The sequence below is a fragment of the bacterium genome, from assembly GCA_037127815.1.
Taxonomy (GTDB): Bacteria; Patescibacteriota; Minisyncoccia; order Phycocordibacterales; family CAIZLB01; genus CAIJKW01.
This window is the reverse complement of sequence record JBAXXP010000002.1, coordinates 1-57671: the sequence shown is the minus strand read 5'-3', so window position 1 is coordinate 57671 and position 57671 is coordinate 1. Positions and strand designations below refer to the sequence as shown.

Annotated in this window: 51 protein-coding genes (1 of these 51 running past the window's edge); 3 read left to right on the top strand and 48 right to left on the bottom strand. The window is 35.9% G+C overall.

The genetic code is table 11. From position 1 onward, the window contains the following. The 37 genes from WCQ00_02160 to WCQ00_01980 form a co-directional block, all read right to left on the bottom strand. On the bottom strand, nucleotides 1-568 hold the beginning of the coding sequence (locus tag WCQ00_02160) for an ABC-F family ATP-binding cassette domain-containing protein (GenBank protein MEI6042349.1). It extends 1055 nt beyond the left edge of the window; the window shows 568 of its 1623 coding nt (coding positions 1-568); the start codon lies at nucleotides 566-568; its stop codon lies off the left edge, out of view. A gap of 122 nt (nucleotides 569-690) precedes the next feature. After that, nucleotides 691-996, bottom strand: a complete 306-nt coding sequence (locus WCQ00_02155) for a nucleotidyltransferase domain-containing protein (protein MEI6042348.1) — start codon at nucleotides 994-996, stop codon at nucleotides 691-693. Continuing rightward, nucleotides 996-1382, bottom strand: a complete 387-nt coding sequence (locus WCQ00_02150) for an HI0074 family nucleotidyltransferase substrate-binding subunit (protein ID MEI6042347.1) — start codon at nucleotides 1380-1382, stop codon at nucleotides 996-998. Before WCQ00_02150 ends, WCQ00_02155 begins: the two co-directional genes overlap by 1 nt. A 66-nt stretch (nucleotides 1383-1448) precedes the next feature. Continuing rightward, complete coding sequence (locus WCQ00_02145; protein ID MEI6042346.1) at nucleotides 1449-1769, bottom strand: histidine phosphatase family protein; 321 nt, start codon at nucleotides 1767-1769, stop codon at nucleotides 1449-1451. 257 nt (nucleotides 1770-2026) lie between these two features. Further along, complete coding sequence (proS, locus tag WCQ00_02140; GenBank protein MEI6042345.1) at nucleotides 2027-3496, bottom strand: proline--tRNA ligase; 1470 nt, start codon at nucleotides 3494-3496, stop codon at nucleotides 2027-2029. Between the two features lie 723 nt (nucleotides 3497-4219). Further along, entirely contained in the window at nucleotides 4220-4921 is a 702-nt protein-coding gene (locus WCQ00_02135; protein ID MEI6042344.1) for an alpha/beta hydrolase, read from the bottom strand. A gap of 105 nt (nucleotides 4922-5026) precedes the next feature. Continuing rightward, on the bottom strand, nucleotides 5027-5545 hold the full coding sequence (locus WCQ00_02130; protein ID MEI6042343.1) for a hypothetical protein: 519 nt from the start codon (nucleotides 5543-5545) through the stop codon (nucleotides 5027-5029). A 211-nt stretch (nucleotides 5546-5756) separates the two neighbouring features. After that, entirely contained in the window at nucleotides 5757-6341 is a 585-nt protein-coding gene (locus tag WCQ00_02125) for a hypothetical protein (GenBank protein ID MEI6042342.1), read from the bottom strand. A gap of 137 nt (nucleotides 6342-6478) precedes the next feature. Beyond that, on the bottom strand, nucleotides 6479-7717 hold the full coding sequence (locus WCQ00_02120; GenBank protein ID MEI6042341.1) for a DNA methyltransferase: 1239 nt from the start codon (nucleotides 7715-7717) through the stop codon (nucleotides 6479-6481). Nucleotides 7718-7881: 164 nt separating this feature from the next. Next, nucleotides 7882-8349 carry a hypothetical protein gene (locus tag WCQ00_02115; protein MEI6042340.1) on the bottom strand — a complete coding sequence of 156 codons (468 nt, stop codon included), beginning with the start codon at nucleotides 8347-8349 and terminating at the stop codon, nucleotides 7882-7884. Between the two features lie 347 nt (nucleotides 8350-8696). Further along, nucleotides 8697-9809: a molecular chaperone DnaJ gene (dnaJ, locus tag WCQ00_02110; protein MEI6042339.1), complete on the bottom strand. Its 1113-nt coding sequence runs from the start codon at nucleotides 9807-9809 to the stop codon at nucleotides 8697-8699. 234 nt (nucleotides 9810-10043) lie between these two features. Beyond that, a complete protein-coding gene (gene dnaK, locus WCQ00_02105; GenBank protein MEI6042338.1) occupies nucleotides 10044-11972 on the bottom strand; it encodes a molecular chaperone DnaK in 1929 nt (642 codons plus the stop codon). A 133-nt stretch (nucleotides 11973-12105) separates the two neighbouring features. After that, nucleotides 12106-12576, bottom strand: coding sequence for a hypothetical protein (locus tag WCQ00_02100; protein ID MEI6042337.1), 471 nt, complete (start codon nucleotides 12574-12576; stop codon nucleotides 12106-12108). Nucleotides 12577-12679: 103 nt separating this feature from the next. Next, nucleotides 12680-13333, bottom strand: a complete 654-nt coding sequence (gene grpE / locus WCQ00_02095) for a nucleotide exchange factor GrpE (protein ID MEI6042336.1) — start codon at nucleotides 13331-13333, stop codon at nucleotides 12680-12682. Nucleotides 13334-13427: 94 nt separating this feature from the next. Next, entirely contained in the window at nucleotides 13428-15233 is a 1806-nt protein-coding gene (locus WCQ00_02090; protein MEI6042335.1) for an ABC transporter ATP-binding protein, read from the bottom strand. 217 nt (nucleotides 15234-15450) lie between these two features. Continuing rightward, complete coding sequence (rpsI, locus tag WCQ00_02085; GenBank protein ID MEI6042334.1) at nucleotides 15451-15846, bottom strand: 30S ribosomal protein S9; 396 nt, start codon at nucleotides 15844-15846, stop codon at nucleotides 15451-15453. A gap of 31 nt (nucleotides 15847-15877) precedes the next feature. Continuing rightward, nucleotides 15878-16222, bottom strand: a complete 345-nt coding sequence (gene rplM, locus WCQ00_02080; GenBank protein MEI6042333.1) for a 50S ribosomal protein L13 — start codon at nucleotides 16220-16222, stop codon at nucleotides 15878-15880. A gap of 10 nt (nucleotides 16223-16232) precedes the next feature. Then, the gene (gene rplQ, locus WCQ00_02075) at nucleotides 16233-16589 is read right to left on the bottom strand and encodes a 50S ribosomal protein L17 (protein ID MEI6042332.1); all 357 of its coding nucleotides are present in this window, start codon (nucleotides 16587-16589) and stop codon (nucleotides 16233-16235) included. A 45-nt stretch (nucleotides 16590-16634) separates the two neighbouring features. Further along, nucleotides 16635-17621, bottom strand: a complete 987-nt coding sequence (locus tag WCQ00_02070) for a DNA-directed RNA polymerase subunit alpha (GenBank protein MEI6042331.1) — start codon at nucleotides 17619-17621, stop codon at nucleotides 16635-16637. Nucleotides 17622-17640: 19 nt separating this feature from the next. Then, nucleotides 17641-18252 (bottom strand): 30S ribosomal protein S4, encoded by a 612-nt coding sequence (gene rpsD / locus WCQ00_02065; protein ID MEI6042330.1) that lies wholly within the window; start codon nucleotides 18250-18252, stop codon nucleotides 17641-17643. A 52-nt stretch (nucleotides 18253-18304) separates the two neighbouring features. Then, on the bottom strand, nucleotides 18305-18649 hold the full coding sequence (gene rpsK / locus WCQ00_02060) for a 30S ribosomal protein S11 (protein ID MEI6042329.1): 345 nt from the start codon (nucleotides 18647-18649) through the stop codon (nucleotides 18305-18307). A 93-nt stretch (nucleotides 18650-18742) separates the two neighbouring features. Then, a complete protein-coding gene (rpsM, locus tag WCQ00_02055) occupies nucleotides 18743-19120 on the bottom strand; it encodes a 30S ribosomal protein S13 (GenBank protein MEI6042328.1) in 378 nt (125 codons plus the stop codon). A gap of 22 nt (nucleotides 19121-19142) precedes the next feature. After that, entirely contained in the window at nucleotides 19143-19259 is a 117-nt protein-coding gene (gene rpmJ, locus WCQ00_02050) for a 50S ribosomal protein L36 (GenBank protein MEI6042327.1), read from the bottom strand. A 119-nt stretch (nucleotides 19260-19378) separates the two neighbouring features. Then, complete coding sequence (infA, locus tag WCQ00_02045) at nucleotides 19379-19612, bottom strand: translation initiation factor IF-1 (protein ID MEI6042326.1); 234 nt, start codon at nucleotides 19610-19612, stop codon at nucleotides 19379-19381. Between the two features lie 16 nt (nucleotides 19613-19628). Continuing rightward, on the bottom strand, nucleotides 19629-21185 hold the full coding sequence (locus WCQ00_02040) for a hypothetical protein (GenBank protein MEI6042325.1): 1557 nt from the start codon (nucleotides 21183-21185) through the stop codon (nucleotides 19629-19631). A gap of 40 nt (nucleotides 21186-21225) precedes the next feature. Further along, entirely contained in the window at nucleotides 21226-22395 is a 1170-nt protein-coding gene (locus tag WCQ00_02035; GenBank protein ID MEI6042324.1) for a hypothetical protein, read from the bottom strand. Nucleotides 22396-22485: 90 nt separating this feature from the next. Further along, entirely contained in the window at nucleotides 22486-24363 is a 1878-nt protein-coding gene (locus WCQ00_02030) for an alanine--tRNA ligase (GenBank protein MEI6042323.1), read from the bottom strand. Nucleotides 24364-24449: 86 nt separating this feature from the next. Beyond that, nucleotides 24450-26246: a M3 family metallopeptidase gene (locus tag WCQ00_02025; GenBank protein MEI6042322.1), complete on the bottom strand. Its 1797-nt coding sequence runs from the start codon at nucleotides 26244-26246 to the stop codon at nucleotides 24450-24452. A gap of 3 nt (nucleotides 26247-26249) precedes the next feature. Continuing rightward, nucleotides 26250-27149, bottom strand: a complete 900-nt coding sequence (locus WCQ00_02020) for a restriction endonuclease (protein ID MEI6042321.1) — start codon at nucleotides 27147-27149, stop codon at nucleotides 26250-26252. Between the two features lie 5 nt (nucleotides 27150-27154). Further along, entirely contained in the window at nucleotides 27155-28378 is a 1224-nt protein-coding gene (gene mnmA, locus WCQ00_02015) for a tRNA 2-thiouridine(34) synthase MnmA (protein ID MEI6042320.1), read from the bottom strand. A 4-nt stretch (nucleotides 28379-28382) separates the two neighbouring features. Further along, the gene (gene mltG / locus WCQ00_02010) at nucleotides 28383-29423 is read right to left on the bottom strand and encodes an endolytic transglycosylase MltG (GenBank protein MEI6042319.1); all 1041 of its coding nucleotides are present in this window, start codon (nucleotides 29421-29423) and stop codon (nucleotides 28383-28385) included. A gap of 23 nt (nucleotides 29424-29446) precedes the next feature. Beyond that, nucleotides 29447-30697, bottom strand: coding sequence for a hypothetical protein (locus WCQ00_02005; protein MEI6042318.1), 1251 nt, complete (start codon nucleotides 30695-30697; stop codon nucleotides 29447-29449). Nucleotides 30698-30795: 98 nt separating this feature from the next. Further along, nucleotides 30796-33765, bottom strand: a complete 2970-nt coding sequence (locus WCQ00_02000; protein ID MEI6042317.1) for a hypothetical protein — start codon at nucleotides 33763-33765, stop codon at nucleotides 30796-30798. Between the two features lie 119 nt (nucleotides 33766-33884). Next, nucleotides 33885-34934 carry a sigma factor-like helix-turn-helix DNA-binding protein gene (locus tag WCQ00_01995; protein MEI6042316.1) on the bottom strand — a complete coding sequence of 350 codons (1050 nt, stop codon included), beginning with the start codon at nucleotides 34932-34934 and terminating at the stop codon, nucleotides 33885-33887. Nucleotides 34935-35018: 84 nt separating this feature from the next. Further along, nucleotides 35019-36116: a redox-regulated ATPase YchF gene (gene ychF, locus WCQ00_01990; GenBank protein MEI6042315.1), complete on the bottom strand. Its 1098-nt coding sequence runs from the start codon at nucleotides 36114-36116 to the stop codon at nucleotides 35019-35021. Between the two features lie 161 nt (nucleotides 36117-36277). After that, complete coding sequence (locus WCQ00_01985) at nucleotides 36278-37126, bottom strand: peptidoglycan-binding protein (protein ID MEI6042314.1); 849 nt, start codon at nucleotides 37124-37126, stop codon at nucleotides 36278-36280. Nucleotides 37127-37139: 13 nt separating this feature from the next. Next, nucleotides 37140-37643 (bottom strand): hypothetical protein, encoded by a 504-nt coding sequence (locus WCQ00_01980; protein ID MEI6042313.1) that lies wholly within the window; start codon nucleotides 37641-37643, stop codon nucleotides 37140-37142. A 256-nt stretch (nucleotides 37644-37899) separates the two neighbouring features. On the opposite strand from WCQ00_01980, the gene WCQ00_01975 reads away from it, so the two are divergent. Then, nucleotides 37900-38040, top strand: coding sequence for a hypothetical protein (locus tag WCQ00_01975; GenBank protein ID MEI6042312.1), 141 nt, complete (start codon nucleotides 37900-37902; stop codon nucleotides 38038-38040). Here the strand turns inward: WCQ00_01975 and WCQ00_01970 are convergent. From WCQ00_01970 to WCQ00_01935, 8 genes are all read right to left on the bottom strand, one after another. Further along, the gene (locus tag WCQ00_01970; protein MEI6042311.1) at nucleotides 38033-40342 is read right to left on the bottom strand and encodes a hypothetical protein; all 2310 of its coding nucleotides are present in this window, start codon (nucleotides 40340-40342) and stop codon (nucleotides 38033-38035) included. The two genes, WCQ00_01975 and WCQ00_01970, sit on opposite strands and share 8 nt — an antisense overlap. 454 nt (nucleotides 40343-40796) lie before the next feature. Further along, nucleotides 40797-41168 (bottom strand): response regulator, encoded by a 372-nt coding sequence (locus tag WCQ00_01965; GenBank protein ID MEI6042310.1) that lies wholly within the window; start codon nucleotides 41166-41168, stop codon nucleotides 40797-40799. A 48-nt stretch (nucleotides 41169-41216) separates the two neighbouring features. After that, nucleotides 41217-41663, bottom strand: coding sequence for a response regulator (locus WCQ00_01960; protein MEI6042309.1), 447 nt, complete (start codon nucleotides 41661-41663; stop codon nucleotides 41217-41219). Then, on the bottom strand, nucleotides 41663-43285 hold the full coding sequence (locus WCQ00_01955) for a PAS domain-containing protein (GenBank protein ID MEI6042308.1): 1623 nt from the start codon (nucleotides 43283-43285) through the stop codon (nucleotides 41663-41665). Before WCQ00_01955 ends, WCQ00_01960 begins: the two co-directional genes overlap by 1 nt. Nucleotides 43286-43303: 18 nt before the next feature. After that, nucleotides 43304-43684 (bottom strand): response regulator, encoded by a 381-nt coding sequence (locus tag WCQ00_01950; protein ID MEI6042307.1) that lies wholly within the window; start codon nucleotides 43682-43684, stop codon nucleotides 43304-43306. Then, nucleotides 43668-44732, bottom strand: coding sequence for a HAMP domain-containing sensor histidine kinase (locus WCQ00_01945; GenBank protein ID MEI6042306.1), 1065 nt, complete (start codon nucleotides 44730-44732; stop codon nucleotides 43668-43670). The genes WCQ00_01950 and WCQ00_01945 overlap by 17 nt, the downstream gene beginning before the upstream one ends. A gap of 17 nt (nucleotides 44733-44749) precedes the next feature. Next, nucleotides 44750-46468, bottom strand: a complete 1719-nt coding sequence (locus tag WCQ00_01940; protein MEI6042305.1) for a cohesin domain-containing protein — start codon at nucleotides 46466-46468, stop codon at nucleotides 44750-44752. A 48-nt stretch (nucleotides 46469-46516) separates the two neighbouring features. After that, the gene (locus tag WCQ00_01935; protein MEI6042304.1) at nucleotides 46517-53647 is read right to left on the bottom strand and encodes a YDG domain-containing protein; all 7131 of its coding nucleotides are present in this window, start codon (nucleotides 53645-53647) and stop codon (nucleotides 46517-46519) included. Nucleotides 53648-53839: 192 nt separating this feature from the next. Here WCQ00_01935 and WCQ00_01930 point away from each other — a divergent pair, with 192 nt between their 5' ends. Beyond that, a complete protein-coding gene (locus tag WCQ00_01930; protein ID MEI6042303.1) occupies nucleotides 53840-54268 on the top strand; it encodes a hypothetical protein in 429 nt (142 codons plus the stop codon). 105 nt (nucleotides 54269-54373) lie between these two features. On the opposite strand, the gene WCQ00_01925 is transcribed toward WCQ00_01930, so the two are convergent. From WCQ00_01925 to WCQ00_01915, 3 genes are all read right to left on the bottom strand, one after another. Next, the gene (locus WCQ00_01925; protein MEI6042302.1) at nucleotides 54374-54607 is read right to left on the bottom strand and encodes a hypothetical protein; all 234 of its coding nucleotides are present in this window, start codon (nucleotides 54605-54607) and stop codon (nucleotides 54374-54376) included. Nucleotides 54608-54758: 151 nt separating this feature from the next. Further along, nucleotides 54759-56075, bottom strand: coding sequence for a DUF5667 domain-containing protein (locus WCQ00_01920; protein ID MEI6042301.1), 1317 nt, complete (start codon nucleotides 56073-56075; stop codon nucleotides 54759-54761). Nucleotides 56076-56079: 4 nt separating this feature from the next. After that, nucleotides 56080-56604, bottom strand: a complete 525-nt coding sequence (locus WCQ00_01915) for an RNA polymerase sigma factor (protein ID MEI6042300.1) — start codon at nucleotides 56602-56604, stop codon at nucleotides 56080-56082. A gap of 56 nt (nucleotides 56605-56660) precedes the next feature. Between WCQ00_01915 and mltG (WCQ00_01910) the strand changes: the two genes are divergently transcribed. Beyond that, nucleotides 56661-57551, top strand: a complete 891-nt coding sequence (gene mltG, locus WCQ00_01910) for an endolytic transglycosylase MltG (GenBank protein MEI6042299.1) — start codon at nucleotides 56661-56663, stop codon at nucleotides 57549-57551. The last annotated feature ends 120 nt before the right edge of the window (nucleotides 57552-57671 follow it).

Here is a 57671-nt window from a genome sequence, read left to right as displayed (position 1 = left end):
CTACTTTATCGAGAAATCTTCTATCGTGAGAAATTAAAATACAAGCGGTTTCTGTTTCCTTAATATAATTTTCAAGCCAAATAAGCGCTGGTAGGTCTAGATTATTTGTGGGTTCATCGAGAAGTAACAAATCTACTCCCTTTAGTAATATTCCAGCAAGAATTATTTTACTTTTCTGACCACTACTTAATTTTGAAACATTGTGTTGTAGATCAATATTATTAAGTCCAAATCCTGAAAGTATTAACTTCATTTTATGAGCAAAGTCATAATCAGGTACGTTGTCATCATTTGTAGCTGTTCTTTTTAGATAAGTCTCTACAGATTCATCTTCAACAAAACTTGTGTCTTGTGGCAAATATCCAACTCTGGTATTTTTGAGAATATTTAAAGACCCAGAATCATACTCTTCAATACCTGCTATTATTTTAAGCAGAGTTGTTTTACCAGTTCCGTTATTTCCAACCAGTGCCACTTTCTGACCCTTATCAATAGAAAATGAGATATCAGAAAGGACATCAATTAGACCGTAGCTCTTATTAATTTTTTCAGCTTTTATAAGGCTCATTTTTTGTGTTGATTTGCACGTTGATAATTTTAGTAGATCAGGTGATAATCATGACTACTTTGTGTTATTGAATCGTATGTTTAGTGTATATACGATTATATATGATTGTATACGATTATTTTTTAACCAAAATATTCAACATTCTTCATTGCAGTCTCTTTAAAACTATCACTGACATTTGAAAAGTCTATTAAGTTTACAGTGTAAGGAGTTTTTAAATCTTTAAGTTTTTCTTGTATCTCTAATAGTTTAGATATATCTATTTTTTCTCCAATTATTCCAACATCTATGTCTGAACGCTCTCCCGCTGTACCATTCACTCGAGAGCCAAAGAAAAATACTTTATACTCAGATAACCTAATATAAGACTTCAAAATATCTAGAATTCCTGCCTTTATCATTTTTCTATCTTGTTCTGCTAATTTCATTATTTAATAAATAATTTTGATAAATTATGAAAAGTTTCTGACATAGATTTAGCCAATACAGCCACTTCTTCTGCAATCTGCACTTCATATTCATGTGCCGTCTGATTACGAGTGTCTCTCATTTTAGTCCATTTTTGTACATCATCTTCATTGAATACTGAAACTAGGAACGCAGCCTTAAAGGCTTGTATTGGGGATTGAATTTCTTGTTGTGAATATTCTACTTCAAGAAAATTTTTGAGCGACTTCCATCCTGTGTCAAAGGTAAACTCAAATCTTTTAATCAAAGCATCTCTTTCAATGGCGTTTTTAGGCTCCAGAACTTCATCAAAACGATCAAGGGCGTTTAGAAACTCTTTAATTTTTTTATCTAGTTTTTCCTTCATAATGTTCATATTATAATACAATAGGTTGCTATAATCAATATCGCCATAATGATAGGACGTTAATTATTAGATAATATCTTTTTTCACGGTATTCCCTTCTACAATTCCATACGCACAAAAATCTGTTTTTTTCCAAAGTTCATTTAACCCATCGATACCAATATTTAGTAAGGACGCAAAGAATAAATTTAATATAGTACCATGTGTGACAACTAAAATAATTTTTCCTTCATTATCCTTAACTATATTTGATACACCATCTTTAAACCTACTCAAGGCTTCTTCGCAAGACTCCCTGTTAAATGCATGATAAGTCAAGTCTGTTAATTGTCTCTTCTTTTCTTCATCAAATTGTTCTTTTGACAAAAAAATATCTCCTCTTTTCACTTCATTAAAATAAGATGATTCCTCAATTTTTTTTTAAAGTTTACTATAATTGGTTCAATCGTAAGGTATGTTTTTCGTTCTTGGTAGACATATATTAAATCAGCGCTATTTATTTCTAGATTATCCAAAAGTAATAATGACTAAGACTTACCTTTGTCAGATAAACCCCATTGTGAGGCATTCAAATTTGGATCTTTCTCTGTATCAGCGTGACGTAGAAAGATTATTTTTGTTGTATCAGTCATTAATAATTTGAATTAGTACGACTTTGCAAAGATAACCCTACCTTTAGATGGCTTACCAGACTTTATACAAACTCCGTCATCTTGTACTTGATCAAACGCAATACATCTAATTGTTGCAGCTGTTTCTTCTTTAATTTGTGCTTCGACGTCAGCATCACCTGACCAGTGCGCAAGAACAAAATTACCAGCTTCAATTTCTTTAACAAAATCTTCCCATGTATCAACTGTTCTTTCTTTTTCTTTTCTATAATCACCAGCTTTTGCAAATAGATTATTTTGAATTTCTTCAAGTAGGTTTGAAACAGTGATTACAACATCATCAGTAGTAATTGAAACCTTCTCTCCAGTATCTCTTCTTGCAATAAATAGCGTATCATTTGCAAGATCTTTTTTACCAAGTTCAATTCTAACAGGAACACCCTTTCTCTCCCATTCGTAAAATTTCTCACCTGGTCTAATATCTCTTGTGTCAATTTTAACTCTTATACCTCCTTCTTTTAGCCATGATGAAACTTCTTCAGCTTTAGCAATGATAGCTTCCCTGTCTTCATCGTTATTTATAATTGTTGTAATTACAACTTGATTAGGGGCGATTTTTGGAGGCAGAACCAACCCTTTATCATCTGCATGAGTCATTATAAGTCCACCAATCATTCTTGTGCTTACTCCCCAACTTGTTTGCCAACCAAATTGCTCAGTATTATCGCGGCCTAGGAATTTAACATCAAAGGCTTTAGCAAAGTTTTGGCCAAGGTGATGCGATGTTCCAAATTGCAATGCTTTTCCATCCTGCATAATTGCTTCAACACAATATGTTTTAAATGCACCAGCAAATTTTTCTGATTCAGATTTTGTTCCAAGAATTACTGGGATTGCTAAAATGTTCTCAGCAAATTCTCTGTAAACTTCAAGCATTTCTCTTGCCTTGTCATCAGCCTCTTTTTCAGTCTCATGTACAGTGTGACCTTCTTGCCATAGGAATTCTACAGTTCTAAGGAATAGACGAGGTCTCATTTCCCATCTCACAACGTTTGCCCATTGATTGATAAGTAGAGGTAGGTCTCTGTACGATTGTATCCATCGTGAAAAAGTATCATAAATAATTGTTTCCGATGTTGGTCTGATAACCAATGGCTCATCTAACTTCTTTCCTCCGGCATGTGTGACCATTGCAACCTCAGGTGCAAAGCCTTCTACGTGATCTTTTTCCTTATTTAAAAAACGTTCAGGAATAAATAGTGGAAAGTATGCATTTTCTACCCCTGTTTCTTTGAACCTAGAGTCTAGGTATTTTTGCATGTTTTCCCATATGGCATATCCTGTTGGCTTGATAATCATACATCCTTTTACTGGACTATATTCTGCCATGTCCGCAGCTGCAATAACATCCAAATACCATGCAGAATAATCCTCTGATCTTGGGGTGATAATATTGCTTGCTTTAGACTTGTTTGTATCAGCCTTATTGGAACCACCTTCCATTTTTTTAGTCTCGTTTGTCATGTGATTATAATAGTATAAATATAGGTTTGGAGCAATTGAAGCTGGTTGGGGTAATTTATTCATTCATAAAGAAAAAGTGCCCCCGCGGAACGCGGGGGCACTAAATGAATTGAAACTCAGTCCTTCAGCAGCCAAGGTCTGTCGTGAGACATTGGCTGAGGTTGTTTGAGTGTCTGAACAGAACGCAGGTTGCCAAGCGGACGAAACATGGCAGTGTTGCGAGCAGAAGTCTCGCAAGCACTATCAGATTCACAAAAACAAAACTGCATCAGGTCCTGCTGATTGCGCCACAGCAGCACTTTCCAGTTTGCCAACTTGCGATTGCAAAATTGACACTTTCTCGCCGAATCTTGGCTAATCCGAACAATCTTCAATTCTCCGATATCAGGATCACCAACTCCATGTCGGCGTACCTTCTTTGGCTCGGGTTTTGAAGCCCTCGCTTGCAATTCAGCAATTGGACCAATTAGGGCCGGTCTCACTTGCCCTTCCCTTACTCCGTATTCTCTTTTCACGATTTGATTATTCTACTTGTTTGTTTTGAATGAGGTCTGATTATTTAAAACAACCTCTGCGTCATATTTCATCATATTTTTGATAAATAATCAAGTATTTAATGCATATTTTATAGGAATGAAAAAGCGCCCCCCTTTCGGGGGCGCCAGTTGCTAATTTGTCTATCTTGCAGGATAGTTGAAGGCATTAACGAACCTTGAGTTCTGTGAGGTATGCTTGAGTCTCACTTACGATCAAATCAAGCTTGTTGTCCTCGAGAATTGGATAGTGATGAGGGCATGAAATACCAATCTCCCTTCCATGATACCGACGTGCCAATTTCTTGACAACTTTCGGCAAAATAGTTGGGTCTCCATCACAATAAAATGCAAGCAGTTTGCCTACGGACTTAACCTTTGGGGCAAAGTTACCGAGTACGGCACCCATGCAGACTTGCAACGCAAGCCATCCGTAACTCAGTGCTTCGACGTAGTCCGGCAGGACTCCTCCAAATAACTTCGCTCTATGTTTTTCCTTCAGGCGGAACCTGAAGTTGAACAGGGATTGAAAGAAGTAGAGATTTTGGATGGGCCACACGCGAAACGGATAATCCATTGGATTATGACTGGGGGCACCAATTGTGACCACGGCCTTAACCCTTGAATCATCGATGAAGTGTGTAGCAAGCTGTCCACCGAATGAATGCCCGATAATGACCAAGTCTTCATCAGGGCTATAGTTGTCAGAGATGTGCTTTCCAAGTTCTTCCTTTGCGTTGCTTACGTTTGTAAACCAAGACGAAGAAATTGAATCGATATTTGCTGTGGGATAAAGTCCTTTCAGCCGATCTTTCAATTTTTCCATCATAAAGAATGAACTGAAAAGTCCGGGAATTAGTACAATTTTCAAGCTAACCTTTCCATGCCCCTTAGGGCTTTGTTGTTTTAAAGATCAAATTCCTAATATGCCATTCGCCCAAACGAAAAGCAGGAACACAGTATTTATACTACATTTTTATAGAAAAGTCAATGTCTTGGACTTGATTAGCTCAAAATCATCATATTTATGGTTGTCACCTTCCAACTCTATAAGTTCAATATTGGTTTTATTAAGTGGCTCCAGATAGTTCTTTAAATCATCAAAAGAAGTGATGGGGTCATTAGAGTTTTGAATAAGTACTGTTGGAATTTTAAATTCTCTCAACCAACTAGTGACATTAAAACCTTCTTTTAATGCCATGTTGATTGGAAATCCTACAAACACACATTTCTTAGGTTTTATTTTACCTCTGAAGATTCCATAAAGTGTTACTATTATTCCAACAGATTTGGCAAAAATTATATAGTCATCAGAACCCAGATTATCTACAAGTTTATCAAGTTCTATTTCAAAATTTATATCAGCGTCATCGCCCTCCCAATGTGAATAATATTGTCTGTAAATATCTTCGAATTCATTAGAAAATGCCAACGCTGCTTTGTCCGCCCATTCTCTATTTGATTTGCTGTTTCCTGGTAAGATTATTAATTTCATAATTCTAGTATTATAATATTATTAGTACTTACTGATTATAACATGTCTGTAAATTTTCAATATAGATATGCACACCTTTTTTTGGGGTCAGGCACCGTGGTGCCTGACCCCAAAAAAACCGCTCAATTGCACTTCTCGTATATGACGAGTTGTAGCAATTAAGCGGGTTTGTGATTTGTGGATGGATATTTAGCTGAAACAACTTGAGTATTCAGGCATTGCGCAATGTACTGGTCAAGGAATATGGACACAGTTCCTCCAGTACCTTGAGACTTTCAACAATGTCCTCAAGTCCACTCTTGTATTCAGATTCAAGACTAGATGTTGCAAGATTCTTGCTGCCGATCTTTTTATCAATTAACCGCAAATAAGTTTGTACAACAAGAGTAACCCATCCGGAGACTTTCAAATCCTCTTGATTGTAATAGCCAGCTTGTTTGGTGTATTCCTTTGCGAGTATCTTGTATAGATTATTATCACCGTTTGATGTACAGAATTTATCCCTACCTATTCCAAAGCGGCATTGTTTCCCTGTAAAAAGTAAGCCTTCGTTCAAAGCATCACGAAGTATTATTTTGGCTTCGCAATATAAATCCTTGTTACCAAGACTTTTATTACGACTCAGCTCATTCAGTTTTTTTGAATTAGCCTTAACCTTCATCAACGTCAAAATAGAGTTATCCTGCACATCGTCCTGTATGTTTTTCTTGAAAATCAATTGCACAAGAAAAATAGAAAGTATTGCTGCGATTACAGTCAGCGACAGCATCGTACTATCAATTATCACTGCATTCATAGGATGTTTATTTGGGGTTGTAGCAACTGAAATACTCCACCACGGAGCGAAATCAAAGTGCTATATGTTCGAATAAAATAATACGTTTTATACGCCCAATGTCAACATAATGCGGGATAACCGAGACTGTTTTAAGATTATTGTCTTGAGATATTGTAAATGGCAGCCTTTTTTCCAGCCACAAGAATATGAGTTGTTCTGTCTAATTTCATAGTCTTTTGAAAATTGAATAGATTATTTTCAAACTCCTCCTTATCCCCCACTATTAATATAATAGCTTTTCCGCCTCTCATTAGAACATACTCAAATTTAGTAAGCATTTCATTATAATCGATTTTATTATTCTCAAAAGCATGATCTTTGAATACACTTTTTCCACGGAAACTTGTCCATGGTGGATCAGTAATAATTTTTGTAATTGAACCCTTTGGAATAGTTTCTTCTTTTAATTCAAAGAAATCTCCGTGAATTAATTTTATATTCTTTCTGGTATTGATTTGTCTGTTTAATTCTTTGTGAATTCCTTCAATAGCACGCTCATGTGAATCAACACCAATAGCATTTTTATATGCATTAAAGTGAACACGCTCTTTTAGAATTCCTCCATAACCACAAAATGGATCAAGAATAATATCCTTTGGAGTTGGGTTAGATTCCAGTATTAGAAGCTCGGCAACTTCTGGAGGAAGCTCGCCAGCTCTATGATGTTTTTTGTCTTCAGAAAGTTGAGTTAGTCTAAGTGCACAAATAAGTCTTATGTTCTTATTCTTTGGTTCCAATACTTCACCAAGTGGTGTTAGTTCACCCTCTGTATCCCCTACTGTGTTTCCGTTCTTGTCAGCTGTAGCTTTTGCTACCGCCTCATTCCACTCTTCGTCAACTTCTTCAACATTCTCTTTGTTAACCCTAAGCTTATTTCTTCTCATAAACCAAAGTTCTCTTTGGGGTTCACGAACAGAAAGCTTCATTCCTAGATCTTTTTCAACAACCGTTTCTGCTTTTTGTAGATATACACGATCAAAACCAATTGTCTGATTGTTTTCTGCAACAACAATTTTAAAAGTTTCTCTGTGTTGTCCTAGTAGAGTTCTGACATGTGATTTGTTGTGCACACCATCATTTATAAATCTCTTGAACAAGTTTTCAAAAGACATATCTTCCTTGAAATATAGACCGTTTAATATAACAAATATATTAGTAAAAAAACGCATTTGTCTTAACTCATGCGGAGTATAGTCAGTTTCAAAAATCGCCATACCATCAATTACTTCTACAAGTCTAAATCTATCCTTTGGCTTTTTCTTAAGTTGTCTCTCTATTATGCTCTGTCCGCCACTTACAAAGGTAGCGCAGTATAAATCCATTTTATTTTTCATATATTTGTATGGGGTAAGGTACCAATTTGAGGTCTTACCGCCTAACGTCGTCGGGGTTAATCCCTTTGCCTAAATGACAGGAGAATCGATAACATTAATGCTACTATAACACAGTAACACCAAAAAAACAATGGCTTGAACATGGCCTACCTTCAACCTTATCTCTAACCTCTTCTTGTAACTATCATGAGCGCAATCATTGGAGACAAGACACACACAAAATCACCTAGTCCAGATTTAAAGAAGTCTCTAAGGTCTGCTGTTAAGCTATATATATCCCTTGCTGGTAGTATGTGAAATGTTAGGGTCATAACTAATAGAATCAACGAAACTGAAAGAAGTACAGCGTCTAAGAAGCCAGCTATACCACTTTTTGTACCGTCATAATGACTAAGTCTTCTTGTGATAAAGAATAGTAAAGCAAACATCACTATAAAAACTCCGGCTTGTGAAAGGTAAATATTAAAGGCTGTATCCTTTGCAACTAATACGTTTTGCAAATATGGAAAAGATTTGAAAATTACAGCTGTTGGATAAAATGCAATTATTAGTGAATACATTACTCCTCTCCCCTTGTAAAAAGTTAAACCGATAAGAACGACGAGAGTTGCAATTAATCCGATGTTGAACATATGTATTTATTATATATTGTTTTATCTTATTGTGGAAATTATTTATGTTAATAAAATACTTCGTGAACATTCAATCGCTAAATTTGCTATCAAAGATAAAAACCCCATCGACTGCTTCAGTCTCAGATGGGGTAATTATTAACAGACATGAATATAGTATTCAAGACTATCTCTTGTTTGGATCTCTTTTTGCGAAAGCTTCATGCTTTATTGCAAGTCTCTTCTTTGTTTTTTTAGAACGAGAAGCCTTACCTTTTCCTACACCAGTTGCTCTTTTTGCCATAATGTAGCCATTATATACTATTTATCGCCCAGAGTCTAATTTTAGGGATAATAGGAAGTTTATTCTATATCCCCTCTTTCTTTAATTCCTCCAGTAACTTTCTTGCATCCTTTGAAAGCTTCTTTGGAATACTAATTGAGATCTTGAACAACAGATCTCCTCGGCGAGTGGCTCTATTATCCATTGGTACTCCTTTTCCTCTAACTCTGAGCATTTCTCCGTGTGTAATTCCAGCGGGCACCGTTAGTATTAACTCACCTTCAAGTGTTTCAACTTTAATGTCAGCTCCAAGTAGTGCGTCTGTTAATTTAATTTCAAGTGGAAATATTAAATCAAAATTATCTTTAATTATTTTTGGATGTTTTTTGATATGTAGCTTAATAAATAAATCCCCTGGGGCACCACCTGCTATAGACTCACCCTTTCCTTGAACTCTTAATGTGTCACCTGGATTTATCCCTGGTGGAATTATTACACTTATCTCCTCTGTGCTATGTACTGTTCCCTCACCTCTACATGTTTTACATTTTTCTTTAGGAATTTTTCCGGTACCAAAACATTTATCGCAAATTTTCTCATTTTGCATCTGACCAAAGATTGTACGTTTTATTTCATAGACAGTTCCAGTTCCTTGGCAAGTACCACAATCATCAAACTTAGTACCAGGTTCACCTCTTGTGCCATCGCAATGGCTACAAGTGCTATCCTTGCTAACTGTCACCTTTTCTTCTTTTCCAAATATGGACGATTTAAAATCTATTTCAATACTAATTTCTATATCACGTCCTCGTCTTTGTTTTTTAGCAGAACTTCTTCCTCCACCACCAAACATACTTCCAAAAATATCGCCTAAATCAAATTCAACACCATCTTGTCCAAAGTCCCCTCCACCAAAACCACTTCCAGAAAAATCAAAACCCCCAAAACCTCCTTGGCCTTGTCCACCACCATACTGTCCTCCACCACCAGGACCAGCTGATCCAAATTGATCATATTGAGCACGCTTTGAATCATCAGATAAAGTACTATAAGCTTCACTTATTTCTTTGAATTTATCTGCGCTCTTTGGATTTTTATCAGGGTGATGCTCATGAGCAAGTTTTCTGAAAGCTTTTTTGATTTCATCTTTGCTTGCACCCTTATCAACCCCCAATGTTTTGTAATAGTCTTTAGCCATTTTGATTTAATTTGATTTTCGATTTTAATTTAGGCCCATACCTACTTTGTGATTTAATAATTATATGACGAATATTCAATAATGGATAAATGTCCATCGATTGAATATTCGCTCATGCAGAAACGCATGATTTGTAAAAAAGTACTTACTTGTTTGTTGTCGATTCTCCAAACTTCGCGGGTCTATGTTTGTGCTTAGTGTAATCTATCTTGCCTGAGATGATTCTAGATTAGATTATTTTGTCTCCGCATCTCTAACATTGTCACCCTCTGGTGTTTTTTCTGTTGATCCAGTTTCTGGTCCAGTTGCGGGTTCTGTTGCAGATTCAGCCCCTGGAGTAGCTCCAGCCTCAGGAGCGGGTGCTGCCTTTGAAAGCGCTTCACCAATCTTTGAAATTTCAGTTGAAAGTTCTTCAGATGCTTTTTTAACAGCTTCAATTTCACCAGTATCCTTAATAGCACGAAGTGCAGTAACCTTTTCCTCAACTCCCGTTATAACCTCAGCTGGAATCTTTTCCTTATTCTCTCTGATAGCCTTTTCCGCTGTGTAAATCATGTTATCAGCAGTATTTCTCATTTCAATTTCCTCTTTCTTCTTAACATCATCAGCTGCGTGAAGTTCAGCATCTTGCTTCATCTTCTCAATATCCTCTTTTGAAAGACTTGAGCTTGCTTCAATTCTAATTGATTGTTCTTTGTTTGTTGCCTTCTCCTTTGCTTTAACACTTAGGATTCCGTTTGCATCAACATCAAAAGTAACCTCAACTTGGGGCATACCACGTGGTGCTGGTGGAACACCATCTAGAATAAATCTACCTAGTGACTTATTGTCTTGCGCAAGAGCACGCTCACCTTGAACAATATGAATCTCTACAGATGTTTGATTGTCCGCCGCAGTTGAGAAAACTTGTGAACGTGATGTAGGGATAGTTGTATTTCTTTCAATAAGTTTTGTTGTAACATTTCCCATAGTTTCAATTCCAAGTGAAAGTGGAATAACGTCTAGAAGTAGAATTCCAGTGACATCTCCTCCAAGAACTCCACCTTGAATTGCAGCACCTAGGGCGACAACTTCATCAGGATTAATTGTAAGATTTGGTTCCTTTCCAAAGAAAGCTTTAACAGTCTCTCTAAGTTTTGGCATTCTTGTTTGTCCTCCAACTAGGATAATTTCATTAATATCAGCCACCTTAAATGGTGAAGCCTCAATTGCACGCTTTGTAATTTGCATTGCGCGCTCTATGAATTCATCAGCAATTTCTTCCAATTTTGCACGAGTAATTTTAAGTACCAAGTGTCTTGGTCCTGAATCATCGTTAGCAATAAAAGGAATATTTATTTCTGTTTCTGTCGCTGTTGAAAGTTCAATCTTTGCCTTCTCAGCTGACTCATCAAGCCTTTGCATTGCAAGAGGGTCTTTTCTAAGATCAATTCCGTTTTCTTTCTTAAATTCATCAGCGATGTAATTTAATAGTTTGTAATCAATATCGCGTCCTCCAAGTCTATGGTCTCCGTCTGTTGCTTTAACCTCGACAACTTCATCACCAACTTCTAGAATTGAGATATCAAATGTTCCTCCTCCAAAGTCAAAGACTGCTAATTTCTCATCCTTCTTTTTGTTGAATCCATAAGCAAGAGCCGCTGCTGTTGGCTCATTAATGATTCTCATTACTTCAAGTCCTGCAATTTTACCAGCATCCTTTGTCGCTTGTCTTTGTGAGTCATTGAAGTATGCAGGAACTGTAATAACAGCCTGTGTAATTTTCTCACCAAGTTTTGCCTCAACATCAGCCTTAATTTTTGAAAGAATCATTGCAGAAACTTCTTCTGCAGAGTAATCCTTGTCAGCCATCTTTATATTAACTCCACCGTTTGCTGCCTTTGAAAGATCGTAAGCTACGGTTTTTAGATCAGCTTGAACTCCGGCCTCATCAAAACTGTGCCCGATAAATCTCTTGATACCATAAACGGTATTCTTTGGATTAGTTACAGCTTGACGCTTTGCTAATAATCCAACAAGTCTCTCATTTGTCTTTGAGATTGCCACAATTGAAGGTGTTGTTCTTGAACCTTCTGCGTTCTCTAGAATCTTTGGAGCCCCAGCCTCCATTACGGCAACGGCCGAGTTAGTTGTTCCCAAGTCTATTCCTATTATTTTAGCCATAGTTTTATTTAGTTATTTAATTATTTTCTTTTAATTTTCCTCTATTGGTTTTTACCAATATCATTTAATAAATTTGTAAAGTGGAATATGTTGAATGTGTTGAATATATCAAACACATCAAACAAATTCTAAATTAGATAACTGAGTTTGGAGATCTTGGTGAAATACTTACAAGTGATTTTTTGAGTCTCATAAATTGACCATCTTTAAACATTAGTTTTTGTCTATCAATTAATAGTAGAGCGAGTACACCCAAGACAAAAGAATATATCAGAATATTATTTGAACTTTGATGTGCTGTAAATAATGGAGAAATATTGCTTATTATTGAAGCCTCATGAAGAAGTAGTGGTTCAACAGCTGTTCTAATATGCTCTGAAATTTGAGCAGAAAGTAGCTCTAGATTCAATCCTTGAATAGCTTGCTGACCCATTCCTAGGCCACCTACAGCTCCGTCAGACAGAGTATTTAGGCTATTTAGGAAATACTGAGTCTCATTGGCATTCAGCCTTTTGTAGGCATAATTTCCAGCCTCATATACCCCAGATTGAGCATTTTGAGCCAAAAAAACAACCACCATAAAAACCGCTAATCCTACCTTCATTAGCAGTAAAACCTTATGTTTATAGGTCTTTTGAGCGATTATCATCTTCTTGTTTTTATATTATAGCACACCTGTCAAGGTTTTTGAGTATCGTTTCCGCTTATTATTTTTGAAAAACCCTAACCATCGCAGGTCTTAAAACTTTGTCCTTGACCATGTATCCTTTTTGTAAAACCGAAGAAACAGTTTCATCGAGTTTAGCATCGGTTGTACTATCTACTCCAATCATATGGAATTTTGCAGGATCTGCCTTATCACCTATTTCTCCAAATTCTGTAACATCATTCTTTGACAAAACTGCCTTGAATTGATTATAAATTTTCTCCATTCCGTTTCTCCACTCCAAAGATACCGCCTCCCAGGCTACTTTATTAGACATTGCCATATCGAAACTATCTATAACTGGTATAAATTCCTCCAATAGATTTTGAGTAGCAAATTTTAGAAATTCTTGTTTTGATTCCTCATCTCTTCTTCTTATGTTTACAAACTCAGCTTTTTCCTTTTGCCAACCTGTTAGGTATTCTTGTTTCTCATTAATGGCAATCTTAAGTTTTTCTCTTAATTGCTTTAGCTTTTCTGATGATCCAACCTCCTTACCTTCCTCATCAGTATCAACAAACTCCTCCACATCAAGGTCTTCAGATTCTGCATCATCCAATGAATCCTTTATATCGCTAGCTGTATATGGTGCTGTAGTTTCCTCGTCATCTAATTGGATATCTCCTATGTTTTGCTTTTGTATGTCGTCTTTCATGGTTTTGTAAGGGTTGTTATGTTAAAAATTATACTTATTTTCGATGTTTGAGCAAATAGCCCTGAATCAATCTTACAAAATCAACCACTAGGGTTTATTCCTGTATTAAGTTATTAAGCTGACTATTAAATATCCTTGCGTAATGTCGATTGAAATCTATAAGCTCATCATGATTACCACTTTCTACAATCTTTCCATCTTCAATTAACATTATTTTATCAGCCTTTCTGATTGTTGCCATATCATGGCTAATATAAAGAATAGAAACTGTTCTAGGTAGATTCTCTAATTCCTCAAATATTCCAATTTCTGATTCCGCATCAATTGAAGCTGTTGGTTCATCGAGTATCATAACAGATGCTTCTTTGTAGAAAGCTCTTGCGAGTGCTAATTTCTGAGCCTGTCCTTTTGATAATGACTCTCCCGCAAATTCCTTTCCTAACATTGAATCATATTTATTATCCCATTTCTCCACAAACTCATCAGCCTTACTTTTCTTAAGACTTGCAATGAATCTTTCTTCATCGATTTTATTACTTCTATCTAGATTACATATCATCAAGGATTCACGTAATGTTAAGGCAGTGTATTTATTAAAGTCCTGCATCAAAGTAGATAAATGAACCCACCAATCTTCTGGTCTTATATGTTTCAAATCAATTCCATCAACTGTGATTTTTCCTGAGGTAGGATCATACATTCTAAGTAGCAACTTAACAATAGTTGACTTACCAGCACCGTTTATTCCAATAAGACCAACTCTCTCGCCTGATTTAATTATAAACGATACGCCATCAAGTATTATCTTGTCGGTATCAGGATATGAAAAAACAACATTATCGAATATAATTTCAGGTCCGACGTCTGGTGTTTTAATAGGAAATTCCACAGGCTTATGAGTTTGTATTAAAGGTTTAACATTAAGAAAGTCAATAATATCATTTGATAGAGCGATATTTTCTTCCTGATATGCCATACCAACAAATAGGTTTGAAACCGCTCCAGAGAACTTATCTATAGTTTGAGAGTAGAAAAGGAAGGCTCCAATTAATATCTTTCCATCTGTAATATGTGTCAATAAAATAAATATAACAGCTATAAAACTGACTATGTTTATTACCTCAACTCCAGTATATTTCTTGAATCTCTCACCTTCATTCTTCTGCAATTTCTCAGTTGTCTCCTTAAATATGTTAAATGTTTTTTCTTTAAAATAATTTAAAGATCCAAATCTCTTAACCTCAGGCAATCTGTCTGTATTTGTAATATGTGATCTATATTCATAGTACCTTCTTTGATCCTCCCCACCTCCACTACTCCAAATACCCCAGCTCTTTTTTCCATATTTTCTTTCAATTAATATCTGAGGTATTATCGAAACTATTGTAATTAAATAAATTCTCCAGTCCAATAATCCAATAATAAGAGATGAGGTTATGATTATGGAAACCGGATTAATTATATAGAGGAAATATGAAAAAACTTCAACCAATGGGAACATTTGCCTTCTCAATGCTCGTTGTTTTAAATTTTGAAAATCCTTACTTTCAAGCCTACCTAGATCAAGATTTGTAGCCTGTTCAGCAAACATTTTTTCTGAGTTTATTTGTAGTTTATATCTCCAAATTGCATTCACATAACCATTCAATCTACTTAATAAACTCATTGCTGATTCAACTAACGCCCACAATAACGCAAGTTTAAAAACCATAGCTAGTCCAGCTCCAGGATTTTTAGCATAATCAATCAAATTGTTAATAATATCAGCTGATATTTTATATCCAAGGAAAGGAATTTGAGCACTAAGAAAAATAATAACAGCTAGTGATACTGTCAAAACTGGCGCTGATTTTATTGCTTGCTTAACACTGAATTTAAATACTTTTAAGTAGTCTTTCATAAGAATAAAATTTAATTAATATTAATCAGAAAATGTTAATAAGGCCGTAAGTCTGAAATGTTTAGAAATTATACCACACTCGGGCGAACTCTGGCTGACTCTATTGAACCGAATAAAGATAAAAACTCCTTTGTGGGGAGCTTCTATCTTTTTTAATTTTGAATGAGCCAACTGGTGTCTCTTTCTTATTATATTGTTTTGGTGATTCCGTCTTGTATTAACGCTTTGACCATTGTGGAGCCTTTCTAGCTTTCTTCAGACCGAACTTTCTTCTTTCCTTAGCTCTAGGGTCTCTTCTTAGGTATCCAGCTGACTTAAGTACACCACGTAGTGCTGGAGTATGCTTTTCAATAGCGCGGGCAATAGCATGTCTTACAGCTTCTGCTTGTCCTGCGATTCCTCCTCCAACAACCTTAACTGTGATTGCAAACTTAACTTCTGCTAGATCAAGTGCTTCAAGAGCTTTTCTTTGAAGTGTTGCTGTCTTGAAGTATTCAACAAGTTCCTTGCCGTTTACTGTGATAGAAGACTTTGTAGCCTCAACTAGTCTTGCTCTAGCTGATGAAGTCTTTCTTCTTCCTATTGTTTCTGTATATTTTTTAATTTCACTCATATTTTTATTTAAATTTAACGATGTTAACTTATTATTCTGTAACAATTAAGTGAGTCATCATTTTTGCTTTAAGCTTGTTATCAGGAAGCATTCCGTTAACTGCAATTCTGAAAACTTCAGAATATCCTTTATCCTCAATTACCTTTGACATAGTTCTTATTCTTTGTCCTCCAGGATATCCAGAATAGTTTTTGTAGTACTTGTCATTCTTTCTTTGAGAATTGATATCTGCTTTTGATGTATTAATAAGTTCAACTGTAATATCTGGAACATTGTTCTTTGAATATTCAGGAGTATTTTTACCCATCAAAATTGAAGCAACCTCTTGGGCAACTCTACCAATCTTCTTATTTTTTGCGTCTATTACGTAATTCATATATTTATAATTATTTAACAATTAATTCAATTGCAGCCATCTTGCTACCATCTGATGGACGACGATCAAGCTTAATAATTCTTGTGTAGCCACCGTTAACACCTTCATATTGTGGAGCAATTATATTTGAAAGCTTGTTTGAAATAGGATTGTTAGCAAGTCTTGCTTCTACTTGTCTCTTTGAAGCAACAGTTCCAGGACGAGCAAGTGTTATAAGTTCCTCAGCGTACGGTCTAAGTTCTTTAGCCTTAGCTTCAGTTGTAATAATTTTACCATGTAAGAAAAGCTCACGAGCAAGTGATCTCATCAGTGCTCTGCGTTGGTTTGTCTTTCGACCGAATTTTCTGTTTGCATTATGGTGTCTCATGGCTTTTCTTTTATTTCTTAGTAATTAATTATTATATATCTACGCTTATTCTTTAAGTGATAGATCTAGAGATTGTAACAAAGTTTTAATTTCTTCTAATCCTTTGTTTCCAAGTCCTTCAATATCAAGAATATCCTTTTCCTTCTTTCTAATAAGACCTCCGATAGTTCTGATATTTGCATTAACAAGAGCATTAGTTGTTCTTTGTGATAGGTCTATTGACTCAATACGAGTCTTTAGAGCGTCATCAAGAGCTTCCTTATCCTCAATTGTTGCAACCTTTGATGATTCCTCAGCAACTTCTTTTTCCTTATTGTGAGCTGCTACTTCAATTTTATCTTCCTTGAATCCGATAACGGCTCTTAGTTGATTAATCATGATCTCAATAGACTTCTCTAACGCCTCATGAGGAGTTATTGTTCCATCTGTTTGAATCATAAGAGTTAGCTTATTGAAGTCAGTTCTGTCTCCAATACGCATTTCCTCTACATCGTAGTTAGCTGAAATTATAGGAGAAAAAGCAGCGTCAAGTGCAATAGCACCAATATCAACTCTTTCTTTCTCAATTTCCTCCTTTCTAACATAACCGATACCTTGCTCGATAGTTAATTCAATATCAACTTCTGTATCCTTGTTTGTGATTGTAAGAATATGTAGTTCTGGATTTGAAAGAGTAACTTGACCAGATAATTTTATATCACCAGCCGTAACTGTATTTTCTCCTCTAACTTTAATAGTTACAACTTGAGCTTCGTCTGTTGTTAGAGCAAATCTTGCTTTTTTAAGATTTAGAATGATGTTAATAACATCTTCCTTAACTCCATCAATTGCTGAAAATTCATGAGGAACACCTGCAATCTTAACTCTTGTTATTGCTGCACCTGTTAATGATGAAAGGATAATACGTCTAAGAGAGTTTCCTAGAGTGTGACCGTAGCCAGGATAAAGACCTTCAATTTCATAAGTTCCCTTTGATGAAGTTTCTTCTACTATTTTTGGCTTTGATGGCAATACAATGTTTGTGTCGGTCATGGTGTTTTAAAATTAAATACTACTTCTTATAAAATTCAATAACTGTACCAAGATCAAACAGTAGATCTTGACCTTCCATAGTTGGCATCTTTAATACTGAGGCTGTTTGTTTTTCTGCATTCCATGTAAGCCATGATGGTGTCTCCTTTGTTTTGATTATTTCATCAATTTTATTGAAAATACCATTATTCTTACTTCCTTGTCTGATTGAAATCTCGTCTCCCACTTTAACTACAAATGAAGGGATTGTTAGTCTTCTTCCATTTACTAGTATGTGACCATGAGATACAGCTTGTCTTGCAAATCTTCTTGTTGGTACAAGACCTAATCTGCTAACAACGTTATCAAGTCTAGTTTCTAGAGCTTCAAAGATTTTTACAACAGGAGTTGTAGACTTTGATTCAATAACCTTATTAACGTAATTTGAAAATTGCTTTTCAGAAACGCCATAAGTGAATCTAGCTTTTTGCTTTTCAATCAATTGCTTTCCGTAATCACTTCTAGGTCCTCCTCTCTTTTTCTTTGAAGAGAAATCACGCTCAGCTCTAGCCTTAAACTTTGCTGTTTGTGTTTTTTCAAAGATAGGTGCTCCTAATCTTCTTGCTATTTTATATTTTGGTCCAGTTTTCATATTATTGTTTGTGTGGTGGGTTTATGCACTATTAGTACATAGTCCCATTTAACTATACTCTTCTTGGCTTCTTTGCCTTTGGGCCATTAAATGGAACACCAGTCGCATCCTTTACAGCAGAGATACTAATACCTTTACTGATAAATGCTCTGATTGCTGATTCTCTACCTGAACCAACTCCCTTAACTACAGCTGATACTTCTTTTACACCCATCGCGATTGCTTTATCAGCTAGAAGCTCTCCAACTTTAGCAGCTGCAAAAGGAGTACCCTTTTTTGCACCTTTAAAGCCGAGTGAACCACTTGAAGACCAAGCTACTGCATTACCTTTTACATCAGTTAAAATAACTTTTGTATTATTGTAAGTTGATTGAATACAAAGAATACCTGCATCCATCTTTCTTTTAGATGCTGCTGATGATGTCTTTTTCGCGCCGTCTTTGCCGGCTGTTGCAATTCTCTTCTTTCCCATATTGATTATAAATTAAAATTATTTCTTAGACTCTTTCTTCTTACCTGAACCCATAGTCTTCTTAGGACCCTTAAGAGTTCTGGCATTTGTCTTTGTACGCTGACCACGCGCAGGCAATCTACGGATATGACGCAAACCTCTGTATGACTTAATATCTTTAAGTCTCTTAATGTTTGCACCAACTTCACGCTTAAGATCAGCTTCAAGCTTGAAAGCTTCAATAACTGTACGAATTTTTGCTTCTTCGTCAGCTGTTAAATCTTTAGGCTTTTTACTGTACTCAACACCAGCTTCGTCTAGAATCTTGTGAGCTCTTGAACGGCCAATACCAAAAAGTGCCGTAAGGGCCATTTCAATTCTTTTTTCTTCGGGGATTGTTATACCAAGGATACGCATATTATTTTTATTTTTAACGAGACTAGCCCTGTCTTTGCTTGTGACGAGTGTTTGCTGGGCAAATAACACGCACAACCCCGTTTCTTCTAACGGTTCGACACTGTACACAACGCTTTTTGACGGATGCTTTTACTTTCATGTTTATTATTTAAAGTTGTGAAAACTATACTACTATAATCCCAAATTAATGTAAAGCCCATAGGGCACAGGTTAATAGCGCGCGGGTCGCTTCTCCCGTTTTTACATTATTTTGTTTTGTTACATTCGGCGGACAATTCTACCCTTTCCTCCGTATTGATCTATCTCGACAGTTACCTTGTCTCCGATAAAGATACGAATTCTATTGATTTTCATTTTTCCGCCAAGATACGTCATTATTTCCTTATTATCATCCAACAATCTTACTCTGAAATGTGTATCAGGTAGTGATTCTGTGACGACTCCTTGGAAAAGCTTCTTGCCTTGTTTTGATGCATCCATTTGTATAGTCATTAGATTAGCACGGTTATTAATCTTGCACAAGCAAAGTTATCCTACTGGCCTTAGATAGACTCATCTTCCAAAAAGGAAATACGGATATCTTTGCATAAGTGACACCTTTTGCACCCTGTAGTATGGCTAACGCCTCATTTTTACCCTTATTTTCAAGGCTTTTAGCTAATTCCTCCTTGTTTACAGAGGTATTTATTTGAACATCGCCAGTAACACTTATTTGATTGTCCCCAGGCGCTGTAGAGACATCCAAAGTGCTCGAAGAAAGGTTAATACTATAACTAAGACCATTTGCATCCTCCACACCCAAAATACCCTTTGAGCTTTCCGTTATAGATGCATTTAGAAGGGTCTCAGCCTGAAGTGTACCATCGATCTTAATGACAGCCTGTTTTTTGTCATCAGACAGCCTAGCCTCAGAATTTATGATCTTGTACTGTAAAGTATCATTATTTATTATAAGACCTCGAGCATCAGCTTGTTGCTTTAATTCAGCTAGCAAAACATCTCTCATTTTGTCTTTTGCATCACTTACTTGCCCACTCAAGTCCTTTTGGGAAATATTTGGCACTTCTCCTGAGTAACCTCCTGCAATACTACCTTTTGATCTACCATATATGGTCGTAAACTTGGCAGTACCTTTGAAACCTGGAAATGTAAAGTCCTTTGGACCAGAGTTATATTTGTCACCTGAAGCTTCCGCACTAAAGGTTGTTGTAACACTACCCATTGTAACTTTCTTTGAAACAGTCTTTTTTGCAGGGACCGTAACTGCAGAATTCAATAAATAAACTAATCCATTTGATGACTGTAATCTAGTGCCCTTTGTAAGCTTCTGGCTTGCAGTTGTATTATTGAATATAACAACAGTTCCTGTAGATCTTTTATCTAGTTTAATAGTACCAGTTGCTGGTACGCTAACTGAATCAGTTGTCGTCGATTGAAGTGTTTCTCCATTTCCTTGATCAAAGCTCACTCCGGACCCAAGTGAAGCCCTAAGACTTTCGGTTTTAATAGTAATAGTTGTTGAAGCAAATAAATTTAGTGCAAAGAAACAAACAATCAGAATTGTAAATATGAATATAGGTAATTTGTATGATCCCTTAAAAAAACCCCTAATACAACTTACAATTCCATTTCTTCCATTGCCGTACGCAGTATTCTTATTTGTGTAATCCGTAAAGTCATTATCTTCAGTTTCTGTAAGCTCTGGGATTTTTTTATTCTCTATCTCATGTTTATTCTCTCCTAGAATATGAATTTCTTCTGTAGTTTCATCATCAGAAATCTTACGGTCAATTATTTCTATATACTCATCAGTGTCATAATCCTCGACATTAGTTATTGGTCTTTCCAGTTTCTTTATCTCCACACTGGATGATTCATTGTGATCATGCTTCTTTGTAGCATTTTTATGAACAGTTTTTTTTACAACTGATTCTTCCAACATCTCGCCATGGTTTATCTTCTTTTCCACTTCATCATCACTAGTTCCTTTCTCGGAAATAGAAATATTTCTTATAGACCTTTTTTCCTTAGGGATAATATCGTAGAATTTAGATTTTTTTGTCATAACTTATATTATAAATATACCACGAACAAGACACTTTTTGTTAAGAGAATAACTTTTTGTTGTTGAAAAGTGCACCAACAACAGTTGAAATATCAAGATCTAGGAACAGGTTTGCACCACTATCAATTTCACACAATGATGACAGGTCTTTTGCTTCTATCGTTTCTACTTCAAATTTACCCTGTGTTGAGGCGAATTGATGATACTGTTCACTTTCAATAAACATCTTAAAAACACACGATGTACTACGTGAAGAGAACAAAAATATCTTTTTAGGCAATATACTACTTCCTGTGATTACATTTAATACTGAAGAGAACTGTTTAAGCCATTCCTTTCCAGCCAAGCCAACGGATGATTGAACATTATGATGCATTTGTTCCTCTAACTTATTTAGTGAACATGATTTAATCATAGATTCAGCAACCTCAGGGGACGTAAAATTCATTGATTTTGCTACACTTTGGAGTACAAAGTACTTACCAAGCGGAAAAGAGGCTGTGTCCTTGAATATGCCGTCTTTTATTTTTAGGACTTCAGTTACAGCAGAAGTTACATCAACAATTAAATAATCCTTAAGATCAGGGTGCAAATCTTTGATAGCAGAAAATGATACTACTGATTGAGAATGAATGTGTATATTATCTAAATGAAAATTATCATTTACAATACCTTCGATTCTTTTTATTGATTCTGCTCTTGCGTAACTTGTAATTACGTTTATATCTAGTGTACTAGCCTTCATTCCAATTGGACTATCTGTAGTATAACCATTAACAACTGTAGATAAGATATTTTGTTCCAAAGCTAAAACACTATCATTTTCACCCTTATGAGCTTTTGTTATATTTGACCTAGCTTTTTCGATCAAATTATCTGTAATTAAGAAAGGTATCGCCTCCTTCATTTTAATTACATTAGTTTCAGGTATGTACCAAGGTGAAGATAAGACAATTAAAGCACTTTCTGGTTTACCGCATTTCTTTTCATATAGATGAGGAAAATCCTTAGTTTTTATTTCCTTAATAAGATTATCAAATTCAGCTAAAATAAGTGTTTCTATTTGAGCCCTACTTCTTTCTGTATTATATTTTAATTTATTTGTTCTTGCGGAAAGAATTTTTGGTCTCTTGCCTTTTTCATGCAGAACCAAACCACCCTTAACTACCCCATTACCGATATACGCAATGATAGATGTACTAAATTTCATTACTAATATTATAGCACCCATTAGGTGATTTTGTTAAATCTCCCAGTAGGCGATTCTGCTGAATCGAATATTTTTAATAAGTTTACAAGTTTATGATAGAACTGCCTTGATACGTCTTATACCTTGTGCAACAGCTTCTTCCTTTTGAATTTTAAAATGACCAAGTTCAGAAGTATTCTTTACATGAGGGCCTCCACAGAATTCTTTAGAGAAAGCTTCATCAATAGTATCTCCTATGTAATACAAGGTAACCTTGTCTCCATACTTTTCACCAAAGAAATGTAGAGCTCCTGTTTTTGTAGCTTCCTCAATTGGAAGCTCAACAACATTTACAGGTAATGCCTCTTCTATTTTTTTATTAACAATATCCTCCACTTTTTGCTTTTCTTCATCAGTCATTTTTGCAGTATGTGCAAAGTCAAAACGAAGTCTCTCTGGAGTAATATTGCTTCCCTTTTGTGATACATGAGTTCCCAGAACCTGTCTAAGAGCCTGGTGAAGCAAATGAGTAGCTGTGTGATATCTAATAGAAATATCACTTGTATCTCCCATTCCTCCTTTAAACTTTTGCCCAGCGCCTGATCTTGATAAATCTTGATGACTTTTCATTTCCTCATCGAATTCTTCTCTGTCTACAGTTTTTCCAATCTCCCCCGCCATTTCAATTGTCATTTCAACTGGAAAACCGTATGTACTGAACAGAATAAAAGCATCCTTTCCGCTTATTAGATTTGAGTCTCTTTTTAGGTCTTCTTCTAAATCCTTATCGGCACCACCAAGACCTTTTGACTCAAGTTTTTTTACGATTCTATCAAACTCTTTCAAGCCATGTGAAAGTGTATTTCTAAACTTCTGTTCCTCGGCATCAATTGTGACTTTTATAGTTTCTTTTTGTTTTGCAAGACTTTCATAAATATCTCCGTATGTATTTACTACAGCATCAGCAATCCAAAACAGAGAACCCTTCTTAAGACCTAGGTTGTCAGCTAGTCTAACAGCACGTCTAAGTAGTCTTCTTAAAATGTAACCTTGATCAGTATTTGATGGAGTAACACCGTCTGATATAAGCATTACAGAAGTTCTAACGTGATCTGCAACAATTCTTTTTGCTCTAAGTGCATTAAAACCATTATCAATACTTGCATTTGGTGTGACGTCGGTTATCAACTCTTCAATTTTTGCAAAGATATCATCAAAAAGATCTGTCTCATAGAAATTATTCTTACCTTCAAGGACCATGGCAAATCTTTCAAATCCAGCCCCTGTATCAACATTCTTATTTGCTAATTTACCAATAATTTCACCATCCTTCTTTTCAAATTCCATGAAAACATTATTCCAAATTTCAACAAGCTCTTGTGCAGAATCTGCCTTTACAAAATCTTCATGAGAAAGACCTTCTGTGTGAGTGTTTGTAAGATCGTAAAAAATTTCAGTGTCAGCTCCACATGGACCATTATCCCCCGCACTCCACCAATTATTCTTTTCAGGAAGGAAGAATATTCTGTTTCCCTTGATTCCATTTTTATCAAAAATTTCTTTCCAAATACCAGCACTTTCTTCGTCCTTTGGAGCATCCTTGTTTCCTTCAAAACATGTGACGTATAGTCTGTTAGCATCAAGACCAAAACCTTCCTCTGATGTAAGAAGCTCAAAACTCCAATTAATAGACTCCTTTTTAAAATAGTCTCCCAGTGACCAATTACCCATCATTTCAAAAAAAGTAGCGTGAGTGTTGTCACCCACTTCTTCAAGGTCAATAGTTCTCACACATTTTTGAATACTACAAAGACGAGTTCCAAGAGGATGCTTTTCACCCAATAGATATGGCACCAAAGGTTGCATACCGGCAGTATTAAATAGAACAGAAGGGTCATTTTCAGGAACTAGGGATGTACTGGGTAACACCGCATGACCTCTTTTTGCAAAAAAGTCTAAATACTTTTGACGAATTTCTCTTGATTTCATGACATTCAATATAGCATAATTTGGGTTGTCGGCAAAATGACAGGAACCGCATCTAGTGAACACATAATGCATCCATTTTACCCTACCTACTTCTTCCTTGTCTTATTTATCTTCTTAATAATCTCCTCATATTTCTTAACGTCCTCAGCTATTGCATCAAGTCCTGTTTGAATGAACTTTGGGTCTGCAATGTCTATTCCTGTTTTTAGAAAAATATCTCTAGGTGACATTGATTGTCCTGCTCTTAGGAAGTCCTCAACTTTTTCAATAAAGGAATTATCTACCTTATATTTTGCACATAGTGATCTACTAATAATTTGCCCCAATGCGTAACTATATACATAGAAGAAATATCTCAAATGCGAAAGGTATATAAAAGAATATCCATCGTCCTCATGGGGGGCAAGAACTGGTCCTACAAAGTTTCTTGATTCCCTTAGAAACATAGCTGCCATTTCTTCTTTTGACGCACCACCCTCTGTTCTTATTTTATTATGAAGTTTTAATTCATAATTGAAATATGATATCTGTCTAAATATCGTACCAATATCACCTTTCATCTTCTCATCCAATAATCTAAGTTTTTCTTGATCATTTTCTGCATTTTCAATTAAATCGTCAATTACCAATTGTTCAAAAAAAGTACTTGCAACCTCCGCAACAGAAATAGTATGACCAGAGTAAAAGATAGACTGGCTTTTTGAGAGCTCTGCGTGTATTGCATGGCCCATTTCATGAGAAAGTGTACATATGTCATCAATACTTCCTGTGACGTTCATCATCACTGCGGTTGGAACCAAATTTCCACTTGCGCAATATGCCCCACCTCTTTTACCTTTTCTTGGAAGAAAATCTATTTGCCCATTTTTTGCATAGTTCCTAACGTAATCTGCATATACTGGTTTAATTTTTTCAAAACCCTCTATTGTCTTATTCAGTATCTCTTCTGTAGATAGTTTTTTTGATTCACTCTTTACGATTGGTGCATATAAATCAGCGGAACCTAATTTTTTAAGACCTAAAAGACTCGCTCTAGCTTTAAAGAATTTATGTGAAATCCCCATATTAGAATTAATAACTTTAACTAGATTCTCTACCGTATCTAAGTCATTTTCATAATCTTCAACTGTAGCCTGGTATGCATTTTTATAGCCTCTTAATTCATCATCAATTTTCTTATCCGTATAAATTGCAACAAGCTCTGCCTCAGCCATATGACTTATTCCCTTTAGAGTTGGAATAATTTTATTATGAAGCTCGTGTCTTTCATCATAACCCAATTGAGACCTCATCATCATGGCTTCTGAAACTGGAATATCTTTTCCTTTAAAGCTAACAGTCTGTTTACTTAATAGATTTGACTGCGCATCAACCCACATGTCATATGTAACCTGGTTTTTAAGGTTGATTATTTTTTCCTCAGCTTCAGTAAGCAAATGTTTTCCAGATTCAAAAAGTTTTTTAAGATAATATTTATATGGAGCGAATGCTTTATCAGCCAAAATTAGTTTTTGAGTTTTTGCGTCTATTTTAGACAACGATAGAGTATAGAAAATCACCTCATTCCCAGCTTTTCTAACTCTTGCCATGAAAAGATCTGACCTTGCTTTTCTTTTTACGTTTTCCGAGTCTGTGTCATTAAGTCTTTCCAAATACCAAACAGGTTTTGCAAAGCCGGCTTCATTTTGCAACTTCTCCCAATCTTTAAGTGATGCAAGAATAGACTTAGTTGAGTTTAGAAATTTCTTATTTGAGTATTTTTTTGAAAAAACATTAAACTTATTTTCCATTAACGATATATCCACTTCGAGCTTTGGATCAGTATCCGACTTGTATAAAGCAGAAAAATCCCAATTCATTTTAAAGTTATTTGTTTTATTCATAGATTATGATTTCAATGCTTCTTTAGCTCTATCTAATTCCTCAAAGACAGCGCCCATTTCAGAGTAAGCTTTAAATATTTTAGCTTCGGACATTCCCAATTCTTTCATCGCTTTTTTATTATTGTATAAATCGCTACACAATATTATTTTTCTACCAATCAAGAATTTCTTATCCGATGTAGTTAGCGACGTCAAACAAGTTACTGGATGTAATTTATATTCCTCTATAAGATCTAACAAATTTCTTTCCCTTGGGTAATTCCAACTTAACATATTTAAATTACTGCACGTAGCGTAAACTATTGCGGTTTCTGTGAATTTTGTATTTGTGACGAGCCATCCTTCATCCAATTTTCTTGCTGGTGTATCTTCAGTATATTGGTACTTATTTTTAGACAAATCATCAAATCTTGCTTTGACGTAAAGCGCCACTTTTAAATCTGTTTTTCCAGCTAGCTCATTATGATATTTAACTTCAGCCATGATTAGTTTCTTGTCGTTCCATGCCACAACATCAACTTCATGAGGAACACATTTACCAAGAACAATTTGATCCGTTAAAGTTCTATATCCTTGGGCCTTAAATACTTCTGCAACAAACTCTTCAAACGGAAATCCAGATGGGCCAATTTCCATTAATGATCTTCTTAGTGAATATCTAGCGGCTGCAGAAACAGACATTTTCTTTAGCATCAAAAATGCTTGCTTGTATATCTCTGTGATATCACAAACTGGCCCCCTACCTTTCTTTTCAGATTTAATCTTTAGTTCCTCTGTAATAGTTCTGATTATTTTATCAGCCACAGTTATGGGTGCGCCTGACTTAATAAGTGACTCCTGCAGTTTCAATACATCAAATTCCTCTCTTGTTCCATCTGATTTTTTAATTAAAATTGGATTCATATTTATTATATTATAACACCACCTAATGTCTTCACGCCAATCCTACTACTATCTTTATTTTCTGTAAAATACAAAACAAGAGATTGTCCTGGTGTAATATTTTCTTGAGGATTTTTGAAAGATACCTCATATTTATCATCACCACTAACTTTATCTACAACATGAGTCAATACACATTCTTCTTTCTTTTGCCTGTATCTTGATCTAGCAAGACATTGAATAGGATGTTCTATAAGCATCTCTTTGTAATTTCCTGAGATGAAATGTACATCATCGAAAACTAGTCTATCTACCGTGCCAGCACCTTCATTTTTAATTTGTTCCTTTTCTGCGACAGTTATTGTATTTTTTTCAACATCTTTTTCTATAACATAATATTTAGGAGAATTTGCAGAATGATTATTCAAGACTAAGCCATGCCTCTCACCAATTGTATAAAGAAGTGATCCATTGTGTTTTCCAATAATGTTTCCTTGTATATCTAGAACATCGCCATCAGAAAGCCCTTTTAAAACCTTAAGCCTTGTTACAGGCTCTTCATTAGAAAAAGTAGACGTCGAGATATCAGCCAAAATATTTTCTCTAATAAAATCCTTCATATCGATATGCCCGATGAAGCAAACACCTTGACTGTCTTTTTTGTTAGCAACAGGTAGTTTGCTTTTCTCTGCCAACACTCGTACTTCACTCTTTTTTAAATGACCAATTGGGAATAATATTTTATCCAGTTGAGCCTCAGACAAAGTCCACAAAAAATATGATTGATCTTTTTCAGGATCTCTTCCTTCAAACATTTCTCCATTTTCAGTTTGAGCATAATGACCTGTTGCAACATAATCAGCTCCATTATCAAGTGCCCAATTCATGAAGGCTCCAAATTTCACTTCTCTATTGCACATCACATCAGGGTTTGGAGTTCTGCCTTTTGCGTATTCATCGATCATATAATCAACAACACCTCTCTTGTACTCATTTTTAAGATCAAGTGTCATAAACTTAATACCTAAATGGGCTGCAACCCTCATAGCATCTCTTCTATCCTCCTTCCATGTACAATCACCATTTTCAGGTTGCCATACCTTTATAAAGACACCTGTGACGTCATAACCAGCATCTTTTAGAAGGTATGCAGAAACACCAGAGTCTACACCTCCAGAAAGGCCTACAAAGACCTTTTTTTTACCTGTTTTTAAAGTTTTAACTCCTTTAGAGCCCCATGAGATATTCATGCTGTTATCTTATATATAATCTCTTAAATTTCAAGTGTTCAGCGTAAGTTTTAGAAAAATATGTTTTACCATCATTTCCTGTTAGGAAGAAAATGTAATCGTTCTTTATTGGAGAAATAGCAGCCTCGATCGCATCGATTCCTGGATTTGAAATTGGAGTAGGTGGCAAGCCTTTATTTTTGTAAGTGTTGTATGCGGAGTTCATTGCTAAATCATTAAGAGTTAAATCTGAAGATTTTTTTCCATTGATGTAACCAATACTACTATCCACCTGAAGTGGCATTCCATTTGTAATTCTTCTCCATAATAAATCAGCAACTATTTTCCTATCTTCAGCTGTTCTAACTTCCTCTTCAAGAATTGATGCCATTATTATTATTTCTGATTCTGTATGACCACTTTTTGAAATATCCAAACTGTACTTTTCAATTTTTCTTTTATACTCAGCCAACATTCTATCTACAATCATTTTTATGTCTGCATTTGGTGGAAAGAAATATGTATCCGGAAATAGATATCCTTCTTTTGAAGTTATCAATAATTTGTCATTTTCAGAGCTCGTGCTATTTACAAGGTTCGGAAATTTAGAATTAATAATACTAAGTACATCTCTAGAATTAATACCTTCAGGGAAAGTTAGTTTAATTGGGATATAACCATAATCTTGATGTGATAATCTGTAAGCAATATTAAAAATGTTCGATGGACTATCAAATTCATAAACCCCCGCCTTTATTTTATTTTGTCCTCCGTAAATGGTTATCATAAGCCTAAGTAGGTCTGCAGATCTTATGATTTGAGCGTCCTTAAGTTCTGTTGATATAGTCTTCATGGTGTCCCCAGAAATAATTTCAATCATCACTGGTTTTTCAAATAGAACCATTGGAGCTGATACGAAATAAACAACAATCAAAAGTAGCGCAACGATGGGTAAAGAGAACAATCTAAATAGTCTCCAAGCAAAAACCTTAGGTGATATATGGCCCGATGAATCAATCTCATTATCTATAGATTTTTTTTCTGTTTTTATTTCAGATTCGTTCATTTATATTTATATAATAAATCTTATTAAATTGGTAAGTTTGCTGGTGGTTCAACTTTCTTTGCTTGAACACGAGCCATTGTTGGAGTTCTAACAACACTTCCAGGAAGGTGAAAAATTGTAGCAAGCTCTTCTGTTGTCATAACAAACGCTTTTTGTTTTGCTCCGTACGGAATGTACTCTGGAATAAAGAATGATCTGTGTTGATATTCGCCAAAAATTCTTTGCTTTTGAGATAAAAGCTTTGCACCAGTCTTGTCCATGAATTTAAACTTTGCGGGAGACGGAGCGCCAACTGTTTTAAAGCCGTTTAAATTAGGAGAACCATATTGTCTGAATGATCCGTTAATTCCAGCAATCATGGATGGTCTGAATACATCATTCTTGGCTAAATAAAACGCTCTGATTCCACAATCAAATGGCAATTTAGAAATACTATTTTCTATTGCCTCAGCAGCTTCTTTTTCCGCTTTTGTTAATTGAAGCAATGCTGGGTTAATTGGTTTATCCTTATCAATTTTAACATCACGCTTCATTCTCTTATTTAAATCAATCCCTGCTGCATACTTCCAATCAACCATTTCAGATCTTGTTCCAGCCTTTATTGTTTCTTTAGTGTGAGCTCTGATTAAAATTTGAAACCATATTTGTTCATCTTTCTTCAATGATCCAAGTAATTCAATTACAGGAGTTATTGGGTCAACTTTTGATTCTTCTTTTGCTCCTCCCACCATTCCATGAGATACATATGTTTTTATAGGTAAATGTGAGGCTGCAGTTTTCACAAAGTTACATCCCCAATATTGATAATTTGAAGGGTCCCATTTTACATCCGTAGAGTAATCATTACCTGTTTTATCGATTATTTCAATATCAGGATACTGAGAATATAATTGTGTCTCAATCATATCCAAGAAATTGGCACGAGACCAAATAAAGAATCTAACATGACCCCCAATTGATATAATCTCAAGTGAAAACCAAGGTCTGACTGAACCATTGGTGTGCTTTGAAAAGAATTTTGTTACGTCCCCTCCGGTCTGGTATAAAGAACCAAGGAAAAGTTCCATAGCTTGAGGTGTCTTTTGTAAATCTTTAGGTGGTGTAATTTCAAGCAAAATATACTTTTGTTTTGCAAAAAACTCGGCTCTAGCTTTCTTTCTAAGAAGAGCTAGGAATCTCTTACCCAAGCCCATTACAAACAAAACAACAACAAAACCAATTACGATTTTAAGAAAAAATAAGACAAATATCTCAGCTGTTAATTGCGTCTGCATACTTAAATATATTATACCTTATAATAAAGTTTAGGTACATATTACTCATTAGTTTTATATATCACATATTTAATAACCTACCCAATAGGCAAATAAATTTATCTGACCTTAAAACGGCTAATATTCAACCCAATTTTTTGATCTACAAAAAATGAGTTGGCTTCACCAGACAAATAGTCTTGCACGATTGACTTAGTCCTTTTATTCTCAATTGTACTACAGTGCAAACCGATGGTATATGCATGATTCATCTCAAATAGATCTGGCGAGGTGAAGTTGTTAGGCTCACCGCTTAAATTACTAATTCTGTTGAAGATGTCGCTACCGTATGGTACAGAATATTCATACCCTATACCTGATGGGGATATAACTCTGGTTATAACTGGTAATGACATGTTAGCAAACTGATTTCTATAATAAACATTTAATTGAAAGTCTGCGAGTGAAGGAGGAAAGGCTCCAGATGATGCAGAGCTAATACCACCTTGCCCAAAAGCTGAAAAAATAGAATTAATATCATGGGTATGAAAATGATATGCTTTTTTTGGTTTAACTAGCCAATTAGTATTAGCCTCAATTTCTTCGGAAAACTTAATTGCTTGTTCATAAGTAGGTGGCCCAATCTTTCCATCCACACCAGCATTCCAAACTGTCACGATTTTTCCATTATTGAATTGGATAACCATTACCCCTGACTCTCCAACTGGTTTCTTGGATATACCAATTACGCCGTCAGGTAAATTATTTTTTGCTAATATTTGAAGTTTTTCTTGTACTATGTCTAAAGGAGAAGCGGGTGTATTAAAATTTCCTATATCCATAGGTAATGGAAGGTTTGGTAACGAACCACTGCAAACTATAGGGGTAGTGTGGTATTTTTGCATAGACCAAGCTACCTTTGTTTCAACATAAAAACCATAACCACCAAAAATATATCCAGCAGGTGCTCCAGCAGGTACTTCATTAACCAACTGCCCATCATCAGTTGTACCTACCCCACCATTACACCCACTAGGGGTATAGTATGGTGCAATTGCATACGCGCGTTCTTCCTCTGTCATATTCCCTGTATCAAGCTCATGAAATATATAGTCAATTGGAGTGTAACTACAGATACCGACTTTTATACTACTATTATCAACAGGAATCAAGGCATTTCGTCTCTCGTCACTCTCCAGGGCCGCTTGCATATTTGCATAAATCATAGCTTCCCCTCCTACGCTGGCTGATACAGCTTTCAGAAGAGTAGCCTTTGCATCAGCCTCGGCAACAGACCTTGGGGCAACAGTATACTTTTTGTCTAAGGCAGCAGAAAGAGCAACGGTATCAACCGGAGCGGTTGTACCTGTCTGCAAAGGTCCCACAAAGTTTGATGGCAGTGTTGTCGCTGTTTGTATTATAGAATTTGAATAAATATTAAAGTCAGATCTTCCACCTACGTTAACACCAAAAACGTATGTATAAGGAGTGGTAGGGGTTAATGGAGAGATTGTAGTAACTGTAGGTGCAGGTTGAGTATAAATATTTCCACCATATACAGCCCCCACCAGTTTTGTTCCAGTTGAGTCAGATGCAATTGATATCCAGAATCTTGCAGAATCATTTGCAGTCCAAGACACACCACCGTTTGTAGAAGTATAGACTTGACCACCAACTACAACTGCAGCTAATTTTGTTCCATCAGCAGAAGATGCAATAGACTGCCAACTTCTTGCAGAATCACGAGCAGTCCACGATACACCACTGTCTGTTGACGTGTATATTTGGCCACTATATGAAACTACAGCCGCTAGTTTTGTTCCAGTTGAGTCAGATGTGATACCCCTCCATTTTCTGTTTGATGCACGAGCAGTCCACGATACTCCACCGTCTATAGAAGTGTATATTTGACCACCATCTGTTGTAGCGGCTAATTTTGTTCCATCAGCAGAGGAAGCAACTGAATACCAGTTAGCCATATTTGCCCGAGTCACCACCCATGTTATTCCAGAGTCTGTAGATTTATATATTCTTCCCGTGTTTGCTGTTGCAATTAATTTTGTTCCGTCAGAAGATGATGTAACAGCTGACCAGGAATTTTCTACACCTCTTGCTGTCCATGTTAATCCACTATCAGTTGAAGTGTATATTTTACCACCATACATTGTCGCAACAAGTTTTGTTCCATCAGCAGAGGATGTAATACCTGACCAATTTCTGTTGGCTGTAGCATTGGTGGCGGTCCATGTTGTACCACTATCAGTAGAGGTATAAATGTATCCACCCTGTACAACTGTAGCTAGTTTTGTTCCATCTGAGGAAGATGTGATGGAAACCCAGTTTTTTGCGGGGCCTCTAGCAACCCAGGGGGTTGTTGATACTGCGGCTACAACACTAAATATTGCAGACTTAGCCTTGAGCAGTGAAGTTAGAGAAGTTAATGCTTCAATTGAAGTGGGTGGTACGTATGCAAAAGAGCCAGCAGTGATTGCTGCTGTTGTTTTCTGCGATGTCTTTGAAGCTATTTGATTAAGGAAAGCGTCACTACTTGTTGATGTTGTGATCTTAAGCATGTCAATTACAGATGACCCGGCAATTCCTGCCCAGTCAACGTCCGTTGTTATAGGAGTGCTTCCGTGAGTTGATTCGTACGATAATTTATTATATTCAGTTGAGTATGTGGAGTATGTATATAGAGCATTTAATATGGAGGTTGTTTTGTCAGAACAAGCTGTTGTTGTGGAGGTTGCACAGCCGTTCTTGTAATAATACACAAACATATCCTTTATATCCTTTGAGATACTGTCCATCGAACCCTTTATACCAGCAATAGCAGAGTTGTAACCACCCGTGCCAGCCTTGTTTTCAAGATAGAAACCAGAGTCAGAGAGAGATGGATATGGTTGATATGCATAAGCCAAAGTGAGGGATCCAACGGTTCCTCTATCGGTACCAATACTTAGAACCAAACCCATTTGATTTGAAATTCTATTTAAATCTTTATTGAAGATTGAACCGAGCAAGACAAAGGCAACAGCCATAGCAACAAAGGGTTTGTTGCTCTTACAGAAACTTGATATTTTGTTCATAGGATAATTGTAATACAAAAAAATATAAATGTCTTTAATATTATGCATCAAATTTACAGATTAAAAAATAAGCCTAGATTTTAAAATCTAGGCTTATTTTATTTTTTTAAATATTTAAATTATTCCTTCTCTACGTAATGATACTTTCCTTCTTTATCTTTCTTAAATAGCTTATTGTTTTGTAGGTTTACTAATATAGTATTTTCCTTAACATATCTTTCTTTAAGAACCTTCTTTATTATTTCTTCTTTAGTTAATGGACCATTTTTATCTAAGACCTTCTTGATAACATCCTTAACAACGCCACTTAGATATCCCCATTCACTTAAAGCGTATAAACCTCTTCCAACAAGAACGAATCTCTTGTCTTTTATAAGCTCATTGTGAGTCGTAGCAATGTGTGCCTTTTTATCAAATAGTTTCTCAATTTGCTTTGCAATATCACGGAAGTGAATTGGTGAACCATGCTTTCTCATAGCAAGAAATGCATAGTCTCTAATACCCTTAGTTCTAACATTTGATGAATCAGCTTTTCCCCATTCACCTAATGGATTTTTATCTAAATTTTTAGAAACAGACAACCATCTTTTTGCAATTTCTTCTGTTAAGTACTTTTGGTTAACATCTTGTAGATGCTTTAAAAATTCTTGTAAGATTTCTGATTCTGGGATAAGAGATTCATCGCCAAGACTTTGATATAGTTTTCTGATAGCTTCGTGAATCTTTTTTGATAGAGATTGATCAATATTCCATCTGTGCTTGAATTCTACATCCTCTTTTTCTTTTCTGAAATCTTCTCCAACTACCAACATAAAGTGAATATGATTTCTTGCTGATGCATCCTTAGATAGAATTGTAAGAAGATCATCTTCCGCAAGAAATGCTCCAAGAGAATCGATAACAGAATGTAATTCATCAAAAGCAGCCTTCTCTTGCTTGTAAGCAGCTGACTTTCTGATGTTGATAAGGGCAGCGTGCTCAATCTGACGAACACGTTCACGAGTGATTGAGTATTGCTCTCCAATGGCCTCTAAGGTCATCTTTTCACCGTCCTTATCAAGTCCGTAACGCTTTGTTACAACAAGCTTAGCCCTATCTGTTAGCGAAGATAGGAGCTTCTTTGTAACGTTCTTTGGCTTAAAAGCCAATACTATGTTTGCGGTAGACATTTGTTTTGTTAATTAATACTCTATTTTTAGCACATTATCAATGTTTCGTCAACTGTTTTGTCAACACCTTGTCAATATCAGATATTATATCTTAAACTCAATTACATCGCCGTCTTTTACTACATATTCTTTACCCTCTGTTCTAATTAGACCTTTCTCTTTTGCAGCCACGTATGATCCTGCGCCTATTAAATCTTTCCAGAAAACAATTTCAGCTCGTATGAATTTATCTTTAAAATCAGTGTGAATTGCCATTCCAGCGACCGGTGCAGTTGAACCTCGTGCAATTGTCCACGCCCTAGTTTCCACAACTCCAGTAGTAAAATAAGTTTCAAGGTCAAGTAGCTCATAACCCTTCTTGATTAGTGAGTCAACACCATCGTCATGTGCACCAAGCTCCTTTCTAAAAATATCCTTATCCTCCCCTTCTAGATCTTTCAATTCATGTTCGATTCCAGCATCAACTATTGTCCACTTAGCATTTTGCTCTTTAAGAAAATCCATAAGCTCTGTCCATCTTTCGTCCTTTAATTCGTCCAAATTAGTTCCACCAGCCTTCTTATTCAAAATATACATTATTGGCTTCATGCTCAATAAATGCATTCCTTTTACGATCTCCACCTCATCCTCAGTTAACTCCACAGTTGAAGCAAGTTTAGCCTCCTCAAGTGCTGCAGCGATTTTCACAAGAACAGCTTTCTCAGCAATAGCTGCTTTATCATTTCTCTTTGATCCACTCTCAACTCCAACCAGTCTTTTGGTAACAGTCTGTTGGTCCGCTAAAATTAATTCTAGGTTAATAACCTCAATATCACGTTTCGGATTTACAGAGCCTTCTACGTGTATAACATTTGTATCTTCAAATATTCTGACAACTTCAGCAATAGCGTCCGTCTCTCTAATGTGCGCCAAGAATTTATTTCCAAGACCAGAGCCTTCAGATGCACCTTTAACAAGCCCAGCAATATCAACAAACTCAATAGCAGCAGGTACTGTTTTTTGAGTTTGTGAGAATTCAGCAAGCTTATACAGTCTCTCGTCAGGAACAGGAACAACACCCACAGATGGGTCTATTGTACAGAACGGGTAGTTCTCTGCTGGAACTGATTTTCTTGTAAGGGCATTAAATAACGTTGATTTTCCGACGTTAGGAAGCCCGACGATTCCGATTGATAATTTCATGTTGTGATATTAGCACACTATCAGTGATTTTGGAAAATATAAATAGCATATTTTGTCTGTTGCTCCAGCTTTTATTGAATTGACAGGATGATACAAAATACCTTTAGTAAGAGCTAAAACTACATCCTTAGTAGGAGGAATCCACTTGTTTTAAAAAGCAATTATTTATTCAAGTAAGCTCTTGTTGTAGGTCCAAAGTACCCTGTAGCAGGAATATTATTTGTTTTTTGAAACTGCATTAACGCTTTTCTTGTCAAATCACCAAAACTATTACTTTCTTTTCCTGGCGAACCTACACCATTTTTTGCAATTTTAAATCCATTACTATTTAGATATATTTGTAATGCTTTGACATCAGCATTAGTGTCCCCTTTTTTCAAATCTTGTGTAAACGAATGATCTCGTACAACTTCTTTTGCAATATTTTCTGTAGTCAATGATGTATTACCGCTAGGAGTTACTGCTTGTGTAGATGTTGTAGTTGTTGAAACTTCTTTTATCTTACTAATTGTTTTTGTATCTAAAATTCCAGTTTGAGATAATCCTTTATCCTTTTGAAATTTCATCAAAGCTTTTTTTGTTAAGGTTCCAAAACTATTTGTTTCTCTTCCAGGAGAACCAGCACCCCCAGTAGCTATTTTATAATTATTCTCGTTTAGAAATTTTTGAAGTTTAAGGACATCTGAATTAGAATCCCCTGATTTTAGTGTTTTTGCAAACGTGTAAACAGATACCTGAGTTACATTAACAGGAGAATTAACAATAGCAGTACTCGCACTACTTCCTCCGCCACCTCCACCCGAGTAAGTCGGTGTAGCAGGCGCTACAGGGACAACTGGAGACACAACAGTGCCACTTATCCCCGTACTTATACTACTACCAGAATTTAATGTACCTGTAACTTCAGAAGCTTTAGCTGTGTTATTAGAACATATACACATAATTAGAAACAAAAGTACAGTTATTATATTACAAAAATCTACCTTTATAAGAGTGTTTATTTTTTTCATCTTATACATAGTATTACTGAGTTTTAATTCCATAACTTGTTGAATAAGATCCACCAGTTGAACCTACGGGTACAGACATTTCCACAATTACATCCACCTGTTTTCCAGTTTTTGTTGCGTCGAGATCAGATGTTATATTTAAAGTATTCGATCCGTATACACCTGATTGAGAAATTAATACAGCGTTATCAGGATTTGATCCATTTGATGATTGAGCAGAATAAAAACGCATATTATTTACCGATAAAATAGCGCTAGTTCCATTTGACCAATTATCGAATTTCATATTCAAGCCGTTTTCTGCATCTGGAATAGTTATATGAAATAACCATTTCCAACCATTTGAATATGTTCCATCTGCTGTTGCATATGTTTTTACAGCATCGATTCCAGTTACAGCCAGATTCACAGGTGAATTTGTAATTCCAGAACCAAGTGCTGTTGCAGTTAGAACATCAGATCCTCCAATTTGATATTTTGTTTGAGTATTAACTATTCCATTTGTTGTTGTGGACATTCCACCTATATATAAAGCATTTGATGCTGAAAAGTTTGTTGAGGAGGCGTCACCTAGGGATGTTTGACCGGAGACATTAAGTGAGCCTGTGAAGTTTGCAGACGATGAAATTGTTTGACCATTAATTAACCCGGAAGTAATTGTTCCGCTTGCTAGAATATTTGAAACATTAAACGCTCCAGATACAGAAAGGTTTGTTGTAGAGGCATTTGTTAGAGTAACTAGACCACCAAGGTTTATACCCCCAGTTCCAGCATTGACATTGATTGTTGTTGTCCCTGTTGCATTTCCAATTGTAACTGTCTTTGCATTTGCATTTGTTCCAATATTAATTGCACCAGTTGATCCAGAGTCTAGATTTAGATTTCCTGTTGTTCCAGATGTAATATTTAATTAGATGCTGAAGCTGATGTTAGAGCAAGTGTTGTTCCTCCAGCAATTGATGTGGCACCTGTTCCTGATAGAGTAGCTGATGATGTGGCGATGGAGAAGCGAGTGCTTCCGCTTGTGATAAGGTTTAATCCATATGAATCTGTTGTACCAATAGTTGAGACAGCACCAAAGGCATTACCACCTTGAGTTATAGAAAAACCAGAAAGTGTAACAGCTAAAATTCTCCATGTTGAAGCACCGGAATCATACTGTATCATAGCTGTAGTTAACGGCCTGATGATTATAGAAGTTCCGTTAGGGTTTGTGAATCGATTAGCAGAAACAGAAGCTGAATCTTGGTCTGAAAGTGTAATGTTGTACGAAGAAGCATTCATTATATGAATTTGCCTACCGTCTGTACCTCCCGCAAGTCCAGTAAATGTACTATCACCAATCCCTGTATAACGTATCAATGATCCTGATCCAAGATTTACATTATCTTGAGTTCCAATTGTTGTATAATCTGTACCTTTAGGAGTGATAAAATTACCAGCAAATGTTGATGTTGCCGTAACTGATAATGAATCGTTAAAAATTTTATTACCAGCAAAAGTTTGAGTACTTGTAGAAATAACTCCTCTTGCTATTGAAGATGCATTTGGAATATTTACAACAAGGGTATTTCCGAGTGCAATAGATGTGGATGAAAAAGAAATATCATTTCCAGAACTTCCTAAAGTTAATCCAAAGACTGAATTTGCAAGCTTATTGTTTGCAATTGTACCAGTAGCAATATCTGCATTTAAAATAGCCCCAGCAAGATTCAATTTACCATATGCAATACCTGCGCTTCCTGAAATATCAGCATTTGCAATTGTTCCATCCAATATTTTTGTTGATGTAATAGATCCTGTACCAATAGTTATAACTCCTGATGTTGCAAAAGTTGCATCACCTGTTGCTGAAACAAAAGCTGGAATTCCTGAATTATCTGCTACTAGAAATTGACCTGCAGTACCAGCCGATGTGGACGTAAGATTTCCTCCACCATTTCCATATATAATTCCATGAGAATTAAAGCTTGTTACTCCTGTTCCTCCACGATTGACAGATAGCGTACCTGAGGTGATAGCTGAAGTATCAAGAGTTGTCGTACCAGCAGAAGTAAGTCTTCCTTGTGCATCCACAGTAAAAGTTGGAATAGATGCACTTGCCCCATAACTACCAGCGGTCACAGCTGTGTTATTTATAGAAAAAGTTACATTTCCAGTACCAATTAAACGTCCGGTTAAACTTCCACTTAAACCAACCCCTGTTCCCTGTACTAAATTTCCATTACCAGTACTAACTAAACAAGTTGGACAATCTATACTTCCAGTTGATGTTGAAAATGATATAGGACCAGAACCTGTAAGAGCACCTCTTGCCAAAACATTTGAGAAATATTTATTTGTAATACCTTCATTAATATTATCAGTTGTCAGAACTACCGCTCCTCCAGCACCATTTACACTAGAAACCGTTGCACCTTGTTGCACTCGGTCCCATGAAGAAGAAGCGTTAATAATCCAATCTCCAACATTCCATACTGAGTGGGCATCTACTGTTGTAGTTCCAGCGACATCAACAACATAAAAATCTCCACTCACTCCACCGACACCACCAGAAGTAAGGCTTGGTGAGTTTGTATTTGCATTCCATGTTCCCTGGAATTTTAGAGACCCTGTAATAGAGCTTGGAAGCACTGATGAATTTATTTTTCCACCTCCATCAAATAATTGAAACCATGTTTGGTCTCCTCTCAAAACTTCTTGATTTGTAGATGTACCTACACCAAGATCTGCAGCTACAATTGCACGGTAACTTGAAGTAGCATCTGAACCACCCGTTGGTCCAGCAAGAAAAGTATTAGCAACAGAGTTAATAAAGACTGCTCCAACTTTACAAACAAAAGATGTTCCATCCCAACTCAAACGCTCATTTGTAGTACAAGTTGGTGCGTTGATTTTAAGATCAGTTCCAGAAAATACCAGACTATTACCTAAACTTATTTCTCCAGCCGCTCCTGATGAACCAGTTGAATTACCCAACAGTTTATTTCCGCTTACATTTTGAATTTTGTCATAACTCACACTACCAGCAAGAATTTTTGATGCAGTAATAGCATTACTTGAAATTGTAAGTAGACCAGAACTAGAAAGTGAGGCATCGCCAGAAAGATTCACTGGGCTTGCTAGATTAGAACCATCACCAATAAATATTTTACCAGTGTTTAATGACGAAGAAAGTTTATCATTAAAAATACTCCAATCCATGCTTGAAAGCAATCCTCTATTTAATGATGATGCCGTTGGGAAGTTAAATGTGTGAATACCAGAACTTGAAACAATACTGAAATCTGTACCAGAAGAACCAACTACTAAAGTTTGGGTAGTGCCGGCTTGATTATTTAGACTAAAAACTGCAACACCACAATTTGTAGATCCCGGTGCGCAATCTGGCTCAAGAGTCTCGCCAGGCTGGTAAACGGTAGCATTAGCAACACCAACAGCTACTGCAAAGGAGAAAAAACAGCAACAAAAAATGCTAACCTTACGTTTTTTAGAAGCACAAGGGTATTATCCTTAACTGATATTTTTATTTTATGAAAATTCATAATAAAAATTACCTCAACTCAATCAAACTAATTACTATATTATTATAACATTTTTTTATGCTAATTATAATAATATCCATTTAAACTGTGGATAATTAAATCTTATAATAGCAAGGCACTGTTCCTTATTTTGCCTTTAATATATACTTGTTAACCAGCTCTACAACTTCATTGATTGGATGTTGACTTTTAACAATATAGTCAACCGCACCTAGGTTTAATGCCTCCTTTATCTTCTTGTCATCGTCTAGGTTTGAGATAATAATTACTGGAATAGTTTTCATAACTTCATCATCCTTTAATTTCTCCAAAATATCCATTCCATTCAATTTTGGAAGAAATATATCAAGTAGAATCATGTCTGGCTTAAACTTTTCTACAAGGGGAATAACCTTATCACCCTCCTCTGCAACCTCGACATCAAAACCATTATCTTCAAATTTTTCTCTAAGAACCCTAACCAAAATGTCCTCATCTTCAACTATTAGTATTTTCATATTATTATATTTAATTATTTTTATTAACTTTATTAGGTCTTCTAATTTTTATGCGATTTGTACTGCACTATTTTTGTCTGTTTTTTGTTCCTTGTAAGCCAACCTATCCTTTATTGTTTCTACAATTTCCTCTAAACCTTTATCGACCTTCTCAAAATAGTAGGTCGGTTCAAGTTCAACAACAGCCTTAAGTCTATCCTCATCATTTGCAGACAGATTTGTAAGAATAATAACCGGTACTTTTTTTCCCCAAATATCATTACGCAACTCTTTTAGCATACTCATTCCATCCATTTTTGGCATTAATAAGTCAAGTAATATAAGATCCGGATGATTCTGTTTTGCTAATTTAAGACCTTGTACACCATCATAAGCTTGAATTACGCTATAACCTTCCTGAGAAAACTTCTCATTCATTGTTTTTGATAATATTTTCTCATCCTCTACAATAAGAAGTAAATTCTTTTTCCCCTCGTTTATATCTGAATTAGTCATTATATATTGTGATTATTATTTTCTATTAATTTTACTATCTTATTTATTGTGAAATAAAACGTAGTCCCAGCTTCAGCTGAGGACTCAAACCAAAGCATTCCTCCGTTCACTTCCACAACATTTTTCGCGATATACAACCCAAGACCACTACCTGAAGGTTGCATATAGGACATCTTGCCTCCGTGTGAAAATTTATCAAATTTTCTAATCTTTTCAGAAAGCATTGGTTCTATTAAGCCGGCGTTATGCACTGAAATTAAATAATCATCGACCCTGTCTGCAATAGAAATATCAATTGTTTTGCTATTTTCAGTAGAGTACTCAATAGCATTTGTAAGTAAGTTTTCTAGTGCCTCATGGATTAATAAAGGGTCACAATTTATACTATCTAGTTTCTCTGGTATATGAGAACTAATAATTTTATCTTTTTTAAAAGCTAAAGGTTTAATTTCTTCAATTAAATTTTCAACAAGTTTTTTAATATCTGTCGTTACTCTATTTGCAATGAGTCTGCCTGATTCAATATGAGCTACATTCATAAGTCTCTTTACAAGCGATATCAATCTCTCGTTTGAAATATTAAGATCGTTAACTTTTTCTCTTTGTCTCGGAGTTAAATCTTTATCATCCGTCAGAACTTCTAGCACCCATTTTGTCATAGAAAGGGGGGTATTAAGTTGATGAGAAATGATAGATAAAAAACCTGATTTAGCTTCTTCAAGTAATTTTCTTTCCGTAATATCCTGAGCAACTCCAAAGAAAGTGATAGGCTGACCATTTTCATATACAATTTCCGAGCTACCTCTAATTATTTTCTCAATACCATTTTTGAGAACAATTTTATACTCTGTCTCCGTATTTAATTGCTTACTACCAATTGCTTGCTCAATTTCAAGTTTAATTCTTTGCCTATCATCAGGGTGTATTATATTCAAAAACTCCTCATGAGTTATTGCATTATTATTAGGATTAAGACCATATATATTCAATAATTCACCAGACAATATCGCTTTATTAGTTCTCAAATCTAATGAAAAATTACCAATTTTAGCAATATGCTGAGCTTTTCTTAACTCCTCAGATGTTTTTTTATCATTTTCCTGAGCGACTTTTATATTAGTGATATCTTGAATTGTACCTGACATAGAAACCATTTCTCCCTTAGTGTTGAATTCTAGCGCACCAAGCCCTCTAACCCACCTTAATTCCTTATCATTTCTTCTTATAATCTTATAGTCTTTGTTGAATATTTTATTTTTTGAAGATATCAAACCTTCAAAGTATGATGACATCTCTGCTTTATAATCAGGATGAACAATATCTACCCATGATTGAATACTCCTTTTATAATCAGAATGAATTCCAAATATTATATCCAGAACTTCTGAAGATTTCCATATATCCTTTTGATAATCAAGATAATAAGAACCTATAAAAGCAGCTCTTTGAGACTCTCTGAAGAAATATTCACTTTCTTCTAGTTTTTTGACAACATTTCTTAATTGAAAATAAGCTATTTTAAATAGATCATTTTCAATTTTCACAACTTCCATGTTATCAGAAGCAGGATTACTTTTTACATTACTATCATCGGTCTTATTTGGATCATCTTTATTTTTCATATTATTTTTCGTATTTTATTATGAGATAAGTACCTTTTTTACTCTAGCGACAAAGTCATCTCGATCAAATGGTTTTTTAATATAATCCCTAACACCACTTTTTGTTAATTCATTTAATTTATCAGCTGGTATATCTAAGATAGAAAGAAATATTACCTTTTCCTTCTCCTTAATTTTTAATATCTTTGTGTATAATTCCCAACCTGACATATTGGGCATCATGATATCTAAAATTAATAGGTCATAATTATCAAGATTAATCTCTCTTAATGCCCCAACACCATCTCTAACACTTACAACCTCATAACCTTCTTTTTCTAAAATTGTCTTAACTACTTTTTGTGTATCTTCTTCATCATCTACATGGAGAATTCTAACTTTTTTATTTTCTATTGGCATAATTTTTTGTTTTTATTATTAATTTACGTTTTACGATTTTATTCGTAATTGGGATACTAAACGTAAAGGTACTTCCCTTTCCCAATCCATTACTTTCTACCCATATTTTTCCTCCATGAGCCTCTACGATACCTTTGGCGATAGCTAAACCTAGTCCATTGCCACCATATTTCCTAGTAAGTTCATTACTAATCTGAAAAAATAATGAAAATATTTTTTCAAAATTAATTGATTCGATTCCGATCCCCGTATCACTTACGGAGACGATTAAGTTTCTATCTGTTCTCTTAATATCCAAATTTACAGAATTCCCTTCTGGTGTAAATTTAAAAGCGTTATCTAGAAGAATTCTAATTGCTTCAATTAACCTTATTTTATCTGCAGATATATTTGGTAGCCCTGCTTGAATAGAATGTGTAAAAGTAATTTTTTTAGTTATTGATACAGCTTCAAATTCCTTAACAATTTCTTCAAAAATTTTTGTTGCTGACAATAGTTGTAAATGTAAATCAAATCTCCCTGACCTAATCTTTGAAATAGTTAGTATTTCCATTGAAAGTCTATTGAGATTCTCTTCATTTCTGTATATCATTTCTACAGCTTCTCTTTGTTCGCCGTTCAACTCACCGTAATCTCCTGCTAAAAGAAGCTGCAATTGAGACTTAATAGGAACCAAGGGCGTTTTAATTTCATGTATTACAATCGAGAGATAGTCATCTTTTATTTTTTTTAACTCCTCGTTCACAGTAATTAATTCATTTGTTTTCTTTACCTTCTGCATTGTTTCTTGAACAAGTGCTGTGTTTGAAATTAGTAATTTGGCAATCTGTTTTGAAATTTGTATTGCATGTCTTTTTTCAATCTCTTCACTCCTTTTTCTAAGCTTTTTATTTGCATCAGTTTTTTCATGGGCTTGGAAAAGTATTTTTGCATTGGCAATCAACAACCTTGCTGCAATTTTTGCTTTTTCTTTATCCAAAAAAGCTACGTACTTTAAAAGATTTTTAATCTGCTTTTCATCCAATATTTTTTCAGGACTTTTTTTCATTTTAATAACTATCTGAATTAACGATTAATTTCTCTTATGTTATCGACAACATAGTGACTAGACTTCTCTATATCACTTTTCATGCTTTTAAGGGTCTGTTCTATCTTTGTCAAATCACTATCACTTAAATCTCCACCTTTGTAGTCTTTAAGTAATTTATCAATATTTTTTCTTATATTTTCAAGAATATTTATAACATCTCTTTGTGCGATAGTTACTCTTCTTCCTAATTGTCCACGCCAGTTATAATAAGTCAGAACCCCTGCTCCAAAGCTAAGTAGTAGAATAATTATTAAATCTATGAAAAACCAAGCTTGCGTAATCTCCAATACCCCTATTACAAGCATGGGCCTTGGTTTAACACTTATAGACTGAGATACTACTGGGAAACTAGAGGACATATTTCTATCGCGAGCAGTAGCCATCAGATAATAATTACCTTCGGTCATAGCTTCATTTATTGTCACATTCCAATTACCATTACTATCTATAGGTACAACTTGTTCAATAACAATTTGTTTCTCAGAATTTTGAATCTGGACAATAATCTCCACTCCTACTGAAGCAGTTCCACCAGCGACAATCTCCCCCTCATTCAAAACCACCTTACGATTAACATAACTAATTGTTGGGGATGCTATTGGTAATATTTCTAAAACCTCAGCTTGTGAAGTTGAATTCCCTGCCTTATCAACAGCTGTAACAACAAGATTATGAACACCTGGAAGAAGTGCTGATAAACGGTAGTTTGTAAGCTTTGTTGTAGTAGCAAGTACACCATCAATACGTATTGAATAAACATCTAGACCAGAGGTAACATCACTACTTACGTATCTAATTATAGGACTTGGTTCACCCGTCTTGAAGCCACTATCACTCGTTATCTTAAATGGTACTGGTGGAGCGGTATCAATTGCAATTCTATAATGAAGCGTAGGACTCCATCCAATATTATTTTGAGATCGAATATGTATATACCAAACGCCATCTGCAAGCGCTGAAAATACTCTGCTTCCAATTAGGGCTGTCGGACTTGCAGCAGGAATAGTTGTAGGTTTATTATCTAAAGAAATAGCTTGTTGAATTACATCAGAAGTAACATTCCACTTTGCTTGAAAACTAGCTGAATGATTATTCCACTTTGTTGCATCTGGATAGAAAGGTACATCTAGCCCAATTAAGGCAGGAAGCTGTTTTGCAATAGTTGCCTCTTGCTGTGATCTTTCTGCTTTAACAGCAGTGAAGTCAGCTGTAGCGGGAATACTTATATCTAGTCCTTTGGCAGTTGTATAGACATTACTACCAGTACCATCGCTTGCGGTAATTGCCCCATCTGTAATTCCAAGTCTTCCACTACCACTCCCTTTAACCTTAAAGGCTACTCTAAGCACCTTAAGACCAGAACCCGTAAAACCACTTGTTGCTCCTCCAACAAATCTAATTGTTCCTTTTGCGTTATCAAATGATGGTTCCTCTAACCAAAAAGAGAATATTGAACCTATTTGATCAAGTTTTGTCACTGACAGCAAGTTTGCAGGAAAAGAAATTGTAGCCTGTGCAGTATTTACATCTTGTCCTTCACTGTTTAAAGTCACCAGTACGACCACGTCATCTTTTACAGATGAAATATTTTGCTCCAGCGCTAAATCCAAAGTTGCAGCACTTGCATAAAATGGTGATAATAAACTGAAAGCTAACGCAAGAAAACCTAATTTTATTTTTAATGTTATTGACATGTTTTTATTTTTAAATAAATTGAATCTAATTAATTATCGATATATGAATCATCGAGCTAATGAGCTCTTGAATAAATTCAAATCTGATACATCCACCCTTCCGTCGCTATTTATATCAGCCCCCAGCTTTATCTTAGGATAAGTAGAATTGTAACGTGCCATAAATATTCCCCAATCTGTTACATCTATTTTTCCATCATTATTCAAATCAGCTTTTGTTGATAGAACTCTTATAACTTGAAAGTTTTTCTCAATGGAATAATCGGACGATTTACCTTGCGTATCGACCTGACGAACGCGCAAAGTATGTTCACCTAGACCAAGGCGATATGTGTTGAAATTTAGACTGTAACTACCATCACTTAATGCTGAAGTGGTCTCTGGGGCCTTAACCCCATCAAGCATCATTTCTATTTTGTAACCTGGCATTGCCGATCCTTCTATACCCATAAATACACCTCTACCTACTGATTGTTGCTTAAGACTGATTGTTGGCGCCATAAATATAGTGCTAATTAATTGATCATTTACACCAAGCTTAAATATTTTTGTCTGTGCAATACGATTGTCTTTATCATAAACAACTAAAGCAAATGTATTTGCCGATGAAGGTAGTTGCCCATTAAACTTAGAGCTGAAGTTTCCGCCTGATGAAACATTTGATCTTCCTCCTACTGGAATTTGTCCGTCTTGAATTGCCATGATTTCAACATTTGCTTGCGGAAAAGCTCGACCAACAAATGATACCTGGGGAGTAATCCACCCTCCACCACCCCCGCCGTATCCACCAGATGGAATTACAACAGTTTTGCTGAACACAACACTTTGACTATCAGAAACATTTAAACCAGTATGAGCAGTATCACTTAATGTAAGGTTTATTGTTTCTTCATTTGAATCATTTATTATTATCTGCCCAACACCGTTTATTATATCGACCAATCCACCTCCTGTGGCTCCCCCTGATGCATTCAAGGTAACATCATGTTGATAAGTTGTATCAATGTCACCATTATTATTAACAGCCCTAACAACAACAGTTAATGGAGAGCCTGTAAGAGCAGTATTATCTGACACAATGATAAATTTAGTAGCTACAATTGGTACGGCAGAAACCGTGACAGAATCCTCTCCATCGATAATTCCCGCAGAGCCATCTGGTCCGCCATAATTATCTGAAAGATACACAGTCCAAATTCCATTCTTTGTTTCATAATACCAGAAGGTAGCCTGAGAATTTCCTTCAGAAAAATTAAGTTCTGTCATTGGTGAGCCGCCACTTGCGACTGAGTAAAATGTTGTGGAAGCACCCGCTGCGTTTGATGAAAGAAAATAATGAGTAGTTCCTGATGTTACTTCATTACCATATGCATCATATCTAGTTCCAATGTATCCCAGACGAGTTCCATTAAACATATCCCCTGGATCATTTAAGGCCAGGCGAGCTGTAGCAGCTGGGCTAATCACTACGGTTGAAGTTGCATCATCTATTCCAAAACCAGCATCAGCATGACTTCCATTATCAGACGCATCTATTACCCAACTACCAGATCTAATTCCAGCAAACCAAACGTCAGTTGAAGCAAAACCATTTAGAATTGAGGCGGATGTAATTTGTGTTCCAGCTGTCGCTGCATTATAGAAGTTCGCAGTACCAATTGGTGCGTTGTCATAAAGATACACAGCATCGACCCCCGATGTAATTTGATTATCATATTGATCTTTTCTAACAATTGTATGTTGCGTCCTTTCTCCTGCGGCACTACTATTTGTCCCCGTCATTACAAATTTTGTAGTAGGTCCTGGAATAAAAGTAATTGACTTTGTCGATGTAACATCTAGTCCTGTTGGTGAAGTATCTTCTAGAGTAAGTGAGACCAACTCTGCCTTAATATCGACAATGTTTGTTGAACCTACACCACCAATAATATTTACGGTCGCGCCAACAGCCCCAGGTGTAGAATTTCCAGTACTATGAAGTGTTACACTGCCGTTATATGCCGTATCTAAATTTCCTGATACGTCCTGTACCTGAATATATATTGGAGTTGTTGAACCAACATTTGCCGTTGGAGAAGATGGGTCAAGAATAACAATCTTAAATGGAATGATTGGTATTAAGCTCACAACAACAGGATCTATTGCATCAGTTAATCCTGATGGTCCATCAGAGGTAGTTACATTATAACTTCCAGCATCTTCTGAATAAAACCAGAAATCCTTTGAATAAGTTCCATCTGCGATAGTAACTGAGGAAATTGTAATTCCACCACTAGCCAAATTATAGAAGGCTGTACTTGTACCAGTTGCATCATGAGATAGATTAACGATTAAATCTCCAGTACTTACAGTATTTCCATATGAATCATATCTTGAAACCGTATAACCCAAACTTGTTCCAACAGTCATATTTCCAGGGTTATTTAAAGTTAAAATAGAGGCGGTTGCAGGATTAACAGTAAAGCTATCAGACGCATCGTTTATTCCCGCTGAACCATCTCCTCCCATTGAATTATCAGATGCTGTCACTGTTAAGCTACCGGCAAGATCTGCATAAAGCCAGAAACTTGTTGTGGCAATGCCAGCTGACATTATCCTTGATGTTAACGTTGCCCCACCCGAGGATGCATCATAGAATGCAGTTGAGGTTCCAGATGGTGTATGATGAAGGTAAACAGTTACAGAATCAGAATCGGCTGTATTACCAAATTGATCCCTTCTGCTCACTTCATAAGCTAACCTTTGTCCGGCAATTAAATTACCAGGGTTATTAATCGTAAAGCTTGAGGTCACATCACTTGTCACAGTAAGGTCTACAGTTGCATCAACAACCCCTATTGGGCCATCAGCTGTAGGAGATGAATCTGAAACCGTAACTCTTGGGGCGCCAGTTCTATCATCGTAATACCAAACTGTGGCTGATGAATAATTATTTGGAATCAAAGCCTCTGTAACAATTGATCCACCACTTACTGCGTTATAGAACTTCTTCGCACCAAAAGAATTACTATATAGGTAGAAGGATTCACTTCCTGCAGTAACTAGATTTCCTAATCTATCCTGTCTGGTTACAGTCATAGCTAATCTAGTTCCAGCAGTCATAGCAGTAGTGCTGCCTGTAATAGTTAGATTTTTTGTTGCGCCAGGTCCAAATGAAATATCAGCTGTAGATGTTGCAATCAATCCCGTTGACTGAGTATCTGATAATGATAAGTGAACATTTTCTACAACATTGTCAGAAATTGTAGTAGTTCCAACTCCATTAATTATATTAACTAGCCCTCCACCTGATGCAGAATTATTTGTAACCAAAGTTACATCTTGTTGATATGTTGTTGCAAGAACTCCAGCAGAATTTTGTGCTTGAATGGTCACATAACTTGCAAGGTCTATTGTTCCATTTGTTGCGCTTGTGATAACAAATTGTGTTGGAACTATTGCCCCAGGACTAACAGTTAGATTTTTAGAGTTACTTACTCCCCCAGGTGCAGGATTAGTTACAGTAATTACAAGAGTGGTAGAAGCAAGTAAATCTGATGCTGGAATTGTAGCAGTAATTGTTGTTGACGATGAATATAAGGTTGTACGATCGCTTCCATTCACTTGAACAGTTGAGGAAGCAACTAACCCAGTACCAATTACTGTTAAGATAAATTGGGGATCCCCTACATTTTTAGAACTAGGAGAAATAGATGATATTACCGGAGTTGGCATTGTCTCGACAACGGTAAAGGTCTGAGCATTTGATGTGCCACCACCGGGTGCGGAGTTTGTAACAGTGATTGCAGCTGTAGTTGTTGCAACAAGCAAATCAGTTGCAAGAATGGTTGCAGTTAATTGTGTGGAGCTTCCGTATGTTGTGGCGCGGGCCGAACCATTGAAGTTAACGGTAGATCCATTAACAAAGTTTGTTCCGTTAACAGTCATTGAAAATTGTGCGTCACCAACGTTTTTTGTTGTGGGGTTGATTGATGTTGTTGTTGGAAGTGGGTTTGTAACATTCACTGTTGCGGAACTGCTTGCAGTTCCGCCAGGTCCTCCACAAGTTAATGTGTAAGTTTTAAGACCTGTTGAAAGTGGAGTAACAAATTCAGAACTGCTTGTTGCTTTTGATCCTGACCAATCACCTGATGCGGTACATGAAGTGGAGTTTGTGGATGTCCATGTAAGTTGTGACGATTGTCCAAGGGTGATTGCAGTTGATGATGCGGTAATATTGACAGTTGGAGCAGAGGCAATAACGGTAAAGGTCTGAGCATTTGATGTGCCACCACCGGGTGCGGAGTTTGTAACAGTGATTGCAGCTGTAGTTGTTGCAACAAGCAAATCAGTTGCAAGAATGGTTGCAGTTAATTGTGTGGAGCTTCCGTATGTTGTGGCGCGGGCCGAACCATTGAAGTTAACGGTAGATCCATTAACAAAGTTTGTTCCGTTAACAGTCATTGAAAATTGTGCGTCACCAACGTTTTTTGTTGTGGGGTTGATTGATGTTGTTGTTGGAAGTGGGTTTGTGATGTCTGCAGTAGTTATTGGCTGAGTCAAACTATAATTTGAAGAGCTCGTACCAGTAATGTAAAGTCCAGAAATAGCAACCGTTTTTCCTAAGCCTACATTTGGAGTGTCAAAAGTTCCAACAGCAGATGAAGTACCTAGGATTACAGAATCACCACTAACCACTCCATTCAAAGTAGCGCTACCTAAATTTAGAGTGCTTGATGCATTTCCATCGTAAATTTTATTATTCGCAGTAATTCCTGTAACTGTTAAATTTTTTGCAGTAAATGTTTGTGACACGTTACTGGAAGTACTTACATTATGTGTACTATCTCCTCCATAAACAGCAATAATTGAATGAGGTGAACCTACAACAGAGAGTGTTGAAGTTGCAAGGGTGGCTACTCCAGGGTTTGCCCCATTAAGAGTACTCGTTCCAATAACCACCGAACCATCCTTGAAGGTAACCGTTCCTGATGGAGATCCATCACTAGTTGGTGTGACAGTAGCAGTAAATGTTGCTGAAGTTCCATAAGTTAATGTACTACTTGACGTTATTAGGCCTGTTGTCGTATTGATTGCATTAACTGTAAATATTTGTGAATTAGAAGTTCCCCCTCCTGGAATTGGACTGAACACTGTTATAGAAGAAGTTCCAACGGTAAGCAAATCTGTACTTAAGATATCTGCAGTTAGTTGTGTAGAAGTTGAAAAATACGTTGTTCTAGCGGAACCATTGAAATTTACAGTTGAACTTGCAACAAAATTTGTTCCGTTAACTGTTAAAGTAAAACCCGCATCGCCTGCTGTTTTTGAAGTTGGTGAGATACCGGTCGTTGTTGGGATAGGGTTTGAAATAAAATTCCAATTAATATTATTTCCACCATCAACATTAGTCCCGCCAGTCGCGGTAACAGTTGTTCCACTACTTGCATCAGAATATGAAGGAGAAGTATAAGTCACACTTTGAGTTGCCGGTGCACTAAGTTGCCATTGTGTTGGAGATGCTGATGGAGCAAGAGTCAAAAGTTGTCCTGAGGCTCCATTCAAAGTCAAGTTATTTGAAACAGTCTGTTTTACCCCACTCTGTAAGGTAACAGTTCTAGCAGAGGTTCCTGTTATTGAAAGATTGTACCAAGTATTTGCATTATTTATTAACTGGCTTCCACCATTAAAGTTAACAGTACATGTTGAAGGAGTAAATGTTCCGGCGTTTGACCAATTTCCAACTACATTATGAGTAAGAGCAGCGCCTCCATTAAAAGTTGTACCTGTTCCAATGGAAACATTTCCTCCAATAGTTAATCCAGAAGCAGCGGTTGCTGTAGATGTTCCTATCAATGAAAAATTTCCTCCAATTGTTGTGACGCCCGTCATAGTTTTTGTACCAGAACCACTCAGGGTAAGATTATAATAAGGTACAGCTCTAATTGTTTGTGGAGCGCTCGCAGTATAACTTACAGTGTTACCAGAGGCATTAGCAGAGAAAGTAGTAATGCCGATTGTTGTGCTGGCAAAATTTAGTAATCCAGTTGAACCTTGGGTGAATCCACCACTTCCTGATAACGCAACAGAAACCGTAGTTGTTCCATTATTTGCAAATGTTGCACCACCCACTAGTGTACTCAAGGTCGATGCAGAAAACGTACCATTATTTGTATATGCACCTCCTGCAAAAATAGCAGTACCCGGAATTACAGTTGCAGTTGAACCACTAAAAGTTTTATTTGATCCACTGAATGTGTGGCTACCAGTATTTGCAGTAAAGGTAGTGGCATTATTTACAATATTTCCATTGATAGTAACAGACGCAACACCTGTCTCATTCCAAACACTACCAGCGTTTAATATGACATTACCTGAAAATGTTTTACTTCCTGTATTAGCAAGTGTTAAGTTTCCAGAAACTGTTGTTGTACCTGTAACACCAAGTGTCCATGTACTAGTAACTCCTGTTGCAAATGTCGTTCCAGAATTTATATTAAGATTACCACCAACTGTCATTGCAGCTGTGGTAGTTTTTGTATTACTTCCGGATGCTGTTAAGCTATAATAATTGTACGGACCGATATTTTGTGCTCCTGATGCATTGTAATTCACAATACTACTTCCGGCAGTGAAGGTTCCAGTTGCCCCGCTCAAAAAAGTACCTCCTGCATTTAACGTTCCCGCTCCAGAAAATATAATTCTGGAGGCAACGCCAGCAGAAGTTATGTTCCCAGATACTGTGACTATTCCAGTGGATACATTTATATCCGTAGTATTTGTCGTGCCAGTTGTACCTAAAAGAGAAATTGAACCGGCAGTCAAGCTTCCACTACCAACATCAATTTTTTTAATTTTATTCGATGAAGGTAATCCTATGCTAATTAAACCTGTTATAGTTAATGTGTTAGATCCACTTATGTTTATCGCGTTTGATTTATTACCTGCAGTAAATGTGACGGTAGAAGCTACTGCAGTAGTATCAACTGTTACATTTACACCTGTCGTGTTAGGTATAACAACATCATCAGTTGAAAGCGGAACACGTCCACAAGACCATGTCCCAACAGCGCTCCAATTACCAGCGCTTGCAGTACAAGTTGCAGCATCAACTACCTGCGGTAAGAAAATGAATAATGAAAAAACAGAAACAAATCCAAATATTATATAAGAGATTCTTTTTTTATAGTTTAAATTCATAGTTTTACAATAAAAGCCCAAACGAAAGACGTTTGAGCTTCTCGAGCTTCTATGATTTACCCCTGATTTGCGCTGTATAAATTATATTATGTATGTCTTTTAGAGTCAATATAAACCCTTGTATAAAGTACTACACACCCTCCCTGTCTCTCTATGATTGATGACATACTATTTACGATGTATCATTAGCGTATGAAAAAAGAACATATTCAAAATCCAAGAATTGAAGAGAGATCAAAAAACGGACCCCACCTAACTAAAGATGAACAAGTTGGTTTTAATGGCAAACTTGCTCTAATTATAACAAACATAGTAAGTACTATGTGGTGTGCATATATTTTTGCAGCCATTGCTTTGATCGATCTTCCAACAGCAATAATAGGAGGAACATCTACTTTAATATCATGGCTCACACAAACTTTCCTTCAGCTAGTTTTACTCTCTATAATAATGTTCAGTCAAAAAGTTGCAGCTAAGGCTTCTGACAAGCAAGCTTTGCAAACATATAAAGACGCTGAAGCTCTATTAAAAATACAAGACGAAATACATAGATTAATTGAGATTAATAATAGTCTTACTGAGGAGATACATGACATTGTTACAAAAGAGAAAAATAGATAATTTATATAAAATAATTTATAAAATAAAAAAACTGAGATTCTGCAATCTCAGTTTTTTTATTTGTAAATTACAATTATATTATTACAATCTAGGAACAGCTCATAATTACTTCCCCATCAATTGTCTCAACTTTTCTTGATGCTGACCCATAACTTCCATTGTCGCATCCATCTGGCTTTTACCTGTTTTCATCTTAGCCTGAATCTCCGTTGCAATATTAGTAAAAAAATCTGGATTCTCCTCAATTGCTTTAAGAATCTTTTCTTGTTCAGCTTCAGGAACACCCTTCATTTGCTTTTTAAGCATCTGCTTCATTAACATATTTTGAAAAAATGACATATGTAGGCATTATATCAGAATTAATTATTATTTCCAGCTTGATCATCTCTATTAAGGCTTTCTACAAAAGAACAAAAACAACTAACTTCATTGCTAGTTGTTTTTGATTTACTAAATACTTTGGAATAGTTAAACAGTCTGCTCTATCTAACTATTTAACAATTTGACTTACAGATGAAGTTGATGAAGTTGCAGAAACTGATGATGTACTAGTTCCAAGGACGGCTCCACTTGCACTTGTAGATGATGCGGAGTTTGAATTATATAAATCAGAATTTATTAACTTGTTTATATCAATTAATTCTAGTGCCTTTCTTGTCTCTGGACCACTATTTAACTCTATCGAAATTAACGAGTCTGAATCACTTAATGACTTAATAGATTGCTGTAGTAAAATTATTGTTCCTGTAAGGTCATTCTTTTGTAGGGCAACCTCTGCATCTTTTACTGTTGATGAAGCTGTTCCTAAATAACTCTCAAATAATTTCTTTGACGCTGTACTTAAATCTGTTAAGTTTTTAACTTGATTAACAGAATCAGTATATTTCAACTTCACTTCTTTAATTTTAGCAGCTAGTTTTACAGGATCTGAACCATCTACAATTTCCTTTTGTGACAATGTTTCTCTAACTAATGCGCTTGAGTTTATCTCTTGTCTGATATCCTGCATTAAGGTTGTTGCTATAGGTTGCTCGATTGTAGCAATCTGATTTTGATTTGAAACAATAGCAGGTAAAGCTCCCGTTGTAGTTGAGGTCTCGTTTGATGCTAATGCCGCATTCAAACCACTATCAGTTGTGCTTGCATTAGATGAACCATTAGCATTTTTTGTAAGAGTCTCAAGTATTAGTTCATGAGTTTTTAGGGACGCTTCAAAATTAACGGAAACTTCCTGTGCTATTGAAATGTTGTTTGAAGCAACTAATGATGCAACACTATTCTTTACGTCAGTGGCGTTTTTGCTTAGCTGATCTTGTATGATTAATTTTTTATCATCAGTCAACTGACCTTGTGACGATAGTATAACAGCCTCCTGCAGTCTTCTTTCTGTTGTTTCAACAGCAAGACGAGCTTTTGCCTCTGGAGTAACCGCAACCATGCCCTTTACCTGCTCATTTACATTAACCTTTAATGAATACAATGAATCACCAGGAAGTGCATTTTCTGCAGCAGCAGAAAAACCACCAGTAACACAAAGTAATAAAACTATAACTAGCGATGGGACAAATTTTCTTTGTTTAAAATATATAAAAATATCCGAAGCAAAATTGCTACTGAACATTTTACTATCGAAAACTAACTTATTAGAAAATGGAGAAAGAACAGGGGTGCTATGAAATTCTGAAGAAACAGCCTCAATCTTATCAACAACAAGAAGAATACGCTTAAAAACGTCTCTCTTGTCATCTGCTGACATATGAACGTTTGATAGGTGTCCTTTTAAATTGTTAATCTTTTTTTCAATCATGGTTTTATTTTTCTTCCTCAATATTGAGAGATTGCCTTAATTGTTTAAGCAATCTGTGCACCTTTACAGCAATAGTATTTGATCTTTCTCCTACTACTTCTGCGATATCATCAAACGAAAGCCCTTCTACATATCTCATGAACATTATATTTCTATCCTCCTCACCCAGTTCATTTATTGCCTTTAATACTGCTTCTGACTCATGTCTTTCAAACTCATTTTTCTCTGGCTCATAAATTGGCTCGAAACCATCTTCCGCCAATGTATCCAAAGAGAAAGTTTTGCGTTTTCTATAGAGATCAATAATTGTATTTAGAGCGATTCTGTAAAGAAGTGCTTTTACATTCTGTAACTCGCTTTCTGCTGAAATGTACTCCCAAAACTTAACGAATGTGTCTTGGACAACATCCTTGGCTTTTTCCGTGTCTGAGAGCTTAAAATATGCGTATCGAAAAATTGCATCTGAATGCTCTTCATAGGTTTTGGAAAAATCCTCCTTAAGTTTGGTTATATGTGTCTTTCTAGACATAGATTATGACGTTGAAGGGTTACCCTTTATTACATCATATACTATAATGGTATCACATGATTCAAATAAACACATCCACAACCAAAAGAACCCCTAAGAATAAGGGTGCTGGTAACTGGGGGAAGTTATCAATAATCGCCATAGCAGGCTTCATTTTGAGCATTATTTTTATAGCAACACAATACGGCACAAATGCAGACAATCCCCTTTCTTTTTATCTCAACCTAGCTAACCCTTATGTAAGGTATGTCACTATTAATCCAGGAATGAGAATAGCTGAAATTGGAGACAAGGTATCCAAAACCATAGCTTGGACAGATAAGGATAGACAAAGCTTTATGGACTCAGCACCTAGGGATGACAATGGACCAATGGAGGGCTTTTTCATGCCTGGATCATATTGGATAAATATAGATGCAACAGGAAAAGAAGTGGCGGACCAAGGGATGGCTGAATTTAATAAGGAGGTTGGCGACAAGGTTCTGGCAGATAAACAGACTAAAACAAGTGCACAAAAAATTAACCTTGAAACTGCAGTTAGAATCGCATCAATAATACAAAGAGAAGCAGCTGGAAAAAATGATATGAACTTAATTTCTGGAGTTATCTGGAATAGACTATTCAAAGGTATGAATCTTGGGATGGATGCAACACTTCAATACGCAAAAGGAAGTCAAGGAAATTGGTGGCCAAAAGTATTGTCAGCAGACAAAAAAATTGATTCCCCATATAACACATACTCAAATATTGGACTTCCACCAACTGCAATTTCAAACATAAGTATTGACGCCCTTAAAGCAGCATACAATCCTCAGAATACAGATTGCATGTATTACTTGCATGACAATAATCGAAAAATTCACTGTTCCAAAACATATGATCAACACAAAAATAATATCCAAACATATTTAATTGGTGTTAGAAATACAAAGAAGGTTGTGAACTAGGGAGGTTTGTTTAGGTACACCTATAATAACAATTACTATTGTAAATTGAATGTTGCATCGTGGTCCGTATTCTAGTCAATAGCTTGGACGGATTGGGTTGTTAATTGACTTGGCGTTTTT

Excerpts from the sequence above, each read along its gene's own strand:
- WCQ00_02155 (MEI6042348.1), bottom strand. The coding sequence starts at position 996 with ATGAAATTAGCAGAACAAGATAGAAAAATGATAAAGGCAGGAATTCTA.
- WCQ00_02150 (MEI6042347.1), bottom strand. The coding sequence starts at position 1,382 with ATGAAGGAAAAACTAGATAAAAAAATTAAAGAGTTTCTAAACGCCCTT.
- proS (MEI6042345.1), bottom strand. The coding sequence starts at position 3,496 with ATGGAAGGTGGTTCCAATAAGGCTGATACAAACAAGTCTAAAGCAAGC.
- WCQ00_02130 (MEI6042343.1), bottom strand. The coding sequence starts at position 5,545 with ATGAAATTAATAATCTTACCAGGAAACAGCAAATCAAATAGAGAATGG.
- WCQ00_02125 (MEI6042342.1), bottom strand. The coding sequence starts at position 6,341 with ATGAATGCAGTGATAATTGATAGTACGATGCTGTCGCTGACTGTAATC.
- WCQ00_02120 (MEI6042341.1), bottom strand. The coding sequence starts at position 7,717 with ATGAAAAATAAAATGGATTTATACTGCGCTACCTTTGTAAGTGGCGGA.
- WCQ00_02115 (MEI6042340.1), bottom strand. The coding sequence starts at position 8,349 with ATGTTCAACATCGGATTAATTGCAACTCTCGTCGTTCTTATCGGTTTA.
- dnaJ (MEI6042339.1), bottom strand. The coding sequence starts at position 9,809 with ATGGCTAAAGACTATTACAAAACATTGGGGGTTGATAAGGGTGCAAGC.
- dnaK (MEI6042338.1), bottom strand. The coding sequence starts at position 11,972 with ATGGCTAAAATAATAGGAATAGACTTGGGAACAACTAACTCGGCCGTT.
- WCQ00_02100 (MEI6042337.1), bottom strand. The coding sequence starts at position 12,576 with ATGAAGGTAGGATTAGCGGTTTTTATGGTGGTTGTTTTTTTGGCTCAA.
- grpE (MEI6042336.1), bottom strand. The coding sequence starts at position 13,333 with ATGAAAGACGACATACAAAAGCAAAACATAGGAGATATCCAATTAGAT.
- WCQ00_02090 (MEI6042335.1), bottom strand. The coding sequence starts at position 15,233 with ATGAAAGACTACTTAAAAGTATTTAAATTCAGTGTTAAGCAAGCAATA.
- rpsI (MEI6042334.1), bottom strand. The coding sequence starts at position 15,846 with ATGAGTGAAATTAAAAAATATACAGAAACAATAGGAAGAAGAAAGACT.
- rplM (MEI6042333.1), bottom strand. The coding sequence starts at position 16,222 with ATGAATTACGTAATAGACGCAAAAAATAAGAAGATTGGTAGAGTTGCC.
- rplQ (MEI6042332.1), bottom strand. The coding sequence starts at position 16,589 with ATGAGACACCATAATGCAAACAGAAAATTCGGTCGAAAGACAAACCAA.
- WCQ00_02070 (MEI6042331.1), bottom strand. The coding sequence starts at position 17,621 with ATGACCGACACAAACATTGTATTGCCATCAAAGCCAAAAATAGTAGAA.
- rpsD (MEI6042330.1), bottom strand. The coding sequence starts at position 18,252 with ATGAAAACTGGACCAAAATATAAAATAGCAAGAAGATTAGGAGCACCT.
- rpsK (MEI6042329.1), bottom strand. The coding sequence starts at position 18,649 with ATGGATGCAGGTATTCTTTGTATTCAATCAACTTACAATAATACAAAA.
- rpsM (MEI6042328.1), bottom strand. The coding sequence starts at position 19,120 with ATGCGTATCCTTGGTATAACAATCCCCGAAGAAAAAAGAATTGAAATG.
- rpmJ (MEI6042327.1), bottom strand. The coding sequence starts at position 19,259 with ATGAAAGTAAAAGCATCCGTCAAAAAGCGTTGTGTACAGTGTCGAACC.
- infA (MEI6042326.1), bottom strand. The coding sequence starts at position 19,612 with ATGACTATACAAATGGATGCATCAAAACAAGGCAAGAAGCTTTTCCAA.
- WCQ00_02040 (MEI6042325.1), bottom strand. The coding sequence starts at position 21,185 with ATGACAAAAAAATCTAAATTCTACGATATTATCCCTAAGGAAAAAAGG.
- WCQ00_02035 (MEI6042324.1), bottom strand. The coding sequence starts at position 22,395 with ATGAAATTTAGTACATCTATCATTGCGTATATCGGTAATGGGGTAGTT.
- WCQ00_02030 (MEI6042323.1), bottom strand. The coding sequence starts at position 24,363 with ATGAAATCAAGAGAAATTCGTCAAAAGTATTTAGACTTTTTTGCAAAA.
- WCQ00_02025 (MEI6042322.1), bottom strand. The coding sequence starts at position 26,246 with ATGAATAAAACAAATAACTTTAAAATGAATTGGGATTTTTCTGCTTTA.
- WCQ00_02020 (MEI6042321.1), bottom strand. The coding sequence starts at position 27,149 with ATGAATCCAATTTTAATTAAAAAATCAGATGGAACAAGAGAGGAATTT.
- mnmA (MEI6042320.1), bottom strand. The coding sequence starts at position 28,378 with ATGAATATCTCATGGGGCTCTAAAGGAGTTAAAACTTTAAAAACAGGT.
- mltG (MEI6042319.1), bottom strand. The coding sequence starts at position 29,423 with ATGAACGAATCTGAAATAAAAACAGAAAAAAAATCTATAGATAATGAG.
- WCQ00_02005 (MEI6042318.1), bottom strand. The coding sequence starts at position 30,697 with ATGCAGACGCAATTAACAGCTGAGATATTTGTCTTATTTTTTCTTAAA.
- WCQ00_02000 (MEI6042317.1), bottom strand. The coding sequence starts at position 33,765 with ATGAACAAAATATCAAGTTTCTGTAAGAGCAACAAACCCTTTGTTGCT.
- WCQ00_01995 (MEI6042316.1), bottom strand. The coding sequence starts at position 34,934 with ATGTCTACCGCAAACATAGTATTGGCTTTTAAGCCAAAGAACGTTACA.
- ychF (MEI6042315.1), bottom strand. The coding sequence starts at position 36,116 with ATGAAATTATCAATCGGAATCGTCGGGCTTCCTAACGTCGGAAAATCA.
- WCQ00_01985 (MEI6042314.1), bottom strand. The coding sequence starts at position 37,126 with ATGAAAAAAATAAACACTCTTATAAAGGTAGATTTTTGTAATATAATA.
- WCQ00_01980 (MEI6042313.1), bottom strand. The coding sequence starts at position 37,643 with ATGTCCACAACAACAAATGGAATAGTTAATACTCAAACAAAATATCAA.
- WCQ00_01965 (MEI6042310.1), bottom strand. The coding sequence starts at position 41,168 with ATGAAAATACTAATAGTTGAAGATGAGGACATTTTGGTTAGGGTTCTT.
- WCQ00_01960 (MEI6042309.1), bottom strand. The coding sequence starts at position 41,663 with ATGACTAATTCAGATATAAACGAGGGGAAAAAGAATTTACTTCTTATT.
- WCQ00_01955 (MEI6042308.1), bottom strand. The coding sequence starts at position 43,285 with ATGAAAAATAAAGATGATCCAAATAAGACCGATGATAGTAATGTAAAA.
- WCQ00_01950 (MEI6042307.1), bottom strand. The coding sequence starts at position 43,684 with ATGCCAATAGAAAATAAAAAAGTTAGAATTCTCCATGTAGATGATGAA.
- WCQ00_01945 (MEI6042306.1), bottom strand. The coding sequence starts at position 44,732 with ATGAAAAAAAGTCCTGAAAAAATATTGGATGAAAAGCAGATTAAAAAT.
- WCQ00_01940 (MEI6042305.1), bottom strand. The coding sequence starts at position 46,468 with ATGTCAATAACATTAAAAATAAAATTAGGTTTTCTTGCGTTAGCTTTC.
- WCQ00_01935 (MEI6042304.1), bottom strand. The coding sequence starts at position 53,647 with ATGAATTTAAACTATAAAAAAAGAATCTCTTATATAATATTTGGATTT.
- WCQ00_01930 (MEI6042303.1), top strand. The coding sequence starts at position 53,840 with ATGAAAAAAGAACATATTCAAAATCCAAGAATTGAAGAGAGATCAAAA.
- WCQ00_01925 (MEI6042302.1), bottom strand. The coding sequence starts at position 54,607 with ATGTCATTTTTTCAAAATATGTTAATGAAGCAGATGCTTAAAAAGCAA.
- WCQ00_01920 (MEI6042301.1), bottom strand. The coding sequence starts at position 56,075 with ATGATTGAAAAAAAGATTAACAATTTAAAAGGACACCTATCAAACGTT.
- WCQ00_01915 (MEI6042300.1), bottom strand. The coding sequence starts at position 56,604 with ATGTCTAGAAAGACACATATAACCAAACTTAAGGAGGATTTTTCCAAA.
- mltG (MEI6042299.1), top strand. The coding sequence starts at position 56,661 with ATGATTCAAATAAACACATCCACAACCAAAAGAACCCCTAAGAATAAG.